Origin of the sequence: Streptococcus oralis subsp. tigurinus, from assembly GCF_002093545.1 — a bacterium.
GTDB lineage: Bacteria > Bacillota > Bacilli > Lactobacillales > Streptococcaceae > Streptococcus > Streptococcus oralis_C.
The window spans coordinates 1-57,671 of sequence record NZ_LNVF01000008.1 but is presented as its reverse complement, the minus strand read 5'-3'; the positions used below and the strand labels follow the sequence as shown (position 1 = coordinate 57,671).

Genomic DNA, 57,671 nt, shown 5'->3' with positions numbered 1-57,671 from the left:
CAACAACTGCTGGTTGACCGATAAAGACGTTTTCAACTCCGTATTGACCCTCTTGGAAGACTGAAAGTGGAAGTACTGCATTTTCGTCATCAAGGATTGCTTTTGTGATACGAGCAAGTGCTACGGCGATACCATAGTATGTAGCTCCTTTTTTGTTGATGATTGTGTAAGCAGCATCACGAACACCTTCGAACAATTCAATCAATTCAGCTTCTTGAACGTTTTGAGTGTCTTTAAGGAATTCTTCAAGGTTTACACCAGCGATATTTGCATGTGACCAAACAGCGAATTCAGAATCTCCGTGTTCACCCATGATGTAGGCGTGAACTGAACGAGCATCAACATCCAATTTTTCAGCAAGTGCTTGACGGAAACGTGCTGAGTCAAGTGAAGTACCTGAACCGATAACGCGTTCTTTAGGGAATCCAGAGAATTTCCAAGTTGAGTAAGTCAAAACGTCAACTGGGTTAGCAGCAACAAGGAAGATACCATCAAAACCTGATTCAACAACTTGTGTTACGATTGATTTGTTGATAGCCAAGTTTTTACCTACAAGGTCAAGGCGAGTTTCACCTGGTTTTTGAGGAGCACCTGCAGTGATAACAACAAGGTCAGCGTCCGCACAGTCAGAATATTGAGCTGCGTAGATTTTTTTAGGTGAAGTGAAGGCAAGGGCGTGGCTAAGGTCAAGTGCATCACCTACAGCTTTTTCATGCAACTGTGGAATTTCGATGATTCCAAGTTCTTGTGCAATTCCTTGGTTAACAAGTGCAAAAGCGTAAGAAGAACCTACGGCACCGTCACCAACAAGGATCACTTTTTTGTGTTGTTTAGTTGAAGTCATTTTTCTAAACGTCTCCTTCATTTTTTTTTTGGGATTTCCCATACATCTCCATTTTATCACTTTTAAAAAACTTTGTCACGGATATTATATTCACTTCCAAATGTAAACGTTTTAGTAGTTTCAGAAGCCTGAAATAAAGGACATTTTATGGTATAATATATCTAATTACTAATAGTGAAATGAGGCATTTATTAATGCAGGATAAAAATTTAGTGAATGTCAATCTGACAAAGGAGATGAAGACCAGTTTTATCGATTACGCCATGAGTGTTATCGTAGCGCGTGCTCTTCCTGATGTTCGAGATGGCTTGAAGCCTGTTCACCGCCGTATTCTTTACGGAATGAATGAACTAGGTGTTACTCCAGACAAACCTCATAAAAAATCAGCCCGTATCACAGGGGATGTTATGGGTAAATACCACCCACACGGGGATTCATCTATTTATGAAGCCATGGTCCGTATGGCTCAGTGGTGGAGCTACCGTTACATGCTTGTCGATGGACATGGAAACTTTGGTTCCATGGACGGGGATGGTGCCGCCGCACAGCGTTACACTGAGGCTCGTATGAGCAAGATTGCTCTTGAAATGCTTCGTGACATCAATAAAAACACAGTTGATTTCGTAGACAACTACGATGCTAACGAACGTGAACCCTTGGTCTTGCCGGCTCGTTTTCCAAACCTTTTGGTCAATGGGGCAACTGGTATCGCTGTTGGGATGGCAACCAATATCCCACCTCACAACCTAGGTGAAACCATTGATGCTGTGAAATTGGTCATGGACAATCCTGAAGTAACTACTAAGGACTTGATGGAAGTCTTGCCTGGTCCAGATTTTCCAACTGGTGCCCTTGTCATGGGGAAATCAGGTATCCATAAGGCTTATGAGACTGGTAAAGGTTCCATTGTCCTCCGTTCTCGTACAGAGATTGAAACCACTAAGACAGGTCGTGAGCGTATCGTTGTAACGGAATTTCCTTACATGGTTAATAAAACCAAGGTACATGAGCATATTGTTCGTTTGGTACAAGAAAAACGGATTGAGGGCATTACAGCAGTCCGTGATGAATCCAACCGTGAAGGGGTTCGTTTCGTGATCGAGGTCAAACGGGATGCATCCGCAAATGTTATCCTCAACAACCTCTTCAAGATGACGCAGATGCAAACCAACTTTGGTTTCAATATGCTTGCTATTCAAAATGGCGTACCAAAAATCTTATCTCTTCGCCAAATTTTGGATGCTTATATTGAACACCAAAAAGAAGTGGTTGTTCGTCGTACTCGTTTTGACAAGGAAAAGGCAGAAGCGCGTGCGCACATCTTAGAAGGCCTTTTAATCGCGCTAGACCATATCGACGAAGTGATCCGTATCATCCGTGCTAGTGAAACGGATGCGGAAGCACAAGCTGAGTTGATGAGCAAGTTCAAGCTTTCTGAACGCCAAAGTCAGGCTATCCTTGATATGCGTCTTCGCCGTTTGACAGGATTGGAACGCGATAAGATTCAGTCTGAATATGATGAATTGATTGCCTTGATTGCAGACCTAACCGATATTCTTGCTAAACCAGAACGTGTAGCGCAAATCATAAAAGATGAATTAGATGAAGTAAAACGTAAATTTGGTGACAAACGTCGTACCGAGTTGATGGTTGGAGAAGTCTTAACTCTGGAAGATGAAGACTTGATTGAGGAGTCAGATGTCTTAATCACTCTTTCTAACAAGGGCTATATCAAACGTTTGGACCAAGGTGAATTTACTGCTCAAAAACGTGGTGGTCGTGGAGTCCAAGGTACAGGAGTTAAGGATGATGACTTTGTGCGTGAGTTGGTTTCAACCAGCACCCATGATCACTTGCTTTTCTTTACCAATAAAGGTCGCGTATACCGACTAAAAGGTTATGAAATTCCTGAATACGGTCGCACGGCCAAGGGATTGCCGGTTGTCAATCTTTTGAAGCTGGATGAAGGGGAGAGCATACAAACCATCATTAATGTTAAATCTGAACGTAGTGATGACGCCTATCTCTTCTTCACAACCCGTCACGGTATCGTGAAACGAACCAGTGTTAAAGAATTTGCTAATATCCGTCAAAATGGACTTAAAGCTTTGAATCTCAAGGATGAAGATGAACTGATTAATGTCTTGCTGACAGAAGAAGATACAGATATCATCATTGGTACTAAGTTTGGTTATGCCGTTCGCTTTAATCAATCAGCTGTTCGTGGTATGAGCCGTATCGCGACAGGTGTCCGAGGTGTTAACCTCCGTGATGGAGACACTGTAGTTGGTGCTAGTGTCATCACTGACCAGGACGAGGTCCTTATCATCACTGAAAAAGGTTATGGTAAACGTACTCTTGCAACTGAATATCCAACAAAAGGTCGTGGTGGTAAAGGGATGAAGACAGCCAATGTTGCTGAGAAGAATGGTCCTCTGGCAGGTCTCCTCACTGTTAAAGGAGATGAAGACCTGATGATTATCACGGATACTGGTGTCATGATTCGAACAAACGTTGCCAATATTTCACAAACAGGACGCTCAACTATGGGAGTTAAGGTGATGCGTCTAGACCAGGATGCCAAGATTGTGACCTTTACAACGGTGGATGCGGTAGAAAAAGAAGAAGTTGGGACTGAAAACGAAACAGAAGGTAAAGCATAATGTCTCATAAAAAAACGAAAAGTAAGAAGAATAAGCGTAGGAATCTATTTCTCAATATTTTAGCGGTTTTCTTAATTCTTTTATCCTTAGCTTTGATTTTTAATTCAAAGATTCGAGATCTCTTTATGGTGTGGAACACCAATAAATACCAAGTCAATCAGGTTACTAAAGAAAATATAGATGAAAATCTCAAAACAGAAGGAAATTTTGATTTTGATTCGGTTAAATCTATTTCATCTGAAGCAGTTCTAGCCGCTCAGTGGGACGCTCAGAAGCTTCCTGTTATTGGAGGAATTGCTATTCCCGAAGTGGAGATTAACTTGCCAATTTTCAAAGGGTTGGATAATGTAAACTTGTTCTACGGAGCAGGAACCATGAAACCAGACCAAAAAATGGGAGAGGGCAACTATTCTCTAGCGAGTCACCATATCTTTACTGCTGAAAATGCCAGTCAAATGCTCTTCTCACCTTTAGTTAACGCTAAAGCGGGTATGAAAATTTACCTGACCGATAAGGATAAGGTTTATACTTATGAGATTACGGAAGTTAAACACGTTACTCCGGACCGAGTAGATGAAATCGAAGATCGTGATGGCGTAAAGGAGATTACTTTGGTTACCTGTGTTGATTATAATGCGACTGAGCGTATAATTGTTAAGGGGATTTTTAAAGAATCAAAAGCTTATTCAGAGACTTCTGAGGATATTTTGAAGGCCTTTAATCAACCGTATAGACAACGTTATTAACCTCAAAAACCAGTGAATTGTATTTTTCACTGGTTTTTGTCAAATTGAGACATCAGTCAAAGGAGAATGATGCATGTTCGAATATTTTTGGATTGGAATGAAAATGATGTGGGAAAGTCCTGTCTTTAGTTTTGCCTTTTACTTATTAACCTCTATTCTTTTACTAATCTTTTGGCGACGTTTTATAATTGTCCGTCGTAGTGGTGGTAATTTTTTTGCCCCATTTCACATTGCCAATGGGAGACTTTATATTCACATTGCTTTCGTATTTGTGAAGCGAATCATTCCGCTGAATAACATCAAAAGGATTGAAGTCAAATATATTCGAAGTGTCAAATTGAATGGGGCAAGGTATCATGTGTTTATTGAACAGAAAAACAGAAAGACTCTATCATTTTTCTGTGGCAAATCAAAACAGAATGATCTCCTTGTGAAGAATCTAAAGAATGGAACTAAAAACTACCATATTAGAATTGTAATAGATGGATAAGTGTTTAGTTTAAGAAAGGAATGATCATGGATAAGCTACAAGAAGTCAGAGAAAATGAACAGTTAAGGACCTTACTGATGACTGAATGTGATATTTATTTTTATGACAAGATAAGTGAAGTTCAGTTTTCAGGGAACAATGAGGAATACTCTCTTGCCTGTAAGGTATTTGCTCAAGACGGTAGTGGAGGAGAATATGTTTTTCTCGAAGATAACAGCATAGGCTTTATCGGAAGTGAGGGCCAAGTTGGGAGAGTAGCAGAAAGTCTGGATGACTTACTGACATTCCTACTTCACGCAGGTTGTATTTCAGATTTTAGCTGTCAGTATCTTTATCAGAATACAGACTTATTGAAAGCATTTTGTAGGGGATATGTGTCTAAAATACGAGAAAGCTATCAGGTTAAGCAGGAAAATTGGGATCTGGTACGAGGAAATATGGCTCAAAAACTATCACTTGATTTCAATCCTAAAAAACTAGAAGAAGTATCCATGACATTTTATCAAGCGGCGACAAGGAAGCCTGTCTTTTCCTGTAAGTATATAGACGGTGAAGAAGAATATACCTGTGATTCAGTTTTGTCGGACATTGTGGGCTTGTGGACGACAGAACTTGTAGGAATGAGTAGAGAAGAAATCGAAAGCTATAAAACTTGATAATGTATGATGCTTGTAAGATGATCATTCAACTTTAATGGTATCTTTTCAATGTGAAAGGAAATTGGTCAGTAGGTTGAAAGATTTATCGTAAGAAACCGAAGAATGCTTGACATAAGAGAGGATAGATAATGAGTCAGTTAAGAGAAAAGTCTTTAGTTAGGCTCAAAGAAGACATAACAAGTAGTTTTCCATTTGACAAGGATCTTCCTATGATATTCTTGGGAGGAATTGCCAATATGGCTGGACACTGAAACTTCATAGGAAAATCGGGGGAAGTGTTATTTTGGATATCATATTTCACATTTTAGAGAACTAAGTGAAGATGAGGTATAGGACTTTCGCAGTAGGAAAAATAGATGAGGAGTTGACAATGAATAATCAGATTGACTTGGTACTTCCAAACCTATACGCAGAATTCTTGAGTAAAATCGACAAAGCAGGAGAGTTTGTAATAGAGAATACAGGTATCACCTTATACTCAAGGCTAGATTTGCTAGAGAGAAACTCCACCTACCAAATAGAAGAGTGGGAACCTGATTTTTTCCTGATTGGGCAAGATGGGGATGTTGCTTTTTTTATAAAGAAAGACTCTGACGACACTATTTATATGAATGATTTGGGGGCATTAGGTTCACTGGAAATGAAACCCATATCTTCGAATATTTTCGAGTTTGTGCAACAAGCAAGTGAACATTCTGATGATATCTTCTAATCATTGCAAGCGTTGTTATTTTATCGTATGTGCGTGTAGAAGACATTTTTATGAAAACATTTGAACATTTTGATTAATGTTAATAATTTTTAGTAAATGATAATGATTTGGAGAGTGAACAATGAATTTTGATGAGAGTTTACAGCAATACACTTATGAGCATGAGGGAGTGACCTTTGTTTGGGACGAGGAGCCTGATTGTGACTTTATAGATAAAGTTGAACTGTTATCAAAAAATTATCAGGAAAATCTCAATAGAATTATCAACTTCATGCTGGCTGATCTTAAGGAAATGTATGGAGAAGTCAGCGAGGAAGATGTGAAGAACAAGCTGGGGAAACCTATCATTGACTACAATCAAGGAACAGTTAGTTATTGTGAGCAAACCTTCGATGACTGGCACCTATTTGAGTTTGAATTTTTGGATGATCAATTTGAAACATTGAAATGTTTTTCTGTTAATGGGTAAAGGAGAGATTTATGGAATTCCCCCAATGCCTTGATTTTCTTTGTAGAAAACGTATACAAGAAAGGCTTTTCAAAATGCGTTCTTTATGTTATAATATTCACAAATAAAAGTTTTAGGAGTTTTTTATGGTCTCTTCAGAATTTATCTCAAAGATTGAATTTGCTTGCAAGAAGAAAGAAAGTCTTTATAGCCAAAGCAAGTTTAAGTATGCGATTCGTTCCATGTTTGCAGGTGCCTTTTTAACATTTAGTACAGCTGCAGGTGCAGTCGGGGCTGACTTGATTAATAAGATCGCACCAGGCAGTGGACGCTTCCTCTTCCCATTCGTTTTTGCTTGGGGATTGGCCTACATTGTTTTCTTGAATGCTGAGCTAGTAACTTCAAATATGATGTTTTTGACAGCTGGCAGTTTTTTGAAGAAAATTTCTTGGAGAAAAACAGCTGAGATTTTACTATACTGTACCTTGTTCAATCTCATCGGAGCTTTTATAGCAGGTTGGGGCTTTGCCCACTCAGCAGCCTATGCAAATCTAACACATGATAGCTTCATTTCAGGGGTTGTAGAGATGAAGTTAGGTCGTTCCAATGAGTTAGTCTTACTTGAAGGTATTTTAGCCAATATCTTTGTAAACATTGCCATTCTTTCATTCGTTTTGGTGAAAGACGGTGGCGCCAAACTTTGGCTTGTCTTATCAGCGATTTACATGTTTGTATTCTTAACAAACGAACACATTGCTGCGAACTTTGCTTCTTTCGCGATTGTTAAGTTCAGTGTTGCAGCTGATTCTATTGCTAACTTTGACATACCTAATATTCTTCGACACTGGGGTGTAACCTTTGTCGGGAACTTTATCGGAGGAGGTCTCTTGATGGGCTTACCATACGCCTTCCTCAATAAAAACGAAGATACTTATGTCGATTAAAGAAATGAGCACGAGTTAATCGTGCTTTTTTGTTTGAGATGTAAGACTAGTCATAGTTGTTCCTTATATCAAAATATAGAAAAACGGTATTGGAAAAGACTGGTACAAGATGATACAATATCCGTAATGAAGCTATTTGGAGGTCGTCTTATGACTCGTGATTTTAAATTTGAAACTCTACAATTACATGCTGGGCAAGTGGTTGATCCAGCAACTAAGTCTCGTGCAGTACCGATTTATCAAACAACATCCTTCGTTTTTGATGACACGCAGGAAGGTGCAGATCTGTTTGCCTTGAGAAAACCAGGCAATATCTATACTCGTATCACCAATCCTACAACAGCAGCCTTTGAGGAAAGAATCGCTGCTCTTGAAGGTGGTGTTGGAGCACTAGCGACAGCATCAGGTATGGCTGCTGTAACCTACACTATTTTGGCGCTTGCTCACGCAGGTGACCATGTGGTGGCTGCGTCAACTATTTACGGTGGGACCTTCAACCTCTTGAAGGAAACCCTTCCTCGTTATGGGATCACAACTACCTTTGTGGATGTGGATAATTTGGAAGAGGTGGAAGCGGCTATCAGTGACAATACCAAGCTTGTCTTGATTGAAACCTTGGGGAATCCCTTGATTAATATTCCTGACTTGGAAAAATTGGCTGAGATTGCGCATAAACACAAGATTCCTCTCGTTTCAGACAACACTTTTGCCACACCATATTTGATTAACGTCTTCTCTCACGGTGTAGATATTGCCATTCATTCAGCAACTAAGTTTATCGGTGGGCATGGTACGACTATTGGTGGAGTGATTGTCGATAGTGGTCGTTTTGACTGGGAGGCTTCAGGGAAGTTCCCTCAATTTGTTGAGGAAGACCCAAGTTACCACAACTTGAGCTATACTCGTGATGTGGGTGCAGCAGCCTTTATTATCGCTGTTCGTGTTCAATTGCTTCGTGATACAGGTGCTGCCTTGTCACCATTTAATGCCTTTCTCTTGCTCCAAGGGCTTGAAACTCTCTCTCTTCGTGTCGAACGCCATGTGCAAAATGCAGAGAAAATTGTTGATTTCCTTGTTAACCATCCTAAGGTAGAAAAAGTAAACTATCCAAAACTAGCGGACAGTCCTTACCATGCCTTGGCTGAGAAATATTTGCCAAAAGGTGTTGGTTCAATCTTTACCTTCCATGTTAAAGGTGGAGAGGCAGAGGCTCGCAAGGTGATTGATAATTTGGAAATCTTCTCTGACCTTGCAAACGTAGCAGATGCCAAATCGCTTGTTGTCCATCCAGCGACAACCACTCACGGTCAGTTGTCAGAAAAAGATCTAGAAGCAGCAGGTGTCACACCAAACCAAATCCGCTTGTCTATCGGTCTTGAAAATGTAGAGGATTTGATTGAAGATTTGCGTTTGGCCTTGGAAAAAGTATAAAGCAAACAGATAAACAGTGGGTTTCGACTCACTGTTTTTGATTTTCCTTTAAGCATGATATAATGGTTACAGAAGTCTAGAAAGAGGAATATATGAACGAAATCAAATGTCCCAACTGTGGGGAAGTCTTTACAGTAAATGAGAGTCAGTATGCCGAACTTTTATCCCAAGTGAGAACAGCTGAGTTTGATAAGGAATTACACGATCGCATGAGGCAGGAGCTGGCCTTGGCTGAACAAAAGGCCATGAATGAGCAACAGACTAAACTGGCTCAGAAGGATCAAGAAATTGCGCAATTGCAGAGTCAAATCCAAAACTTTGATACAGAGAAAGAGTTAGCTAAGAAAGAAGTTGAACAGACAAGTCATGAGGCCTTATTAGCAAAGGACAAGGAAGTGCAGGCCTTGGAAAGCCAATTGGCCACCTTGCGTTTTAAGCATGAAAATCAACTGCAAAAGGCTCTTTCTGACTTAGAAAAAGAACGGGATCAGGTCAAAAATCAGCTCCTCTTGCAAGAAAAGGAAAATGAGCTGTCTTTGGCTTCTGTTAAGCAGAATTACGAAGCCCAGCTTAAGGCTGCTAGTGAACAAGTTGAATTTTACAAGAATTTTAAAGCCCAACAATCTACAAAAGCTATCGGGGAAAGTTTGGAACAGTATGCAGAGAGTGAGTTTAACAAGGTTCGTAGTTTTGCCTTTCCAAATGCCTACTTTGAGAAGGATAACAAGGTCTCTGCGCGTGGTTCTAAGGGGGACTTTATCTTCCGTGATTTTGATGAAAATGGTCTAGAATTCATTTCCATCATGTTTGAGATGAAAAATGAAGCGGATGGGACGGAGAAGAAGCATAAGAATGCAGATTTTTACAAGGAATTGGACAAGGACCGTCATGAAAAGAACTGTGAGTATGCCGTTTTGGTGACCATGTTAGAAGCAGATAACGACTACTTTAACACAGGGATTGTTGACGTCAGCCACGAGTATGAAAAGATGTATGTGGTCCGTCCTCAGTTCTTCATCCAGTTGATTGGTCTCCTGCGTAATGCGGCTCTTAATTCTCTCAAATACAAGCAAGAGTTGGCCTTGGTTCGGGAGCAGAATATCGATATTACGCATTTTGAAGAAGACTTGGATGCCTTCAAAGTAGCTTTTGCCAAAAACTACAACTCTGCTTCAACCAACTTTGGAAAAGCTATCGATGAAATCGATAAGGCCATCAAACGGATGGAGGAAGTCAAAAAGTTCCTAACCACATCTGAAAACCAACTCCGCCTCGCTAACAACAAATTGGAAGATGTTTCGGTTAAAAAATTGACTCGTAAAAATCCAACTATGAAAGCGAAGTTTGAAGCGCTGAAGGGGGAGTAGAAAGCAACACATGAACGGTATTATCAACTTAAGAAAAGAAGCAGGGATGACCTCGCATGATGCGGTTTTTAAACTGCGTAAGATTTTGGGAACCAAGAAGATTGGTCATGGTGGGACCTTGGATCCGGATGTAGTGGGTGTTTTGCCCATTGCGGTTGGCAAGGCGACTCGTATGGTCGAATTTATGCAGGATGAGGGCAAGGTCTACGAGGGGGAAATCACTCTCGGCTATTCAACAACGACCGAAGATGCCAGTGGTGAAGTGGTCGCAGAGACACCCGTTTTATCACCCTTGGATGAAACCATTGTCGATGAAGCGATTGCCAGTCTCACTGGGCCTATTACTCAGATTCCGCCTATGTTTTCGGCAGTCAAGGTCAATGGTCGCAAGCTCTATGAGTATGCGCGTGCTGGTCAGGAGGTGGAGCGTCCTCAACGTCAGGTAACTATTTATAGCTTTGAACGGACAAGTCCGATTTCTTATGAGGATCACCTCGCACGATTCACTTTTCGTGTAAAATGCAGTAAGGGAACCTATATCCGTACCTTGTCAGTTGACTTGGGAGAGAAACTGGGTTATGCGGCTCATATGTCCCATTTAACACGGACTAGTGCAGCAGGTTTACAGTTAGAAGATGCTCTTACCTTGGACGAAATTGCTGAAAAAGTGGAGGCTGGTCAACTGGACTTTCTCCATCCTCTAGAGATTGGAACGGGGGATCTTGTCAAAGTTTTTCTAAGTCCAGAAGAGGCTACAGAAGTGCGCTTTGGCCGTTTTATCGAGTTAGACCAAACAGACCAAGAATTGGCTGCCTTTGAAGGTGATAAATTGCTTGCCATTTTAGAAAAAAGAGGCAATCTCTACAAACCAAGGAAGGTTTTTAGCTAGTCTAACTGGGGTGTAGGGAATGTTGTTTCCCCTAGACTATCCAAATCAGACTATAAATTTTGCTAAAAATATGATAGAATAGACGACGGATAAAAAAACGGAGGATAGCATGCAAAATAGACCAATCATTATCGGAGTGACAGGTGGTTCTGGTGGTGGTAAAACCAGTGTTTCGAGGGCCATTTTATCGCATTTTCCTGATGAAAAGATTTCCATGATTGAGCATGATTCATACTACAAGGATCAGTCTCACTTGACCTTTGAAGAGCGTGTCAAAACTAACTACGACCATCCATTTGCCTTTGATACAGACTTGATGATCGAGCAGATTAAGGAATTGTTGGCAGGACGTCCGGTGGATATTCCAACTTATGACTATACAGAGCATACACGGAGTAGCAAGACCTATCGTCAGGAGCCTCAGGATGTTTTTATCGTTGAGGGGATTCTGGTCTTGGAGGACAAGCGTCTGCGCGATTTGATGGATATCAAGATTTTTGTGGATACAGATGATGATGTGCGCATTATTCGTCGTATCAAGCGTGATATGGAGGAGCGTGGCCGTAGTCTAGACAGCGTTATTGAGCAGTATTTGGGCGTGGTCAAACCCATGTACCACCAGTTTATCGAGCCGACCAAGCGTTATGCCGATATCGTCATTCCTGAAGGAGTCAGCAATACCGTTGCTATCGACCTTTTGACCACCAAGATTGCAAAGATTTTGGAAGAAGCACGAAACAGCAAATAATCAGATGAGGAGGCCTAGCCTCCTTTTTCTATTTTTCCTTTAGTTTCGGTAGGAAAAAGGTGATTTTTAAGCATGTTTTTGGTATAATAATACCCATGGAAAAGCAAGAAAATGAATAGTAGGTGGAGATGGAAAAGTATTTATCGGTAACAACTTTGACCAAGTATCTGAAAATGAAATTCGATAAAGACCCTTACTTGGAACGGGTCTATTTAACTGGTCAAGTTTCCAACTTTCGTAAACGACCTACTCACCAATATTTCTCCCTAAAAGACGACCATGCAGTCATTCAAGCGACCATCTGGTCTGGGATTTATCAAAAATTAGGTTTCGACCTCGAAGAGGGAATGAAGATTAATGTGATTGGGCGTGTTCAGATCTATGAACCAAGCGGTAGCTACTCTATCATCATTGAAAAAGCTGAGCCTGATGGGGTTGGGGCGCTAGCGATTCAGTTTGAACAACTCAAGAAGAAACTGACAGAAGAAGGTCTGTTTCAAGAGAGATTCAAGCAACCTCTTCCCCAATTTTCTAAGAGAATTGGTGTAGTAACCAGTCGTAGTGGCGCCGTTATTCGAGATATTATCACAACCGTCAGCAGACGTTTCCCTGGTGTTGACATCCTTCTCTATCCGACTAAGGTACAAGGTGATGGAGCTGCGGAGGAAATTGCTCGAAATATTGCGCGTGCCAATCAACGTGAGGACCTAGATGTTCTCATCATTGGTCGTGGTGGGGGTTCCATCGAGGATCTCTGGGCTTTTAACGAAGAGATCGTGGTACGGGCTATTTTTGAATCCCGTTTACCCATCATCTCTAGTGTTGGTCATGAGACGGATGTGACCTTGGCGGATTTTGTGGCAGATAGACGGGCTGCGACGCCAACGGCTGCAGCAGAACTGGCAACACCTGTAACTAAGTTGGATCTCTTGACCCATTTGCAAAATCAGGAAAAACGGATGGCGACAGCTGTACAAAATGTCTTGTCAAAGAAAAGAGAAACTTTGAAAAAATGCAGTCAGTCTGTTATCTTTAGACAGCCAGAGCGCTTGTATGACGGCTATTTGCAAAGGTTGGACCAACTGCAACTGCGCTTAAAACAAAGTTTGCGAACACGGATTTCTGATAGCAAACAGCTAGTCCAAGCAAGGACGCATCAACTAGTCCAATTATCACCTGTTACCAAAATCCAGCGTTATCAAGACCGTCTAGGTCAGTTGGACAAGCTCCTACGTAGCCAAATGGCTCTGGTTTATGATGCCAAGGTCGCTGAAGTGAAGCGACTTTCAGAAGCCCTGCTGATGCTGGATACCAGTCGAATCGTGGCGCGTGGCTATGCTATTGTCAAAAAAGAAGAGTCCGTAGTAGATTCGGTTGAGAAGTTAAAGAAAAAAGACCAAGTAACGCTTTTGATGCGAGATGGTCAGGTAGAATTAGAGGTTAAAGATGTCAAAACAAAAGAAATTTGAGGAAAATCTAGCAGAGCTGGAGACCATTGTCCAAAGTTTGGAAAATGGTGAAATTGCTCTGGAAGATGCGATTGCGGCCTTTCAAAAGGGCATGGTCTTATCAAAAGAACTCCAAGCGACGCTAGACAAGGCTGAAAAGACCTTGGTCAAGGTCATGCAAGAAGACGGAACAGAAAGTGATTTTGAATGAAGAAGCAAGAAAAATTAGCTCTTGTGGAGTCTGCTTTGGAAGACTTTTATGGAGACCAGCAGTTTGCTTCTAGTTTGCGAGAGTCCGTTCTCTATTCCATTCATGCTGGTGGCAAGCGTATTCGACCTTTTCTCTTGCTAGAAGTTCTGGAAGCCTTGCATGTTGCTATTAGACCAGCACACGCGCAGGTGGCTGCGGCTTTGGAAATGATTCATACAGGAAGCTTGATTCATGATGATCTTCCTGCTATGGATGACGACGATTATCGTCGTGGACGCTTGACCAATCATAAGAAATTTGGCGAAGCGATGGCCATTTTGGCTGGAGATGCTTTGTTCCTAGATCCTTATGCCTTGATTGCGCAGGCAGATTTGCCAAGTCAGATCAAGGTGGACTTGATAGCCAACTTATCCCTTGCGTCAGGTAGTTTGGGCATGGTGGCAGGGCAGGTTCTGGACATGGAGGGTGAACGTCAGCACTTGTCCTTGGAAGAACTTCAGACCATTCATGCTAATAAAACAGGTAAGTTACTTGCCTATCCTTTCCAAGCAGCTGCTATCCTAGCAGAATTGGCACCTGAAATCCAAGCAAAATTGAAAACGGTTGGTGAATTGATTGGGCTGGCCTTTCAAGTTCGAGATGATGTGCTGGATGTGACAGCTAGTTTTGAGGAAATCGGGAAGACTCCACAAAAGGATTTGCAGGCAGAAAAGTCAACCTATCCAGCCTTGTTGGGTTTGGAGGAGGCGATTGCCTTTTGTAACCAAACCTTGGATCAAGCTAATGAAAAATTAGAAGAAATTTCCCAGCAAGTCAGCTTTGAAACAGAGGCGATTGTGAAAGTAGTAGAAAGTTTGAGAATCAATGGCTAAGGAAAGAGTGGATGTACTAGCTTATAAACAGGGCTTGTTTGAAACGCGCGAACAAGCCAAGCGTGGTGTCATGGCAGGTCTGGTTGTGGCTGTCCTCAATGGGGAGCGTTTTGACAAACCAGGAGAGAAAATCCCAGATGACACTGAGCTAAAACTCAAGGGTGAAAAACTCAAGTATGTCAGTCGAGGTGGTCTAAAACTGGAGAAGGCCTTGCAGGTCTTTGATTTGTCAGTTGAAGGAGCGACAACGATTGATATTGGAGCCTCTACTGGGGGCTTTACTGATGTCATGTTGCAAAATGGTGCTGAGTTGGTCTTTGCAGTTGATGTTGGTACCAATCAGTTGGCTTGGAAATTACGTCAAGACCTTCGGGTTATCAGTATGGAGCAGTTCAATTTCCGCTATGCTGAAAAGACTGATTTTGAGCAGGAACCAAGTTTTGCCAGTATTGATGTGAGTTTCATTTCCCTCAGTCTGATTTTGCCTGCCTTGCACCGTGTCTTGGTTGATCAAGGTCAGGTGGTAGCACTTGTCAAACCTCAGTTTGAAGCAGGTCGTGAGCAGATTGGAAAGAATGGAATCATTCGAGATGCCAAGGTTCATCAAACTGTCCTTGAATCTTTCACTGCTATGGCGGTTGAACAAGGTTTTTCAGTTCTTGGATTAGACTATTCACCTATCCAAGGTGGACATGGAAACATCGAATTTCTGGCATATTTGAAAAAGGAAGACGGAGCAAGTAACCAAGTTGCCCCTGAAATAGAAAAAGTTGTAGAGAGAGCGCATAGAGAATTTAAAGATGAATAAAAAAGAAAGACTTGAAAAAATTAGAAGATTTGTTACGGATTATCAAATCGGGACTCAGGAAGAAATCGTTGAGTACTTGAGGGAAGCAGGTATTTCTGCTACGCAAGCCACTGTCTCAAGGGACATCAAGGAGCTTGGTATTGTTAAAATTCCTTTGAAGAACAACACCTATATCTATGAGTTGCCAAAATCAATCGTCAAAAGTTTGCAGTTGGCTGAGGACAATATTGTGAGCTTTGAGTTAATGGGAAATATGATCAACCTTTCTGTCATTCCCGGAAATACTATTTTTGTGAAGAGTCAGTTGGTCGAAGCATTTCCTGAACAGATTTTTAGCTGTCTAGCTGATGATGATTCTATCTTAATTGTAGCTAGAACAGCAGAGGCAGCTGAAGAAATTGTTGAACAAGTCAAAAAATGGTAGGTCAGTATGTTACTTGAAATTTCAATAAAAAACTTTGCCATTATTGAGGCGATTTCGCTCAATTTTGAAAAGGGTATGACTGTTTTGACTGGGGAAACGGGTGCCGGAAAGTCTATCATTATCGACGCTATGAATCTCATGTTGGGGGCTCGTGCAACGACAGACGTTATTCGTCATGGTGCGCCAAAGGCGGAGATTGAGGGACTTTTTTCGATTGAAAACAGTCGCCTTTTACAGGAACTTTTTGATGAGCAAGGTTTGGAAATGGGTGATGAAATTATCATCCGGCGTGAAATTCTGCAAAATGGTCGTAGTGTTAGTCGCGTGAATGGCCAGATGGTCAATCTTTCTGTCTTGCGTGCTATTGGGCAACACCTTGTGGATATCCATGGTCAGCATGACCAAGAGGAGTTAATGCGTCCTCAACTTCACATCCAGATGTTGGATGAGTTTGGTGATGCAGCTTTCTTGGAGCTGAAGGAGACCTATCAGACGAGCTTTGATGCCTATCGCAAAATGCGTAAGCAGGTTCTAGAAGTTAAGAAAAACCAGCAGGAACACAAGTCTCGCATTGAGATGTTGGAATTTCAAATGGCAGAGATTGAGGCAGCAAACTTGCAGGCTGGTGAAGACTTAGCTCTCAACCAAGAACGTGATAAACTTCTCAACCATAAAAATATTGCAGATACCCTAACCAATGCCTATAGTATGTTGGACAATGAGGAATTCTCCAGTCTTGCTAATGTCCGTTCAGCCATGAATGACATGGAAAGTGTCGAAGAATATGACCCTGAATACCGTGAAATTTCAAGTTCTCTATCAGAAACCTACTATGTTTTAGAAGATATTACCAAGCGTTTAGAAGATATTATTGAGGACTTGGATTTTGATGGCAATCGCCTCATGCAGGTTGAAAATCGCCTAGATCTTCTGAATACGATTACCCGCAAGTATGGTGGAACTGTGGACGACGTTTTGCTTTATTTTGCCAAGATTACGGATGAGTACAATCTCTTGACGGGTAATAACCTTTCTTCTGAAGACATGGAAGCAGAGCTCAAGAAATTGGAAGTTAATCTTGTCGATTTGGCAGGGCAACTTGCATCAGCTCGTCATGATTTGGCCCAGCAGCTTGAGGCTGAGATTAAACAAGAACTTCAGGATCTCTATATGGAGAAAGCACAATTCCAGGTTCGCTTTAGCAAGGGCAAATTTAGTCGTGAGGGGAATGAAACGGTCGAGTTTTACATTTCTACTAACCCGGGTGAGGACTTTAAGCCTTTGGTTAAAGTTGCGTCCGGTGGGGAATTATCCCGCCTCATGCTAGCTATTAAATCCGCCTTTTCTCGTAAAGAAGGCAAGACTAGTATTGTCTTTGATGAGGTGGATACTGGAGTTTCAGGTCGTGTAGCCCAAGCCATTGCTCAGAAGATTCATAAGATTGGCCAACATGGTCAGGTTTTAGCTATTTCTCATCTTCCACAAGTGATTGCCATCGCGAATTATCAATTCTTTATTGAGAAGATTAGCGATGAGCACTCAACAGTTTCGACTGTTCGTCTCTTAACTTTAGAAGAGCGAGTAGAGGAAGTCGCTAAGATGTTGGCAGGAGAGAATGTAACCGAAGCTGCCCTTACCCAAGCGAGAGAATTATTGCAAACGAGGGAGAAATAAATGACAGACTATTATGTAATTGGAGATGTCCATGGAAAAGCGGGTATGCTGGAAGACCTTCTCAAAACATGGGATGGTCACACCCAGTTGCTTTTTCTAGGGGATTTGATTGACCGAGGTGAAGATAGTCGCCGTGTTCTAGAAATGGTCAAGGACTTGGTGGACAATCAAGGGGCTATCTGTCTATCAGGAAACCACGAGTATATGTTTTTGACTTGGTTGGACAATCCTGAAGAAAGCTATGACCACTATCGTCGCAATGGTGGTGATACAACCATTAACTCAATCCTAGGTCGTCCCTTGGATGCACCTGTGGATGCAGTTGAAGACGCTAAACGCGTCGAGACGGAAGCAACCGATTTAGTCGATTTTATTCGTCAAATGCCTTTTGTTGTTGAGACAGACAAGTATATCTTTGTTCATGCTGGTATTGATTTGACCTTGGATGATTGGCATGAAACCACAGATTACAAGAAAGTCTGGCTCAGAAAACCATTCCACGAAGCCGAAAATCATACTGGAAAAACCATTGTCTTTGGGCATACACCAGTTTATGGCTTACTGAAGCAAGACCGAGGTACAGCTGAGCTTTGGATAACAGATGATGGCAAGATTGGCATGGATGGAGGAGCTGTCTATGGTGGTGTCCTTCATGGAATCGTCTTTACAGACCAAGGAATGACAGAACACCACTTTATCGAAAATGATGGTTTTATTGCCGAAGATTAGTACTCCTAGCAGGGTATGGTCTTGTCAAAATGTTAAAAACAATTTATAATTAATAGATACCCTGAAAGGAAGAGCATCATGAACTTAGAAGATTTGAAAAAACGACAGGAGAAGATTCGGAACTTCTCTATTATCGCCCATATTGACCATGGGAAATCAACGCTAGCAGACCGCATTTTGGAAAAGACGGAGACCGTTTCTAGTCGTGAAATGCAGGCCCAGCTTTTGGATAGTATGGATCTTGAACGTGAACGTGGGATTACCATTAAACTTAATGCCATTGAGCTCAATTATACTGCAAAAGATGGAGAAACCTATATTTTCCACTTGATTGACACGCCAGGGCACGTGGACTTTACCTATGAAGTGTCGCGTTCGCTAGCTGCCTGTGAAGGAGCGATTTTGGTGGTTGATGCGGCCCAAGGGATTGAAGCTCAAACACTTGCCAACGTTTATCTAGCCTTGGACAATGATTTGGAAATCTTGCCCGTCATTAACAAGATTGACCTACCAGCTGCGGATCCAGAGCGTGTTCGTACAGAGATTGAGGATGTCATCGGACTGGATGCCAGCGAAGCAGTCTTAGCTTCAGCCAAAGCTGGTATTGGGATTGAAGAAATTCTCGAGCAGATCGTAGAGAAAGTTCCCGCACCAACTGGTGATGTTTCAGCTCCATTAAAGGCCTTGATTTTCGACTCAGTTTATGATGCCTATCGTGGGGTTATCCTTCAAGTGCGTGTCATGGACGGAGTGGTCAAACCTGGTGATAAGATTCAACTCATGAGCAATGGAAAGACTTTTGATGTGACGGAAGTTGGTATTTTCACGCCGAAAGCAGTCGGGCGCGATTTCCTAGCGACAGGTGACGTTGGTTATATTGCGGCTTCTATCAAGACAGTTCAAGACACTCGTGTGGGTGATACAGTTACCTTGGCAACCAATCCTGCGGCAGAGCCATTACATGGCTACAAGCAGATGAATCCTATGGTCTTTGCAGGACTTTACCCAATCGAGTCAAATAAATACAATGACCTTCGTGAAGCCCTAGAAAAATTGCAGCTCAACGATGCCAGTCTGCAGTTTGAACCAGAAACATCGCAGGCGCTGGGATTTGGTTTGCGTTGTGGATTCCTTGGACTTCTCCATATGGATGTTATCCAAGAGCGTTTGGAGCGTGAGTTCAATATTGACCTCATCATGACAGCTCCGTCTGTTATCTATAAGGTTAACCAAACTGACGGTGAGTCTATGGATGTCTCTAACCCATCAGAGTTTCCAGATCCAACCAAGATTGCGACCATTGAAGAACCGTATGTTAAGGCGCAAATCATGGTACCACAGGAGTTTGTTGGGGCAGTAATGGAATTGGCTCAACGCAAACGTGGGGACTTTGTGACTATGGACTATATTGATGACAATCGTGTCAATGTTATCTACCAAATCCCACTTGCTGAAATCGTCTTTGACTTCTTTGATAAGCTTAAGTCTTCGACGCGTGGTTATGCAAGCTTTGACTATGAATTGTCAGAGTACCGTCCATCTAAATTGGTCAAAATGGATATCCTTCTCAATGGTGATAAGGTGGACGCCCTCAGCTTTATCGTTCACAAGGATTTTACCTACGAACGTGGGAAACTCATCGTGGATAAGCTCAAGAAAATCATCCCTCGTCAACAATTTGAGGTTCCAATTCAAGCAGCAATTGGGCACAAGATTGTGGCCCGTACTGATATCAAGGCCCTTCGTAAGAACGTACTTGCCAAGTGTTACGGTGGTGACGTTTCTCGTAAACGCAAACTCCTTGAAAAACAAAAGGCAGGTAAGAAACGGATGAAAGCTATCGGATCAGTAGAAGTCCCACAAGAAGCTTTCCTTAGCGTCTTAAGCATGGATGAAGAATAGAAATAAAAAACAAAACTCTTGAAGATTTTTCAAGAGTTTTTGCTTTAAATGTGAGCTATAGAATTGGAAACTAACAGAATAGATCAGGTTAGAATTTGACAGAAGTTCTTATTTTTCTTATAATGCAGATGGAAAGGTGGTAGGATGAAAAAATTATTAATTTTAGGAACTGTTGTTACTGCTAGTGTTTTTCTAGCTTCATGCTCTAATAAATCGCAAACAGCAACCGAAGAAAGTTCGATTGCGGCTGTTAGTTCTTCTAGCAGTCAGGAAACGAGTAGCTCTAGCTCTACTGTTTCCGAAGCGAAAAAGGAAGAGACGCAAATCATCGGTTCGAATGAATATGGTTTTGTCAAGGTACCCAAATCATGGGTTCGATTCCATGAAGTAGAAGGTGGAAATGATATACAGTATTGCGATGGAACAGATATCAACATTGTTACGCTGAATACCTTCAAGGCTGAGCAGTTTAATATCAGCGAAGAAGAATATGCTAAACTGGATGTTGTGACTGTCTCATCTAGTATTTTAACTTCCAAAGAACAAAGCTCTGATTTCAGTAAGGTTTGGGGCTCCAAATCGACCATTGGAGGTTATGAAGCCTATGTTGTCAATGCAATTGCTAAGTCAGGGAAATACCTCGTTACCTGGGTTTTCCGATCAAATGATGGTAAAATACGCTATGTTTCACTTGAAGGGGATGGGGAAACTTTAAAAACTATCTTACCGATGGTTGAAAGTAGCTGGTCAACTACTAAATCTGAATAAATGAAAAAAAGAAGATCCTTGGTCTTCTTTTTATTTTTTTACGAATAGATAGATGAGTAGAAAAAGAAATGGAGTTGTATATGAAGATCACAAACTATGAGATTTACAAATTGAGAAAAGCTGGCTTGACCAATCAACAAATTTTAACTGTTCTTGAATACGACGAGACTGTAGATCAGGAGCTCTTGCTAGGTGATATTGCAGAAATTTCAGGATGTCGTAATCCTGCTGTCTTTATGGAACGCTATTTCCAGATAGATGATGCACAGTTGGAGAAGGAGTTCCAAAAATTCCCATCCTTCTCGATTCTAGACGACTGTTATCCTTGGGATCTGAGTGAGATTTACGACCCTCCAGCTCTTTTGTTTTACAAAGGGAATCTGGATTTACTGAAGTTTCCAAAGGTTGCTCTTGTAGGGAGTCGTTCTTGTTCGAGCCAAGGTGCTAAGTCGATCCAGAAAATTATCCAAGGTTTGGAAAACGAGTTAATCGTGGTCAGTGGCTTGGCCAAAGGAATCGATACCGCTGCCCATATGGCTGCGCTCCAGAATGGAGGGAGAACGATTGCTGTCATTGGAACAGGATTGGATGTTTTTTATCCACGTGCTAATAAACGCTTGCAGGACTACATTGGCAATCATCATCTAGTGCTAAGTGAGTACGGTCCAGGTGAAGAACCCTTGAAATTTCACTTTCCAGCTCGTAATCGGATCATTGCTGGCCTTTGCCGTGGTGTGATCGTTGCAGAGGCAAGGATGCGCTCTGGGAGTCTCATTACCTGTGAACGCGCGATGGAGGAAGGACGCGATGTCTTTGCTATTCCAGGGAACATTTTAGATGGCTATTCAGATGGCTGTCACCACCTGATCCAAGAGGGAGCAAAACTGGTCACAAGTGGTCAAGATGTGCTGGCAGAGTTTGAATTTTAAGGAGAAATTTGTTCCCTCAGATAAACTTTTCTTCTATATATAGGAGTTAAGTCTTGACAGCTATAGAAAAATGGTTTACACTTTATAAAGTTTATTACTTTGAAAAGGTGTGATAGTGTGGCTACGGCAACAAAGAAGAAAAAATCAACAGTTAAAAAAAATCTAGTCATTGTGGAGTCGCCTGCCAAGGCGAAAACGATTGAGAAGTATCTAGGACGAAATTACAAGGTTTTAGCCAGTGTCGGGCATATCCGTGATTTGAAGAAATCCAGTATGTCAGTCGACATTGAAAATAACTATGAACCGCAGTATATCAATATCCGTGGAAAAGGTCCTCTCATTAATGACTTGAAAAAAGAAGCTAAAAAGGCCAATAAAGTCTTTCTTGCGAGTGACCCGGACCGTGAAGGAGAAGCGATTTCCTGGCATTTGGCTCATATTCTCGATTTGGATGAGAATGATGCCAATCGTGTGGTCTTTAATGAAATCACCAAGGACGCAGTGAAAAATGCTTTTAAAGAACCTCGCAAGATTGATATGGACTTGGTCGATGCCCAACAAGCTCGTCGTGTCTTGGACCGCTTGGTAGGCTATTCGATTTCGCCAATTTTGTGGAAAAAGGTCAAGAAGGGCTTATCAGCAGGACGCGTGCAGTCTGTTGCCCTTAAGCTCATCATTGACCGTGAAAATGAAATCAATGCCTTTCAACCAGAAGAATACTGGACAATTGATGGTGTCTTTAAGAAGGGAACCAAGCAATTTCAAGCTTCTTTCTATGGTATGAATGGCAAAAAGATGAAATTGACCACCAATGAAGAGGTCAAAGAAGTCTTGTCCCATCTAACGAGTAAAGATTTTACAGTGGATCAGGTAGATAAGAAGGAGCGCAAACGTAATGCGCCCCTACCTTATACGACCTCAACCATGCAAATGGATGCTGCCAACAAAATCAATTTCCGTACTCGTAAGACCATGATGGTTGCCCAACAGCTTTATGAAGGGATTAATATCGGTACAGGTGTGCAAGGTCTGATTACCTATATGCGTACAGACTCGACTCGTATTAGTCCAGTAGCTCAGAACGAAGCGGCAAGCTACATTAACGACCGTTTTGGTAGCAAGTATTCCAAGCATGGTAGCAGGGTCAAGAATGCCTCAGGTGCTCAAGATGCCCACGAAGCCATTCGTCCATCTAGTGTCTTTAATACACCAGAAAGCATCGCTAAGTACTTGGACAAAGACCAGCTCAAACTTTATACCCTTATCTGGAACCGTTTTGTGGCTAGCCAGATGACAGGCGCTATCTTTGATACCATGGCTGTTAAGCTCTCTCAAAATGGGGTTCAATTTGCAGCTAATGGTAGTCAAGTGAAGTTCGATGGTTATCTTGCTATTTACAATGACTCTGACAAGAACAAAATGTTGCCAGATATGGCTGTTGGAGATGTGGTCAAGCAGGTCAATAGCAAGCCAGAACAACATTTCACCCAACCACCAGCTCGCTATTCAGAAGCGACGCTTATCAAGACTTTGGAAGAAAATGGGGTTGGACGTCCGTCAACCTACGCTCCGACCATTGAAACCATTCAGAAACGTTATTATGTTCGCCTTGCAGCAAAACGCTTTGAACCGACAGAACTGGGAGAAATTGTCAACAAACTCATCGTTGAATACTTCCCAGATATCGTAAACGTGACCTTCACAGCTGAGATGGAAGGAAAACTGGATGATGTCGAAGTAGGAAAAGAGCAGTGGCAACGTGTTATTGACGAATTTTATAAACCATTCTCCAAAGAAGTGGCCAAGGCTGAAGCTGAAATGGAAAAAATCCAGATCAAGGATGAGCCAGCTGGATTTGACTGTGAAGTTTGTGGCAGCCCGATGGTGATTAAGCTCGGTCGTTTTGGTAAATTCTATGCTTGTAGCAATTTCCCAGACTGCCGTCACACACAAGCGATTGTTAAGGAGATTGGTGTCGAGTGTCCAAGCTGTCATCAAGGACAAATCATCGAACGCAAAACCAAGCGTAATCGTATCTTCTATGGTTGCAATCGTTACCCAGAATGCGAATTTACTTCGTGGGATAAACCAATTGGACGTGATTGTCCAAAATGCGGACATTTCCTTGTGGAGAAAAAGGTCCGTGGTGGTGGCAAGCAGGTTGTATGTAGTAATGGCGACTACGAAGAGGAAAAAATTAAATAGAATGCAGAGTCCTGAAAATGAATTTCAGGCTCTTTTTTTGTTGATGCTTGACAAATTTCCCCCTTGTATGCGAAACTAGAGGAAGAGTAATTTATCTAGGAGAAATCATGCGTCTCATTTACCTCAGTATTGGTTTTATTTCACTGGCTTTAGCTGTCGTTGGAGTTGTTCTACCACTTTTACCAACAACTCCCTTTCTTCTGTTAGCTATCGCTTGCTTTTCAAAATCTTCTATGCGTTTTGAAGACTGGCTTTATCATACAAAGCTTTATCAGACCTATGTAGCTGACTTTCGCGAGACCAAGTCTATCGCGCGTGAACGCAAGAAAAAGATTATCGTATCTATCTATATCTTGATGGGGATTTCCATTTATCTTGCCCCTCTTTTGCCAGTCAAAATCGGTCTGGGAGCCTTGACTATCTTTATCACCTACTATCTCTTTAAAGTCATTCCTGACAAAGAATAGATAAAAATAGTAGGTATTTGCCTTGATAAAAATGAAAGTATATTTAAAATAATATGATATAATAAATTTAAAGAAAACATCAAGGAGAATAAAATGATTTACGAATTTTGTGCTGAAAATGTGACCTTGCTTGAAAAAGCGATGCAGGCTGGAGCTCATCGAATCGAACTTTGTGACAATCTAGCAGTAGGAGGAACAACACCTAGCTATGGAGTGACCAAGGCAGCGGTTGAACTGGCATCTAACTACGATACGACCATTATGACTATGATTCGTCCCCGTGGTGGCGATTTTGTCTATACTGATTTTGAAATAGCAATTATGCTGGAAGACATCCGTTTGACTGCGCAGGCTGGAAGTCAAGGAGTCGTTTTTGGGGCATTAACTGCTGATAAGAAGTTGGATAAGGCTAATCTTGAAAAATTAATCGCCGCATCAAAAGGAATGGAAATTGTCTTCCATATGGCCTTTGATGAATTGAGTGATGAAGAGCAATTGGAGGCCATTGACTGGCTCAGCCAAGCTGGTGTCACTCGTATCTTAACTCGTGCTGGTGTGTCTGGGGACTCGCTAGAGAAACGTTTTGAACACTATCACAGAATTTTGGGACATGCAAAAGGTAAAATTGAAATCTTACCAGGTGGCGGGATTGACTTGGACAACCGCCAAACCTTTATCGACCAGCTAGGCGTGACACAATTGCATGGAACTAAGGTTGTCTTTTAAAAAATAGAAAGGAACTGCTAGCTTTTGGTAGCAGTTTTCACTTATGTTTGAAATTTTTAAATCCTATCAGTTTAATAAAGAAAAGGCCAGAGACTATGGTTTTGTAGAAAATGGAGAAGTCTGGACCTATAGTTGCCAGATTTTGCAGGGTGACTTTATCATGACAGTCTCCATCACTACTGATAATGTGAGTTTTCAGGTCTTTGATCAAGAGACGGGTGACCTCTATCCTCAAGTACACATGGAAAGTATGAGGGGAAGTTTTGTCGGAAGTGTCCGTGAGGCTTGTTTGGAGATTCTTTACCAGATTCGGAAGGCTTGCTTTGATATGCAGGATGTTATCTGTCCTCAGACTAAGCGTATCATGGCTCAAGTTCAGGAAAAGTATGGTAATCAATTGGAGCATTTGTGGGAAAAATCGCCTGATACAGCTGTATTGCGCCATGAGGACAATCAAAAGTGGTATGCTGTTGTGATGAGAATTCCATGGGATAAGCTGGAAAAGGGCAGAGAAGGGCTAGTCGAAGCAGTCAATATCAAACACGACCAGGTAGCTGATTTACTTTCAAAAAGGGGCATTTATCCAGCCTTTCATATGAACAAACGCTACTGGCTTAGTATGGCGCTTGATGATACTTTGTCAGATGAAATGGTACTGGAATTGATAGAGAGAAGTTGGAACTTGACAGTGAAAAAATAGGGAAATTTACTTGAGATTTTAAATACTTTCAATTAGCAAAATATTCTTTACTGAAGAAATTTTCAGAAAATAATGGATTTTTTCTTGACAAGAGATTTTTCCTATGCTAGAATACTAGACAAGATATCAAACGAAGGAGAAAGTCAAACATGAAAACAGCTAAGTTTAATCAATTTACTTTGTTGTTGAGGTACTCGGGCTAGTGCAAAAGCATTAGTCCTGTTTGGCTTACCAAGCGGGAGTAAATCAACATCTCGCTTGGGTTTCTGAGCGAGATGTTTTTTTAAAACCACATTTGGAAAAGGGGAAATCATATGCGTAAAGTTGAATTTTTTGATACAAGCCTTCGTGATGGGGAACAAACACCTGGTGTTAACTTCTCAATAAAGGAAAAAGTTTCCATTGCAAGACAGCTGGAGAAATGGGGAATTTCTGTAATTGAAGCTGGTTTTCCGGCTGCTAGTCCAGATTCATTTATAGCCGTTCAAGAAATTGCTAAAACCATGAAAAAAACAGCAGTGACAGGATTAGCTCGTTCTGTAAAATCTGATATTGATGCTTGTTATGAGGCACTTAAGGATGCCAAGTATCCACAAATTCATGTCTTTATCGCTACCAGTCCGATTCACCGCAAGTATAAGCTCAATAAGAGCAAGGAAGAGATTTTAGAAGCTATTAAGGAGCATGTTTCTTATGCACGTTCTAAGTTTGAAATCGTCGAATTCTCTCCTGAAGATGCGACTAGAACAGAGTTGGATTTCCTCTTGCAAGTTGTGCAGACAGCAGTGGACGCTGGGGCAACTTATATCAATATCCCTGACACGGTTGGCTTTACGACTCCAGAAGAGTTTGCACGCATCTTTGATCACTTGACCGAAAATATTAAATCAGATCATAAAGTTGTCTTTGGTGTCCACTGTCACGATGATCTCGGTATGGCAACTGCAAATACTTTGACAGCAATTAAACACGGTGCTGGACGTGTCCAGGGAACTATTAATGGTATCGGTGAACGCGCAGGTAATGTTGCTCTTGAAGAAGTAGCTGTTGCTTTGAAGATTCGTGAGGATTTCTTCCAAGCAACTAGTGATATTGTTTTGGATGAAACAATGAATACGTCAGAAATGGTTTCTCGCTTCTCTGGTATTCCAGTTCCTAAAAATAAGGCCGTCGTTGGTGGCAATGCCTTTTCTCATGAATCGGGTATTCACCAAGATGGAGTCCTTAAAAATCCTCTTACTTATGAGATCATCACACCTGAATTGGTCGGTGTCAAGAGTAACAGTCTTCCGCTTGGTAAATTGTCAGGTCGCCATGCCTTTGTTGAAAAACTAAGAGAATTGGCCCTAGATTTTACAGAAGAGGATATCAAACCACTCTTTGCTAAGTTCAAGGCACTAGCGGACAAGAAACAAGAAATCACAGATGCAGATATTCGAGCTCTGGTAGCTGGAACCATGGTTGAAAATCCAGAAGGCTTCCACTTTGATGATTTACAACTTCAAACCCATGCAGATAATGACATTGAAGCGCTTGTTAGTCTGGCTAATATGGATGGTGAGAAAGTCGAATTCAATGCGACAGGGCAAGGTTCCGTTGAAGCTATCTTCAACGCCATCGACAAGTTCTTCAATCAATCTGTTCGCTTGGTGTCCTATACCATCGATGCGGTAACAGATGGAATCGATGCCCAAGCTCGGGTTTTGGTCACTGTTGAAAACAGAGATACCGAAACCATCTTTAACGCAGCAGGTCTCGATTTCGATGTGTTGAAAGCTTCGGCTATTGCTTATATCAATGCCAATACTTTTGTTCAAAAAGAGAATGCTGGTGAGATGGGGCACAGCGTTTCCTACCGAGACATGCCTAGTGTGTAAAGGAGAAGGCTATGACAAAGAAAATAGTAGCTCTAGCAGGGGATGGAATCGGTCCAGAAATTATGGAAGCTGGTTTAGTGGTTCTGGAAGCTCTAGCTTCAAAAACAGGTTTTGACTATGAGATTGACAGATGCCCCTTTGGTGGTGCAGGTATTGATGCTGCGGGGCATCCCTTACCTGATGAAACCCTCAAGGCATGTAGAGAAGCAGATGCTATTCTCCTAGCGGCTATCGGTAGTCCCCAGTATGATGGGGCAGCGATTCGCCCTGAACAAGGTTTGCTGGCTCTTCGTAAGGAACTCAATCTCTATGCCAATATTCGCCCTGTTAAGATTTTTGATAGTCTCAAGCATTTGTCACCTCTCAAACCCGAACGAATTGCTGGTGTAGACTTTGTCGTGGTGCGTGAGTTGACAGGTGGGATTTACTTTGGGGATCATATCCTTGAAGAGCGCAAAGCGCGTGATATCAACGACTACAGCTATGAAGAAGTGGAGCGTATTATTCGCAAAGCCTTTGAAATTGCAAGAAGTCGCAGAAAAATCGTTACTAGTATCGATAAGCAAAATGTTCTAGCGACATCAAAACTCTGGCGCAGAGTGGCTGAGGAGGTTGCGCAAGATTTTCCAGATGTGACCTTGGAACACCAGTTGGTGGACTCAGCTGCCATGCTTATGATTACCAATCCTGCTAAATTTGATGTCATCGTGACAGAAAATCTTTTCGGAGATATCTTATCTGATGAATCAAGCGTTCTATCTGGCACACTTGGAGTCATGCCATCGGCTAGTCATTCTGAAAAGGGGCCAAGTCTCTATGAACCCATTCACGGTTCGGCACCTGATATCGCAGGTCAGGGAATTGCCAATCCTATTTCCATGATTTTATCAGTAGCCATGATGTTGAGAGATAGTTTTGGACGTTTTGAGGATGCAGAGCGTATCGAGCATGCTGTAGAAGCCAGTTTGGCAGCAGGAATTTTAACGAGAGATATAGGAGGAAAGGCTTCTACCAAGGAAATGACGGAAGCCATCATTGAAAGACTATGAAGATAAACGAAGGAATCACTCTTACCCTCTTGATTTGGAATGTCATAATTTTCATCATTTATGGAATCGACAAATCCAAGGCAAGAAGAGGTGCTTGGCGCATCCCAGAGAAAATCTTACTCATTTTAGCCTTTACTTGTGGTGGTTTTGGTGCTTGGCTAGCAGGAATGACCTTTCACCACAAGACTCGAAAATGTTATTTTAAAACGGTTTGGTTTCTCGGGATGGTGACCACACTAGTAGCCTTATATTTTATTTGGAGGTAATGGATGGCAGGAAAATCGATTTTTGATAAATTATGGGACCGCCATGTCATCACAGGAGAAGAAGGACAACCCCAACTCATGTATGTGGATCAGCACTATATTCATGAAGTGACCAGTCCCCAAGCTTTTCAAGGATTACGAGATGCGGGGCGCAGATTGAGACGGCCAGACTTGACATTTGGAACTTTTGATCATAATGTTCCAACCGTCAATATCTACGATATTCGAGATGTTATTTCTAAGGCTCAAATTGATAAGCTCGCTGAAAATGTTGAGGAGTTTGGTATTGAACATGCGGCCCATGGTTCTGAAAAGCAGGGAATCGTTCACATGGTAGGTCCAGAAACAGGACGGACCCAACCAGGGAAATTCATCGTCTGTGGAGATAGCCACACAGCTACTCACGGAGCTTTCGGAGCTATCGCCTTTGGGATTGGGACCAGTGAGGTCGAGCATGTCTTTGCCACCCAGACCCTCTGGCAGGTCAAACCCAAGAAAATGCTGGTAGAATTCACTGGTGTTCCTCAAAAAGGAGTTTATTCCAAGGATTTTATCCTCGCCTTGATATCCAAGTATGGTGTTGCCTGCGGTGTTGGCTATGTGGTGGAATATCGTGGGGAAGCGGTTGATGCTCTGACCATGGAAGAGAGAATGACCATCTGCAATATGTCCATCGAGTTTGGCTCTAAGATGGGGATTATGAATCCGGATCAGACCACCTATGACTATCTCAAGGGACGAGAATGTGTTCCAGAAGCTTTCGAGGAGGCGATTGCTGACTGGAAAACCCTTGTCAGTGATGAGGATGCTGTCTATGATAAGGTTATCCAGATGGATGTCTCAGACTTGGCTCCCATGGTGACTTGGGGAACCAATCCTGCTATGGGGGTTGACTTTGACAGTAGCTTCCCAGAAATTAAGGATATGAACGATGAACGAGCTTATCATTACATGAACTTGGAGCCTGGTCAAAAGCCAGCGGATATTGAACTAGGTTATATTTTTATCGGTTCATGTACCAATGCTCGTCTCAGCGATTTACAGCTGGCTGCTCGATTTGTCAAAGGGAAGAAGATAGCTCCCAATCTAACAGCAATCGTAGTACCTGGCTCTCGTCCGGTTAAGCGAGCTGCTGAGAAGTTGGGCTTGGACAAGGTTTTCCTAGACGCTGGCTTTGAGTGGAGAGACCCAGGTTGCTCCATGTGTCTAGGGATGAATCCTGACAAGGTTCCAGATGGTGTCCACTGCGCTTCAACTAGCAACCGCAATTTTGAAGACAGACAAGGCTTTGGTGCTAAGACCCATCTCTGCAGTCCAGCCATGGCAGCTGCGGCGGCTATCGCAGGGCGCTTCGTAGATGTTCGGCAGATGCCAGAGGCACAGTAAGGAGAGGATATGGAGAAATTTACAGTTTATACGGGAACGACCGTTCCTCTCATGAATGATAACATTGACACAGACCAAATACTCCCCAAGCAGTTTCTCAAGTTGATTGATAAGAAAGGCTTTGGTAAGTACCTCATGTATGCTTGGCGTTATCTGGACGATAACTACACTGAGGATCCAGACTTTGTCTTTAACCGACCTGAATATCGTAAAGCCAGTATTCTTATCTCAGGGGATAACTTTGGCGCAGGTTCTTCGAGAGAACACGCAGCTTGGGCTCTAGCCGACTATGGTTTTAAGGTCGTGATTGCAGGATCTTTCGGTGACATTCATTACAATAATGAACTCAATAATGGTATGTTGCCCATTGTTCAGCCTAGGGAGGTTAGAGAAAAGTTAGCCCAACTCAAACCGACCGATCAGGTAACTGTGGACTTGGAACAACAGAAAATCATCTCACCAGTTGGAGAATTCACTTTTGAAATCGATAGTGAATGGAAACACAAGCTCTTAAATGGTTTGGATGATATCGGTATTACCTTGCAGTACGAAGATTTGATTGCTGCTTATGAAAAACAACGCCCAGCTTACTGGCAAGAATAGAATAAAAATAGAAAAGGAAATAGAACTATGACAAAACACATTCAATGGAACGGAACACTTTCACAGGAAGGCTATGACATTTTAAAAGGTGAGGGCGGATGTATCGTTTGCCCTACAAAAGTTGGTTACATCATCATGACTAGTGATAAGGAAGGACTTGAGCGTAAGTTTGAAGCTAAAGAGCGTAACCGTAACAAACCAGGTGTTGTACTTTGTGGAAGCATGGATGAGCTTCGCGCTTTAGCACAACTCAATCCAGAAATTGAAGCCTTCTACCAAAAACATTGGGACGAAGACATTCTTCTAGGTTGTATCCTTCCATGGAAACCAGAAGCCTTTGAGAAATTGAAAGCATACGGTGATGGTCGTGAAGAACTCATGACAGACGTTCGTGGTACTAGCTGTTTTGTCATTAAATTCGGGAAAGCAGGAGAACAATTGGCTGCTAAACTTTGGGAAGAAGGCAAGATGGTCTACGCCTCATCTGCAAACCCATCTGGAAAAGGAAACCGCGGTAAGGTCGAAGGAATCGGAGAACGTATCGAAGGAGCAGTGGATCTTGTCATCGAAGCTGACGATTATGTAGCATCCATCCAACCTGACAAAACCATTGAAACTCGCTACGAGCAAGGTGTGATGGTCTCTATGGTCGATAAGGACGGCAATCTCATCCCAGAACAAGGAGGAGCTCGCTCAATCTCACCAGCTCCAGTTGTTATCCGTAAAGGGCTTGACATTGATAAAATCATGATGCACCTGTCAGATACCTTTAACTCATGGGATTACCGTCAGGGCGAGTATTATTAAGATAGAAAAGAAGTCTAGTGTTGAAAGGGAATAAAACCTCTACACTAGGCTTTTTCTTTAGAAATTCTTTTCTTTTTTAAATATATATGATATTCTATATGTGAAATAGGGTTTTGAAATATTAAATACTAACTAGCCTATAATATGAAAATGGAGCTACAAAATGGAAGAAAAATTAAATTATTGGATGATAGTTGCAGGAGGAGGTGGAAAAGTTTGGTCTTTGTTTAAAGAAGAGAATATAGCTTGTATAGATTTTGATTCTAATTTATCTAATATTTTAGATTACAATAATCCTGAAGAATTGAAGCAAGGAAAGCAGAGAAATTTATTTATTTGGAAGTTTGCACATGACATAAAAATAAATGATTATATAATAGCTACCTCAGGATTTAACAAAATTTTAGGTATTGGACAATGTGTGAAAACATATTACTTTGATGAAACAAAAACAGAGTTTAAACATTGTATTGGTGTTAATTGGTTGAAAGTAGATGGTGGATGGTGGATGGGAATACCAAGGTAAAAAAGGTACAAGACAAACCATCAACTGGGATAGAAATTCAGAACGTATCAATTTATATAAATCTATTCTAAATGGTACATACAGAAAAAATGTAGAGAAAGTTGTTATGAATAAAAATATTAACGATTATTTAGATATATTAAAAAAATCCAAAAACCTCATCCTCCGTGGTGCACCTGGTACTGGAAAAACTTATCTTGCTAAAGAAATTGCTATGGAGTTAACGGGTGGCGATGAAGATCAAATCGGCTTTGTACAATTTCACCCTTCCTATGATTATACGGATTTTGTAGAGGGGTTGAGACCGGTATCAAATGGCGATGGAGCTATTGAGTTTAAGCTAGAGGACGGTATTTTTAAGAAGTTCTGTCAGAAGGCTAAAGAAGCTCAGAAAACTGGAGGACAAGATAATTTTGATGAAGCTTGGGATCTTTATCTTGAGTATGTTAATAGTAGAGATGAAAAAGAATATTTGACAGAATTTTCCTATCTAACAGTAAATAGTCGAAATAATTTTAATATCAATTATGAAACTAAAGCCAAAGGAACTGTCTTAACAAAATCTTATGTTTATGAACTCTATAAAGACGAAAATTATCTGAAAAAGCCCTTTTATCGTAACCAAGGAAAAAAAGTCCTTGAAACTTTAAAGAAAAGATTTGGTCTGAAAGATTATGTCTCTCCAACAAAGATCAACACAGACAAGAAATTTGTCTTCATCATTGATGAAATCAACCGTGGTGAGATTTCTAAGATTTTTGGGGAACTCTTTTTCTCTATCGATCCTGGTTATCGTGGTGAAAAGGGAAGTGTTTCTACCCAATATGCAAATCTACACGAAACTGATAAAAAGTTTTATATCCCCGAAAATGTTTACATCATTGGAACTATGAATGATATTGATCGTTCAGTGGATACCTTTGATTTTGCTATGCGTCGTCGTTTCCGTTTTGTTGAAGTTACTGCTGAAAGTCAAGTTGGCATGTTGGATAAAGAGCTGAATATCCATGCAGAAGAAGCAAAAATTCGTCTAAGAAACTTGAATACTGCTATCGAAAACGTTCAGGAGCTAAATAGCCATTATCATATCGGTCCAAGTTATTTCCTTAAATTGAAGGATGTAGACTTTGACTATGAATTACTCTGGTCTGATTATATTAAACCCCTCCTAGAAGACTACTTGCGGGGTTCTTATGAAGAGTCTGAAACTCTGGCAACATTGAAAAAAGCATTTGATCTGACAAGTAAAGAGCAAACAGAACCCCAAGATACTGGTGATAATGATGCGGATAACTGATAATCAGCATAGAATTGCTAAAGAAGACTTTGTCGCTGAATATCCCAAACTAAGTCAAGCTCTTCTTGATAGAACACTGGATAACCTTTCTCGAGAGGATAATATCTTTATTTTTCCAAATGATTTGATGAATTCTCCTGATTTAGACAAGGACCAAAAGATTTTTGAAACAGTTAATCAGAAAATCAAGACAGGAAATGTAATTGGTTTTCTTGGATATGGTCAGGAAAGATTAACGATTTCCTCTCGTTTTTCTGATGAAAGTAACGACCATTTTTTGCATTATCTTTTACAAAAGGTTCTCAATATCAATCTGACTAGTTTGGATGTCGGTCTATCTCCAGAGGATAAACTCTATCAGCTTTTGATTTACCTCTTTCCCAAATATCTGCAAGCTGCTCTCAGAAAAGGTCTTTATAAGGAATACCAGCGATTTTTCCATAACGATAGTCATGTAAAGGGTGTACTAGATGTTGGAAATCATCTGAAAAAAAATCTCCCTTTTATGGGAAATATTGCCTATACAACTAGAGAGTTTACTTATGATAATCCACTCATGCAGTTGATTCGACATACGATTGAGTACATAAAGAATCAGAAAAGTTTCGGAGTTCTGCTCGATAGTAATCGTGAAAATATGACAGAAATTACTCGTGTAACTCCAGCTTATAAATTAGCTGATCGTGCTAAGATTATCAGAATGAATAAAACCAAACCCATCAGACACGCCTATTTCAGAGAGTATAGAAAGTTACAGGAGCTTTGCTTGATGATTCTAAGTAGAGAAAAGCATGGTCTTGGACTTCAATCCCGGAGGGTACATGGCATTCTTTTTGATGTTGCCTGGCTTTGGGAAGAGTATGTTTACACCTTGTTGCCAAAAGGTTTTGTACATCCCAGAAATAAGGATAAGACGGATGGAATTTCAGTATTTTCTGTTGGGAAACGAAAAGTATATCCAGATTTTTATGACAGAGAACGAAAGATTGTTCTAGATGCAAAATATAAAAAACTGGAGTTCACTGAAAGAGGGATTAACCGCGAGGACTTGTTCCAGCTTATTTCCTATTCTTATATTTTAAAAGCTGAGAAAGCTGGACTGATTTTTCCTAGTATGGAGCAGTCAGTAAATAGTGAAATAGGAAAAGTAGCTGGCTATGGAGCTCAATTGAAGAAGTGGTCTATTCGAATCCCTCAGAATGCCACATCCTATAGTGCATTTTGTAAAATGATGGAAAATTCAGAAGAAAATTTTAAAGCGATTATTGATGAAGAAGTGGGGAGAAAGTAATCTCTTCACTTTTTTACTATTTATATAAGTAATTTCCGAACGATATAATGTGATTATTACAAATATTTGACAAAAACTGTACTTTGGTTTATAATAAATCAAGGAAGCGCGGGAAAAGGCGTAGAGATGCGCAAGCATAGGTAGGTCATTATAAAAGAAACGAGACATCAATATGTTAAATGAATTTCCAATTTTTGATTACGAAGATATTCAGTTGATCCCTAATAAATGTGTGATTAAAAGCCGTTCAGAAGCGGATACAAGTATTACGTTTGGAAAACACACTTTTAAACTACCTGTTGTGCCAGCAAATATGCAGACAATTTTGGATGAGAACGTAGCAGAGCAACTTGCTAAAGGCGGTTACTTCTACATTATGCACCGTTTTGATGAAGCGGGACGCATTCCTTTTATCAAACGTATGCACGATCAAGGGCTCATTGCTTCCATTTCTGTTGGTGTCAAGGATTACGAGTATGACTTTGTTAGACAGCTCAAGGCTGATGCTCCTGAGTATATCACGATTGACATTGCTCATGGTCATGCAGATAGCGTGATTTCTATGATTCAGCACATCAAGAAAGAATTGCCAGATACTTTTGTCATTGCAGGGAATGTGGGAACACCAGAAGCTGTGCGTGAATTGGAAAATGCCGGTGCGGATGCAACTAAGGTTGGAATCGGTCCTGGTAAGGTTTGTATCACCAAGGTGAAAACAGGTTTTGGCACTGGCGGTTGGCAGTTGGCTGCCCTTCGCTGGTGTGCTAAGGCGGCTCGCAAACCGATTATCGCTGATGGTGGGATTCGTACACACGGTGACATTGCCAAGTCTATCCGTTTCGGTGCTAGCATGGTCATGATTGGTTCCCTTTTTGCAGGACACATCGAAAGCCCAGGGAAAACGATTGAAGTCGATGGCGAACAGTTCAAAGAATACTATGGTTCAGCTTCTCAATACCAAAAAGGAGCTTATAAAAACGTGGAAGGAAAACGCATCTTACTTCCTGCCAAAGGACATTTGCAAGATACCCTCACTGAGATGGAGCAGGATCTGCAAAGTGCCATTTCCTACGCAGGTGGACGCAAGGTTGCTGACCTCAAGCACGTTGATTATGTTATCGTGAAAAACTCTATCTGGAATGGTGATGCATCCCACTAAGACGGGCTATACGGCTAGAAAAAAACTTGTTATTAGAGCAAATTTTTGTTATAATGGAACAAGTTTCCACCCTTAGTGTAATGGATATCACGTAAGATTCCGGTTCTTGAGATGGGGGTTCGATTCCCTCAGGGTGGATGTAAACGGTCTAGGAAAGCCTTAAATAAGGCTTTTTCTTTATCTCGACCCAAATTTGCCCCTAAAATTGAAAAGTTTATTCTAAAAAATGCTCAAATCCCCTCTAGTCCCGTTTTAAAGTGACTCAGGGGGCTTTTTTTGATATAATAAAAGAGACTGTTATCAGTTAGAAAGAGGTTGGTATGAAAGAATTACAAACTGTACTAAAGAAGCGTTTTGCAATCGAATTTGCAGACAAGAATTTATTGGAAACGGCTTTTACTCATACGAGTTATGCCAATGAGCACCGCCTCTTAAAAATTTCACACAATGAGCGCTTGGAATTTTTAGGAGACGCTGTTCTGCAATTATTGATTTCAGAATATCTGTATAAAAAATATCCTAAGAAACCAGAGGGAGATTTGTCCAAACTCCGTGCTATGATTGTCCGTGAGGAGAGTTTGGCTGGTTTTGCGCGTGATTGCCAGTTTGATCAGTTTATCAAGCTAGGAAAAGGGGAAGAAAAGTCTGGTGGTCGCAATCGTGACACCATTCTTGGAGATGCCTTTGAAGCCTTTTTGGGAGCGTTGCTTTTAGACAAGGATGTTGCTAGGGTAAAAGAGTTTATCTATCAGGTCATGATTCCCAAGGTTGAAGCAGGTGACTTTGAAATGATTAAGGATTACAAGACGCACTTGCAAGAACTGCTCCAAGTCAATGGAGATGTGGATATTCGCTACCAGGTGACCTCTGAGATGGGGCCTGCCCATGATAAGGTTTTTGATGTAGAAGTTCTGGTTGAGGGCAAGAGTATCGGAAAAGGCCAAGGCCGTTCTAAAAAATTAGCAGAGCAAGAGGCCGCAAAAAATGCCGTTGAGAAAGGGCTGGGTTCATGTATTTAAAGGAGATTGAGATCCAGGGATTCAAGTCTTTTGCTGACAAGACCAAGGTCGTTTTTGATCAAGGTGTGACAGCTGTCGTTGGGCCAAATGGATCTGGAAAGTCAAATATCACAGAAAGTCTGCGATGGGCCTTGGGAGAGTCCAGTATCAAGAGCCTTCGTGGTGGTAAGATGCCTGACGTTATCTTTGCTGGAACAGAAAGTCGCAAACCACTCAATTATGCCTCTGTTATCGTGACCTTGGACAATGAAGATGGCTTTATCAAGGATGCAGGGCAAGTCATTAAGGTAGAACGCCATATCTACCGTAGTGGAGATAGCGAGTATCGAATTGATGGAAAGAAAGTGCGCTTGCGTGATATTCATGACCTCTTCTTGGATACCGGTTTGGGACGGGATTCCTTCTCTATCATCTCTCAAGGGAAGGTAGAGGAGATTTTTAACTCCAAGCCCGAAGAACGCCGTGCTATTTTTGAAGAAGCAGCTGGAGTTTTAAAATACAAGACTCGTAGAAAAGAAACAGAGAGTAAACTGCAACAAACTCAGGACAACCTAGACCGCTTAGAGGATATTATCTATGAATTGGACAATCAAATCAAGCCTCTTGCAAAACAAGCTGAGAATGCTCGTAAGTTTCTAGACTTGGATGGTCAACGCAAGGCTATTTATTTGGATGTGCTGGTTGCCCAAATTAAGGAAAACAAGACTGAACTGGAGCTGACAGAAGAAGAATTAACTCAGGTTCAGGAACTTTTGACGAGCTATTACCAAAAGCGTGAAGAGTTAGAAGAAGAAAATCAAAGTCTTAAAAAGAAACGCCAAGATCTCCAAGCTCAAATGTCTAAAGACCAAGGGAGCTTAATGGATTTGACTAGTTTGATCAGTGACTTAGAGCGAAAACTAGCCCTATCCAAACTGGAATCCGAGCAGGTTGCCCTCAATCAACAAGAAGCACAAGCCCGTTTGACTGCTTTGGAAGATAAGAGAAAGACTCTAAGTAAGGAAAAGGCTGAAAAAGAAGCAAATCTGGCACAGTTAGAGGAAAATCTAGCTGAAAATAACAAGGAACTCAATCGTTTAGAAGCGGAGTTATTGGCATTTTCAGATGATCCTGACCAGATGATCGAGCTCTTGCGCGAACGCTTTGTCGCTCTTTTACAAGAAGAAGCGGATGTCTCAAACCAATTGACCCGCATCGAGAATGAACTAGAGAACAGCCGTCAACTCTCTCAAAAACAAGCAGATCAACTTGATAAACTGAAAGAACAATTGGCTACAGCTAAAGAGAAAGTAAGTCAGCAAAAGACTGAGCTTGAAACTGCCAAGGAGCAGGTTCAGAAATTATTGGCTGACTACCAAGCTAGTGCCAAGGAGCAAGAGAAACAGAAAGTTTCTTACCAAGCCCAGCAGAGCCAACTATTTGACCGTCTGGATAGTCTCAAAAACAAGCAGGCTAGAGCCCAAAGTTTAGAGAATATCCTTAGAAATCATAGCAACTTTTACGCGGGTGTTAAGAGTGTTCTTCAAGAAAAAGACCGCCTAGGTGGGATTATTGGTGCAGTCAGTGAGCATCTGACTTTTGATGTTCATTATCAAACTGCCCTAGAAATTGCGCTTGGAGCAAGTAGTCAGCACATCATCGTAGAAGATGAGAACGCGGCGACTAAGGCTATTGATTTCCTCAAGCGCAACAGATCCGGTCGTGCGACCTTCCTTCCATTGACGACTATCAAGGCTCGTACGATTTCTAGTCAGAATCAAGATGCTATTGCAGCAAGTCCAGGATTTCTGGGCATGGCAGATGAGTTGGTGTCGTTTGACAAGAGACTAGAAGCCATTTTTAAGAATTTGCTAGCTACGACGGCTATCTTTGATACCGTAGAACATGCCCGTGCAGCCGCTCGTCAAGTTCGTTACCAGGTTCGTATGGTGACACTGGATGGCACAGAATTGCGTACAGGTGGTTCTTACGCGGGTGGTGCCAATCGTCAAAATAACAGTATTTTCATCAAGCCGGAGCTGGAGCAATTACAAAAAGAAATTGCTGAAGAAGAAGCTAGTTTGCGTTCGGAAGAAGCGGCTTTGAAGACTTTGCAAGATGAGATGGCAGTATTAACTGAAAGATTAGAAACCATCAAATCTCAGGGTGAGCAAGCTCGTATTCAGGAGCAAGGTTTGTACCTCGCTTATCAACAAACCAATCAGCAGGTCGAAGAACTGGAAACTCTTTGGAAACTTCAAGAAGAGGAATTAAATCGTCTTTCTGAAGGAGATTGGCAAGCGGATAAGGAAAAATGCCAAGAGCGCCTTGCTACCATTGCCAGTGAAAAGCAAAATCTGGAAACTGAGATTGAAGAAATTAAGTCTAACAAAAACGCTATTCAAGAACGCTATCAAAACTTGCAGGAACAAGTAGCGCAAGCACGCTTGCTTAAGTCAGAACTGCAAGGACAAAAGCGGTATGAAGTGACTGATATTGAACGCCTAGGTAAGGAATTGGATAACCTCAATCTCGAACAAGAGGAAATCCAGCGTCTCCTCCAAGAAAAGGTTGATAATCTTGAAAAAGTGGATACGGATTTGCTAAGTCAGCAGACGGAAGAGGCCAAAACTCAGAAAACAAACCTCCAACAAGGTCTGATTCGTAAGCGGTTTGAGTTGGATGATATCGAAGGTCAGCTGGATGATATTGCCAGCCATTTGGACCAGTCTCGTCAGCAGAATGAGGAGTGGATTCGCAAACAAACACGTGCTGAAGCCAAGAAAGAAAAGGTCAGCGAACGCTTGCGCTATCTACAAGCTCAATTAACCGACCAGTACCAGATCAGTTACACAGAGGCTCTAGAAAAGGCTCATGAACTGGAAAATCTCAATCTGGCAGAGCAAGAGGTTAAGGATTTGGAGAAGGCTATTCGCTCACTGGGTCCAGTCAATTTGGATGCTATTGACCAGTACGAAGAAGTTCACAACCGTCTGGATTTCCTAAATAGCCAGCGTGATGATATTTTGTCTGCGAAAAACCTGCTTCTTGAAACCATCACAGAGATGAATGATGAGGTTAAGGAACGCTTTAAATCAACCTTTGAGGCTATTCGTGAGTCCTTTAAAGTGACTTTTAGACAGATGTTTGGCGGAGGTCAGGCAGACTTGATATTAACTGAGGGCGACCTTTTAACAGCTGGTGTGGAGATTTCTGTTCAACCACCAGGTAAGAAAATCCAGTCTCTCAACCTCATGAGTGGTGGTGAAAAAGCCCTATCGGCTCTGGCCTTGTTGTTCTCTATCATTCGAGTCAAGACGATTCCTTTTGTTATCTTGGATGAGGTAGAGGCGGCGCTGGACGAAGCTAATGTCAAACGTTTTGGGGATTACCTCAACCGTTTTGATAAGGATAGTCAGTTTATCGTCGTAACCCACCGTAAGGGGACCATGGCGGCAGCGGATTCTATCTATGGAGTTACCATGCAAGAATCAGGTGTGTCTAAGATTGTTTCGGTTAAGTTAAAAGACTTAGAAGAAACAGTAGACTAGTTACCAAACGATAGCATCTCTTAAGAGGTGCTATTTTTAAAAACTCATAGCTTGAATTGTCTATCAAGGTCAGTTCAGGCGCAAAAAACGACATTTGGGATTTCCTCTTAGCGAAAAGACTTTCTCTATGATATAATAGTTTCATGATTACAACAGTACCTATTAAGAACGAAAAAGACATTGCAGTACCGGGTAAAACGGTCCTTGTACTAGGTTATTTTGATGGCATCCACAAGGGGCATCAGAAACTTTTTGAAGTGGCCAGTAAGGCTTCGATGAAGGACTACCTGCCAGTTGTCGTGATGACCTTTACAGAGTCGCCAAAACTTGCCTTACAACCTTACCAACCTGAGCTCATGCTTCACATCGTCAACCATGAGGAACGGGAGCACAAGATGAAGTGGCACGGAGTTGAGGCTCTCTTCTTACTGGACTTTAGTAGCAAATTTGCTAGTCTAACAGGTCAAGAATTCTTTGATACCTATGTTAGAGCTTTAAAACCAGCGATTATCGTAGCAGGATTTGATTACACGTTTGGTTCAGATAAGAAAACTGCGGATGACCTGAAGGATTATTTTGATGGAGAGATTATCATTGTTCCTCCGGTCGAGGACGAAAAGGGCAAGATCAGTTCCACACGGATTCGCCAAGCTATTCTTGATGGTGATGTCAAGGAAGTCAACCATCTACTAGGCACACCGCTTCCAACTCGCGGAATGGTCGTTCACGGAAATGCTCGTGGGCGTACTATCGGTTATCCAACAGCCAATCTAGTCCTAAGAGATCGAACTTATATGCCAGCAGACGGCGTTTATGTAGTCGATGTAGAAGTACAACGTCAGAGATATCGTGGCATGGCAAGTGTTGGGAAAAATGTTACTTTCGATGGAGAAGAGCCACGTTTTGAAGTCAATATTTTTGACTTTTCAGATGATATTTATGGTGAGACTGTCATGGTCTACTGGCTGGACCGTGTCCGTGATATGGTCAAATTTGACTCCATTGACGAGCTCGTAGACCAACTCCAGAAAGACGAAGAAATTGCTCGGAACTGGAAGGATGGGGACTCGGTCATTCAAGGGGCTGAGGTATAGAAAACGTCTGAAAATCTACTAGAAGGATTAGTTTTTTTCTAGTAGTTTTGAAAGTTTGATATAACGCACTTTCAGTCCTCTTAGTTACCTATTTTAGCAGCTATTTATGTCCAAATTATAGACGAGGCTTTATTATGCAAACGCAAGAAGAAATGATTGTTTTGGTACCGGAAAAATTAGCAGAAATTGAGCGTGATTATGGTGTCAAAGTTTTGTGGGCTATTGAGTCTGGTAGTCGTGCTTGGGGATTTGAGTCTCCTGATAGTGACTTTGATGTGCGATTTATCTACAAACACAAGCAGGATTTTTATCTCCGTTTGAATGAACAGCGCGATGTTATCGAGCTACCAATTGACGATACTTGGGATGTGAGTGGCTGGGATTTAGACAAGACTTTAAAACTCCTTTATAAGTCAAATCCAACACTATTTGAATGGTTACAGTCTCCAATTGTTTATCAACAAACGGATTTTATTGAGCGCATACGTCCACTTGCCAACCAGTATTTTTCTGAGAAAAAAATTCTCCATCATTACTTGAACACTGCAAGAACTCAAATGAATAAGTATCTTTCTGGAGACAAGGTCAAACCTAAAAAGTATTTCTATGCGCTTCGTCCTATTTTAGCCTGTCGCTGGATTGAAAAATACCATTCTGTTCCACCGATTTTGTTTGATGATTTGGTCAAAGAATTACTTCCGTCTCAAATGCAGGAGCATGTTTCAAGATTGCTAGACATTAAGATAAATGGGCCTGAAGGTATGGAAATTGATCCGATAATGCCAATTCAAGATTATATTTTAGCTAACATCCAAGAGCTGGATGCATACGTTCAAAGTGTTAGAGAGGAAAAGAAAGAGTGGAAAGCTCTAAATCAATTTTTCCTTGAAGAATTAGGCCACGACTGAGGTTTTTTATGGGTAAATGGACATGTAAATGTGGGCAAGCAATGAATGACCACCGAGCGCCCGATCCAAATGCTTATTCAGTTTATTCGGATGAGTTATTAGTAGAAATCATGAATAAAAAAGATGGTAATGATTCAATTTCTTATGAAGACATTTCAGAGGCCTCATTTTATATGTGGAAGTGCCCTGAGTGTGGCAGTTTCATGGTTTTTGGCGAAGACGGGGATGGAGATCGATTTACTTTTTATGAACGTCAGAAAGTCGAAAAGATAGAGCCTCTCTTTGATCCAGATCAAGAGTTAAATCTTGTTGTGGTTGAGTTTCAAGAGGGAGGGAATGGTTATACTTATATCTGTGATGACCCAAATATCCATATTGGACACGCTGTTATTGTCCCAGTCGGGAAGGAAAATACTGAAAAAACTGCTTTAGTTGTACAGAAGTATCATGCCCTACCAAAGGATATCACTTTTCCTGTTGAAAAGTTAAAACGTGTCATTCGTAGGTATTCACATTTCGACCCAATCACTTCGAAAAACGTTTGTAGAAATATAATAAAGCTGGGAAGAATTCTTGATGCTTGCTCCAAAAACGCTAACTCCAACTCTCAGCAAACATATTATAGTATAAAAACTCCTTTAGGATATTTCTGGTTAGAATTAAATGGAGTTCCGATTCCAATGAAAATCACACAGATTCAAGTCAAAGATAAAAAATACCAAGTTGATAGCGCCCTTTATATAAAACCTTCAGAGATTAACTGTAGAAGATTCTATGAACTGGAATTATGTGCAGATTTTGATATTGATGCTTCTAGATGGATCGATGTTCTCTCTGATGAAAACGTTTGGGGCAATAGCTGGGAACTAAATGGTCTTCAATTTGGTATTACTGCAGGAGAGTCGCCAGAATTTGAAGACGAAGTTGTTGCAAGAAAATATAGTCGTATCCCACTTTATTATGACTGGCACCCTGAATTTGAAGATTATTATGGCTTCAGTTTAGCTTGGAAAAAATACGAGTCTGATAGCGATTTGTCAATAGATTTCTATACAACGTAAGATGTAGGAGGATATGTATGAATCAAGCATGGGATTTATTGTTTGAGGGTAAAATTAATGAGGCTAAAAAATTAGTTGAAGCTGATTTTTTATTGGAAACTTGCACAGATTTTAGTTTGTTAAATTTGATGGGGTATATTTATCTTGAAGAACAAAATTACAACGAGTGCTTAAGTATCTATCAGCGTTACATTGACTTAGCACGAACTAAAAGTGACCCAGAAAATGAACATATAGGCTATCATCAGTTAGCCATGGTTTATCGTGAAATGAATGAATTTCTAACGGCCCTTTTCTATATCGAAAGAGAGCAAAAAATCATTGAAGAAGCTTTTACAGAGGATTCTCTCAAATCTTCTATTAACAATTATGAGCAAGGTTATTTACGATTAAAGCTAGGGAAAGTAGTAGAAGCATTCATGTATATGGAACAGTCCTTAAAACAAGCTTTGCAAACAGATGATTTGATTGCCCAAGCTTGTGCCTATAGAGGTTTAGGAGAGATTGGTTCGATACAAAATGCTGAAGAATCACATGAAAATTTTTTACAAGCTATTGCTCTTTTTGAAAAGGCAGGCGATCAGATTGGTGCTCAAGAGGTTAGAAACTTACTAAATAATAAAAAATAGCCTTTTCAGGCTACTTTTTATTAAAACACACGATAGACATAAGGATTTTCAGGTTTGTCTACTTTTGTGAAACTCTCAACTTCCAGTGTTGGGAGTTTTTGTTTGAGTTCTTTATGGTAGTGGAGTGTCAGGGTTCCCCTAGCGGTAATCCAGGTATTGTCAGGATACTGGCGTGAGTTTCCCTTGGTCAAGAGTCCGTATACACCAGAGTCTGCGATACAGTGGATGATTCCAAAGCGAAAGAGAAATTGGCTATCTGGATGGCTAGGATCGTTATAAACAAAGCCTGTAAACTCGATTTGTTTTCCTTCAAACTCTTGTGGATAGTCATAGAGAACTTCCATGACTTCCATATAGTTTTCGTCTGTGACCTGAATGGTTGGCAAGGATAGGTATTTGTCAGCTGTTGTCCTCATTTCCTTTTCATAAGCAGATTTGGAAAAATAGGTACTGGTATCGGGTTTGAGGTATTGACTGGATGTTCCTTCGCTTGCCTGAATGGCTGTGTTGATTCCCTCAGCAAGAGGGAAATGATAGCCTTTGGCAGATACGGTTCTTGAGTCCAAACTTACTGTCGGAAAGGCAATTCCAATCAAGAGAGGTAGAGACAGTAAAAGGATGCTGATTCGTCTAGCTCGACGGCTTTCCAAATGGCTGTGAGAGTTGATTTTCTTGATCCAGATATAGAATTGGACCAGAGCCAACAGAAGAGAAAGGACCATAGAAATATAGATTAGATAGGAATAGTGGAGGTTAATGTAGTGATTAAGCTTGCCAGATAGCTGTAGATAAAGGGTCAGAGCAAAATAGCACAATAGAATGATAAATCGAATCATAACATCACCCCCATCATGTAAGAATAAAGTAAGACAAGCAGAGTCACGATGCCCGTGAATTGCCAGATGAAGCGCGCTTTGAGGTAGTGTTTCATCATGAGGAGATTTTTGATATCAAGCATGGGGCCGATGACCAGAAAGGCAAGAACAGGAGCAAGACCAAAACTAGAGAGGAGAGAAGCACCGATAAAGGCATCCGCCTCACTACAGAGGGAAAGGAGAAAGGCAAGAAACATGAGCAAGAGAATCGCAAGGAGTGGACTAGCACTGATAGAGGTGAGGATCCGAGTCGGGACATAGACTTGCACGATAGCTGCAAAGAGACAGCCAAAGACCAGGTAACGCCCCATATCGAAAAACTCGTCAATAGCCTGTATAAAGACCTGAAAGACTTTTCTAGCAGGGGTCAAGTGTGGAAAGTCATGTTCATGACAAGCAATAGGATTCTCTTTTTGAATGGGTTCCTTCCAGAAAAATCCTAGAAAAATACCCAGAACCAAAGCAACTATAATGGCTCCCAGAGCTCGCAAAAAGGCAAGCTTTAATGAATTGCCAAAGGCAGAATAAGTAGCGAAAAGAACGATAGGATTGATGATGGGAGCAGTCACCAGAAAGGGAACGGCCGTGTAGCTGGGAACTTTCTTTTCCAAAAAACGATTGATAATCGGAACGATTCCACACTCGCAGGATGGGAAGAGAAAGCCAATGAAGGTACCAAAAAAAATCCTCCCCCAACGATTGCGAGGGAGAAACTCAGTGACTTTATCTGGTGTGATATAGACTTCAATCCAGCCTGAAATGAGACTCCCAATCAGAACAAAAGGAAGGGCTTCGATGATGATAGAGAGAAAAATGGCTCCCGCTTGTAATACACTAGGAGGAAGAGATTGGAAAAGTGCCATCTATTTTTTCTTCTCAACTTTTTCTTTTTTGTTTTTGTCATCTGGGAAAGTGACTTGTGTTAAGTCAGGAAGTTTGGCGAATTCTTCAAACATCTTGTCCAAATCATCCGTTTTTGTAAATTTAACAGCCATGGGCTTACCTCTTTTCTACATTCTACCTCTATTATACTATTATTTTGCGGAAAAGGGATTATTTTTATTTTGATAATCAAAGAGGTAAAAACAGGTAAGGTGAAACAAGGGCTGTCCCTTATGGTATAATAGATTCATGGATAAAAAATACGAAAAAATTTCCCAAGATTTGGGTGTAACCTTAAAGCAAATCGATACCGTTCTAAGTTTGACGGCTGAGGGGGCGACAATTCCCTTTATCGCACGTTATCGGAAGGACATGACTGGTAGTCTGGATGAGGTGGTGATTAAGGCCATTATCGACTTGGATAAAAGCCTGACTAATCTCAATGACCGCAAGGAAGCTGTCTTGGCTAAGATTCAAGAACAAGGCAAACTAACCAAGGAATTGGAAGAAGCTATCCTGACAGCTGAGAAATTAGCAGACGTAGAAGAACTGTATCTTCCATACAAGGAAAAGCGTCGGACCAAGGCAACCATTGCCCGTGAAGCTGGACTCTTTCCTCTTGCTCGCTTGATTTTGCAGAATGTTACTAGCTTAGAGAAAGAAGCTGAGAAGTTTGTCTGTGAAGGATTTGCGACTGGTCAAGAAGCCTTGGCAGGTGCGGTTGATATCTTGGTCGAAGCCCTATCTGAAGATGTCAATCTACGTGCTATGACCTATCAGGAAGTGTTGAGACACTCTAAAATCACTTCGCAAGTCAAAGATGAAAATCTTGATGAAAAACAAGTTTTTCAGATTTATTATGATTTTTCAGAAACGGTTGGAAATATGCAAGGTTATCGTACCTTGGCCCTCAATCGTGGGGAAAAACTAGGCATCTTGAAAGTTGGCTTTGAACATGCGACGGATCGTATCCTAGCTTTCTTTGCTACTCGTTTCAAGGTGAAGAATGCCTATATTGATGAAGTTGTTCAACAGTCAGTTAAGAAAAAGGTCTTGCCTGCTATCGAGCGCCGCATTCGGACAGAATTAACCGAGAAGGCAGAAGAAGGGGCTATCCAACTCTTTTCGGATAATCTGCGCAATCTCCTCTTGGTTGCTCCGCTAAAAGGGCGCGTGGTTTTAGGCTTTGACCCTGCATTTCGTACAGGTGCCAAGCTGGCAGTCGTTGATGCAACGGGGAAAATGCTGACGACCCAAGTCATCTATCCTGTTAAACCAGCATCAGCTCGTCAGATTGAAGAAGCCAAGAAAGATTTGGCAGACTTGATTGGCCAGTATGGCGTGGAAATTATTGCCATCGGAAATGGAACGGCTAGTCGGGAAAGTGAAGCCTTTGTGGCGGAAGTTCTGAAAGATTTTCCTGAAGTCAGCTATGTTATCGTCAATGAAAGTGGCGCTTCTGTCTACTCTGCTAGCGACCTTGCTCGTCAGGAATTTCCAGAATTAACCGTTGAAAAACGATCGGCTATCTCTATCGCCCGTCGTTTGCAAGATCCCCTTGCTGAATTGGTAAAAATCGATCCCAAGTCAATCGGTGTTGGTCAATACCAACACGATGTTAGTCAGAAGAAACTGTCTGAAAGTCTAGACTTTGTCGTGGATACCGTGGTAAACCAAGTCGGTGTCAATGTCAATACGGCCAGCCCAGCTCTTCTTTCACACGTAGCTGGACTCAATAAAACCATCTCTGAAAATATTGTCAAATACCGTGAAGAAGAAGGAAAAATCACTTCACGCGCTCAAATTAAGAAGGTTCCTCGTTTGGGAGCTAAAGCCTTTGAGCAGGCTGCAGGTTTCCTCCGTATTCCTGAAAGTAGCAATATCCTAGATAATACTGGAGTTCACCCAGAGAACTATGCTGCGGTCAAGGAACTCTTCAAACGCTTGGATATCAAGGACTTGAATGAAGAGGCTCAAAATAAGCTTAAGTCCCTTTCAGTCAAGGAAATGGCGTGCGAACTGGATCTTGGTCCAGAAACCCTTAAAGATATTATTGCAGATCTTCTCAAACCAGGTCGTGATTTTCGTGATTCCTTTGATGCACCTGTGCTTCGTCAAGATGTTCTGGATATCAAAGATCTTGTTGTTGGGCAGAAGCTAGAAGGTGTGGTACGTAATGTCGTTGACTTCGGTGCCTTCGTTGATATCGGGATTCACGAGGATGGTCTCATTCATATTTCTCATATGAGTCGCAAATTTATCAAACACCCCAGTCAAGTGGTTTCAGTCGGAGATTTGGTAACAGTTTGGGTTAAAAAAATCGATACTGAACGTGAAAAAGTCAATCTGTCGCTCCTCGCTCCAGATGAATCTAACTGAGTATGTTCAGTCTGTTTCCCTCGAAGACTTTGGTAGACCTTTTACACACCAAGCCCAGTGGAATTCTCGTCTGCGAACGACAGGTGGACGATTTTTCCCTAAGGATGGGCATTTGGACTTTAATCCCAAGACTTATAATGAACTAGGTTTGGAGGTCTTTCGGAAAATCGTTCGCCATGAACTCTGTCACTACCACCTTTATTTTCAGAAAAAGGGTTATCGGCATAAGGACCAAGATTTTAAGAAACTGTTGAAAGAAGTGGATGGACTGCGCTTTGTTCCCCCTTTGAAAGACCAAAGTACCTACCTAGTCTATCAGTGCCAATCCTGCCAGCAAATCTATCAACGCAAGAGAAGGATTGACACAAAACGCTATCGCTGTGGCGTCTGCCGAGGTAAACTCGTTGTCTTAAATCGGCCTAAGGACTGATGTTCTTGGTCCCGTTTTATGCTATACTCTTTGTAAGAATACCGAAAGAGGAAACAATCATGAATACAAAATTTTATAAAATGAGACGAAATCGCATGGTGTCAGGAGTTTTGGCTGGCCTATCAGACAAGTGGAAACTTGATGTAACCCTAGTCCGCTTTCTCTTCTCCATTTTTACCATATCAAATTTTGGGATCGGTGTGATTATTTACATCATTCTCGCCTCTATCCTGCCAACTAAGGAAGAGATTGAAGCTGAAATGTACGGAACAGGACCACGCAAACGCAAGGAAGCCCAAGCCATTGAAGACAATGATGGTTGGTTTTGGTGAGATTTAACAGGAAGTATTTATTATTTGCACTATGTTACTTAAAAGAAGTAGCATAAATGACTGAAAATCCCTTGTGGTTATTTAGCCACAAGGGATTTTGGTATTTAAGTATATTCTTTTCCATCTTGAGAGAGATGAATTACCTGATCAGCCATTTTCCAGATACTAGGATTGTGAGTTGCGATGATAATTGTTCTATTAGCATTACGAAGTTCAAGGAGAATTTCCATAATTTCCTTGGAATTTTTTGGATCTAGCGAGGCGGTAGGCTCATCGGCTAAAATTAAAGGAGGATCTTTCAGGATAATCTTAGCAAGCGCTACGCGTTGAGCTTCACCACCAGATAATTCATAGATTTTTTGGTTGAGGCTTAGATAATCTAGTCTGACAGCTTGTAGTGCTTGAAGAAGAAGTCTCTCTTTTTCTTGTTTCTTGTTCTGTTTTTTGCCAATCAGTCCCAGCTCAAGGTTTTCTCGAATGGTCTGACTTTCTAATAGTCCGAAGTTCTGGAAGAGATAACCTAGCTCGTTACGATAGAATTCCTCATTTTTTAGTGAAGTCAAAGACTTTTCTTTGTAAACGATTTCTCCTTTGTCGAAAGTCTCTAGTTTTGCAAGCATATTGAGCAAAGTGGTTTTTCCACAACCACTGTCTCCTATCAAAGCATACACCATACCACTTTGAAAATTCAGATTCAAGTCTGAAAAAATAATACGAGAACCAAATTGTTTCCAAATATGTTGCAATTCAATCATGCTATCCTCCTTTGATAATGCTAACATAGGTTTTGCTTTCCTTCTTATCAAAGATCTTCAATAGAAGAACGGCTAAACTTAAAAAGCTGAAAAATAGGATCAGGGTAATCCAGATATTCTTAGAAATAATGAAAGCTAGACCACTTCCGAGAAAGAGAGCTGCTATTTGAGAAGTGATATATCTATTGTGTAATTCAAAGAAATAATAGCCTGCTATTTTTTTCAAGAATATGGTTTTGCGAAAGGCTTCAAAATAGAGCAGATTTAAACTTGTAAACAGCAAAATTGAAGTCAAAATAGCAAACATAGCACTCGCTAAGTTACTAAAAATTTCGATTTTAATTTTTTGATTTAACTGGAGATAGGTTTCCCTAGCAGACGATAGACCTGAGACCATTTGATCAAGTTGATAGTGTTTCAAAAGTTCTTGTGTCTGGTGGAGGTCTGTAAAATAGAGATATTCTAGATTTGTAAACCAGAAGATAGAGGAAGCCTTGCCAAGTGCTTTAGGAGAAAGCACAAGAAAGATGGGATTTGATAACCATTGATCATAAGCAATATGGGTGGTATTATAGAGAAATACATCATTATTTTGATTGGTATAAGCTATACTAACTTCGACAGTTTGATTAGACTTGCTACTGTATAATCGGTTGGTTAACTCTTGTTGCAAGGTTGATTTTATATCTTTTTCATTTTTTTGTAGTTCTTCTGGGAGTATGGCAAGGATCTGTCCATCTTTTAGATTATTGATTTTTTTAAAAGTTTCTGATGTTAACTCTATACCTTCTTTTTTGAAGTAGTCAGGTGTTACATAGAGAATATTTTTCCCTTCCAAGTCATAGGGATTTTGTTCAGAATCATTATGAGTTGAAAGAGAATGTTTTATAGCTTGAATAGCGAGATTATGTTTAATAAGGAAGGCATTCTCATTATCTATAGCATGCTGAATAAAGTCAAACCATTTATCAGCATTTGTCTGCAGTTCATCTAAATTTTTCATCTGACTTGAACGACCTGTTTGAAGATTAACAATATTGGAGTGTTGTTTCCAAGTAGCTTGTCCAGCCTCATTTTTCTCAAGTATATGATAGTAAGTAGACATTCGTCCAAATCCTACAATAACCAGTAGAATGGCAAGTACCTGACCAAAGTAGAGAATGCGTAGGATTGACTTGATTGGTAATTTCCCTTTGATGATAGAGAGGAGATGAACTTTTTTCAAAGAAATGGTAAAAAGAAGGGCAATTAGGAGACTAAGTAAGAAAAGTAGGCTATTGTAAAGAATAAAAAGTATTCCTAAAAAAGTTTGAACCTCATAAGGATATCCTAGGGAAATGAGCAAGACACTTGCTATCAGCAAAGCAGGAAGACCAAAAAGAAGGATATCAAGTCCGTCTCTTGCGAGAGAACGAAAGAAGAGATGGCTCAGTCGTTCTCCAGAAATCAACCGAATCCCTGACTGAGAGAGAGATTGAATTTGGCCAATAACAATCAAAGCTAAGAAAGTCAGCAAAAAGATTAACATACTGGTAAGCTGATTAGGTTGGGTAAAGAGGGCAAGTACAAAGGATACTCTGTCATTTTCAAATGCATTCGCTTTTTCTAGTCCAAGTTCTTTCAGACGAGTGGCCAATTCTTGACTAGTTAGGGATCCGCTGATAATATTGTAGTTGTTGAGAAGATCGCTCTTGTGAATGCTTTCTTGACTTGCTGGAGGCATCCAGTCTGGGAGTTTCCCATCTCCAAAAACTTCGTAGTAAGTTTGTGATTTTCCATCACTATCTACTTCCCAAATGGTTCTTGCGATAAGACTATTATGTTCTTTAGCAAGACTATTTAATTCTTCTTTAACGGTAGAATAATCTGCTTGCCCACTTAATACTGCTGCACCTGGGAACAGGATTTGTGGAAGAGAGTCTTTCCAAAAGGACAGAGTGGCAATGAGGAAGAAAGTTAAAAGAAGATTGCTGATGAAGAGAAATATACGTTTCATAGGAACCTCTTTCTAAAAAGAGGGAGATCAACCTCCCTCTTCATTGCAGTTATACGAATTATAGCTTACTACTTTTTAAAATAAGCACTAAAAAACTAAAGTTTTACAAGGTATCGAAGAAAACCCTTTCATAATTATATTTTATTCCTTTTTTAAAAATAAAACAAGCAATGACAGGACTTCTTATAGTAGCTATTTTCAAAAAAATTCTTCAACCTTACAAAAATGTAAGATAAAAGTCTCTTTTGTAAGGTTAGGTTATGGCAAGCAACCTTTTTTTGCGATAAACTAGACTCATAAAGAACAAAGGAGCAAAACCATGAAAAGAATTTTACAAAAGAAAAGAAGAAAACCAAGTCAAAAAGATATCGAGCGTGTTCAACTAGGATGCGCTATGATGCAAGCACAGTTTCAAATGATGGGATACTAAGAAGGAGAAAATCATGACACTTTTAGATGTAAAACACGTTCAAAAAATCTACAAAACACGTTTCCAAGGCAACCAAGTTGAGGCTCTCAAGGACATTCACTTTACCGTGGAAAAGGGTGACTACGTTGCCATCATGGGAGAGTCTGGTTCTGGGAAATCAACTCTACTCAACATCCTAGCTATGCTGGATAAGCCAACTCGCGGGCAGGTTTACCTGAATGGAACAGACACAGCAACCATTAAAAATTCTCAGGCTTCGAGCTTCCGACGTGAGAAGTTGGGATTTGTCTTCCAAGACTTTAACTTACTAGATACCTTGTCTGTTAAGGACAATATCTTGCTTCCGCTAGTTTTATCTCGAAAACCCATCACGGAGATGATGAAAAAATTGGTAGTCACAGCTGAAAATTTGGGTATCAACCAATTGCAAGAGAAGTATCCTTATGAAATCTCGGGTGGTCAAAAACAGAGGGTTGCAGTAGCACGCGCCATCATCACAGAACCTGAAATCCTCCTTGCCGATGAGCCAACAGGAGCTCTTGACTCCAAGTCATCTGCAGCCTTACTCGATGTTTTTGATGAAATCAATGAACGTGGCCAAACCATTCTCATGGTAACTCACTCAACGGCAGCAGCCAGCAGGGCCAAGCGTGTTCTCTTTATCAAGGACGGCATTCTTTACAACCAAATCTACCGTGGAGACAAGACAGAGCGTCAGATGTTCCAAGAAATCTCTGATACCTTGACTGTTATGGCAAGCGAGGTGAATTAGTATGTTCCGATTAACCAATAAGTTAGCGGTATCTAACTTGATTAAAAACCGCAAACTCTACTATCCCTTTGCCTTAGCTGTTCTCTTAGCAGTGACCATCACCTATCTCTTTTACTCTTTGTCACTGAACCCTAATATTGGCAAGATCCGAGGGGGAGAAACTATCTCTATGACGCTTGCTCTCGGTATGGTAGTTGTTACCATCGCTTCTGGAATTATTGTACTTTATGCCAATAGTTTTGTCATGAAGAACCGCTCCAAGGAGCTAGGTGTATATGGTATGCTGGGTCTTGAAAAGCGCCATTTGATCAGTATGGTTTTTAAAGAGCTTCTTATTTTTGGTTCCTTAACGCTGACAGCTGGTCTCGGTCTAGGAGCTCTCTTTGATAAGCTAATCTTTGCCCTGCTTCTGAAGCTGATGAAAATGAAAGTAGAGCTCGTTTCGACTTTCCAACCAATTGTCTTTATCCTAGTTCTTATCGTCTTTGGAGCTATCTTCCTAGGTCTAATTTTTATCAATGCCTTTCGCATCGCTCGCATGAATGCTCTTCAGCTCTCCCGTGAAAAAGCCAGTGGTGAGAAAAAAGGACGTTTCTTAGGTCTTCAAACCATTCTAGGTCTAATCAGTTTGGGAGCTGGTTATTATCTAGCAGTTACAGTTGAAAATCCACTTTCTGCCGTTCTGATTTTCTTTGTAGCAGTCTTGTTGGTAATTTTGGGAACTTATCTTCTCTTCAATGCAGGAATCACAGTTTTCCTACAAATCTTGAAGAAAAACAAGCGTTACTATTACCAACCTAACAACATGATTTCCGTATCCAATCTCATTTTTCGTATGAAGAAAAATGCGGTTGGCCTAGCAACGATTGCTATTCTTTCAACCATGGTCTTGGTGACTATGTCTGCTGCAACGAGTATCTTTAAAGGCTCTGAAACTTTCAAGAAAGTCATGAATCCACATGATTTTGGAATTACAGGACAGAATGTTGAAAAAGAAGACATAAATAAACTCCTAGACCAGTATGCTAGCGATAAAGGATTGACTGTCACAAAGAAAGAAGTCCTTACATACAGTAACTTTGGTGTGGCAAACCAAGAAGGTACGAAATTGACAATCTTTGAGAAAGGTCAAAATCGTGTTCAACCGAAAACTATTTTTATGGTCTTTGATCAAAAAGACTATGAGAATATGACGGGGCAAAAACTTGCACTTTCAGGTAAGGAAGTCGGATTGTTTACTAAAAACAAAGCACTTCAAGGACAGAAAGAACTGACTCTAAATGACCAGACCTATACAATAAAGGAAGAAATCAAAAATGATTTTATTTTTGAACATGTCCCAAATCAGTACAATATTCTAACTTCGGACTATAACTATCTGGTTGTTCCTGACTTGAAAGCCTTTCTTGACCAGTATCCTAATTCTTCCATCTTTAATCAATACTACGGTGGTATGAACGTAACGGCTAGCGAGGAAGAGCAGCTTAAAATTGCAGATGATTATTCAAAATTCGTCAACAACTTTAATAGAGAATTAAACAAAGAAGGAAGCTATGTTTACGGAAGTAATCTGGCTGATAGCAGTGCGCAGGTGAGTGCTCTCTTTGGTGGAGTTTTCTTTATCGGTATTTTCCTCTCTATCATCTTTATGGTGGGAACTGTTCTTGTCATCTACTACAAACAAATCTCTGAAGGCTATGAAGACCGTGAACGCTTCATCATTTTGCAAAAAGTCGGTCTCGATCAAAAGCAAATCAAGCAAACCATCAATAAACAGGTCCTAACTGTTTTCTTCCTCCCATTGCTCTTTGCCTTCCTACACCTTGCCTTTGCCTATCATATGCTTAGCCTCATCCTAAAAGTCATTGGGGTACTAGATGCAACCATGATGTTGACTGTCACTTTGTCGATTTGTGCGATCTTCCTCATCGTCTATGTTTTAATCTTTATGATTACCTCAAGAAGCTATCGCAAGATTGTGCAAATGTAAAAAAAGATACCTCGATGCTGGTCGAGGTATTTCTTTTATATTAGATACTAAAGAGTTGTCCTAAGAGGAAGGTTACTCCCATGGTGAGAAGTCCGATACAGAGGTTACGGATCATAGCAGTTTTCGTAGGAGCTTTTCCTAATTTAGCACTGGTATAGCCCGTAATAAGAAGGGAAAGGGCTACGATAAGAACAGTTGCTGGAATACGATAGTCGCTTGGAAAGACGGTGATGGAAAGCATAGGAGGAAGACTTCCCAGTACAAAGGCGATAAAGCTAGAGATAGCAGCATGCCAAGGGTTGGTAAACTCTTCGTACTCGATTCCATACTTTTCTTCGACCAAGGCTTTGAGGGGATTTTTTAAAAAGGCTTTGTTGGTCAAGAGTTGGGCGGACGTTTCACACTCACCATTTTGTAGGTAAGCTGCGTAGAGGGATTGTTTTGCAGATTCAATGTCCTTATCCAAGAGCAACTGTTCTCTGGCAACAGCGGCTTCTTCCGTGTCTTTCTGAGTGGATACAGAGACATATTCGCCACCTGCCATAGAAAAAGCACCAGCAAGGATAGCGGCCAATCCTGATAAAAAGATAATCCAGATATTGCTTGTCGCACTGGCAACGCCGATAACGACTCCAGCGATGGAAATAATTCCATCATTGGCACCCAGAACACCTGCGCGTAGGATATTGAGTCGTCCTGCAAAGTTAGCATCAATTTCATGTTTTATTTCTGTCATAGTCATCTCCTTTCTCTCCATTATAGAGAAAAGAGAAGGGGAATACAAACTTTTTAAACTATCTGAAAAAAGTTCTACGATTCTAATTTTTAAGCTCTTTTCGACTTTACCGAAAAAGCACGGCAATACAGTTGCCAATCCTACTGTACAAGTCCTTTTTTAGCTTATCTATGGTATAATAGAAGATAGATTTATCATTTGGAGTATGAAGGATTTTATGATTAAACTTGTAGCAACCGATATGGATGGAACCTTTCTAGACGGAGAGGGTCGGTTTGATATGGAACGCCTCAAAAACTTGCTTGTTTCCTACAAGGAAAAGGGGATTTTTTTTGCTGTGGCTTCAGGTCGCGGTATCTTGTCCCTGAAAAAGTTGTTTGCGGATGTGCGTGATGAAGTGATTTTTATAGCTGAAAATGGGAGCTATGTTGAGTTTCATGGCGAGGATATGTATGAGGCTACTATGTCTCGGGATTTTTACTTGAGCACTTTTGAAGCTTTAAAGAAATCGCCCTATTTTGATGAAAGAAAAATGCTCTTGACTGGGAAAAAAGCTTGTTATGTTTTGGAAACAGTGGATGAGACCTATCTGATGTTTAGCCGTCACTACAATGAAAACATTCAAAAAGTAGCGAGTTTAGAAGATATCACAGATGAGATTTTTAAATTCACTACTAACTTTACTGAAGAAACGATAGAAGCTGGAGAGGCATGGGTCAACGAAAATGTTCCTGGTGTGAAAGCCATGACAACAGGTTTTGAATCCATCGATATTGTCTTGGACTACGTTGATAAGGGTGTGGCTATTGTTGAGCTGGCAAAAAAACTTGGTCTAACCATGGATCAGGTTATGGCATTTGGCGATAATCTCAATGACCTTCACATGATGCAGGTTGTGGGACACCCAATCGCTCCTGAAAATGCACGACCAGAGATTTTAGAATTAGCAGAAGCAGTGATTGGCCATCATAAGGACCAGTCAGTGATGGCTTATATGGAGGGCTTGTAATGGCAGATATTAAATTGATTGCACTCGATTTGGATGGCACCTTACTGACAACGGATAAAAAATTGACTGAACGAACCAAGGCGGCTCTCAAGGCTGCGCGTAATCGTGGCATCAAGGTCGTACTGACAACGGGACGTCCTCTGAAGGCTATGGATTTCTTTCTCAAGGAGTTGGGAACAGATGGACAGGAGGATGAGTACACCATCACTTTTAATGGAGGGCTTGTTCAGAAAAATACGGGAGAGATTCTCGATAAAACAGTCTTTTCTATCGACGATGTGACACGATTGTACGAGGAAACTGAAAAACTAGGTTTGCCGTTAGATGCTATTTCAGAAGGAATAGTCTATCAAATCCAGTCGGACCAAGAAAGTCTCTATGCTAAGTTTAATCCAGCTCTGACTTTCGTGCCAGTCGCTTTTGAAGAGCTATCTAGTCAGGTAACTTATAATAAATGCGTGACTGCCTTTGCCCAAGAACCCTTAGATGCAGCCATTCAAAAGATTTCTCCAGATTTGTTTGACCAATATGAAATCTTCAAATCACGTGAACTCTTACTAGAATGGTCGCCGAAAAACGTCCACAAGGCAACAGGTTTAGCGAAATTAATTAAACACCTAGGAATCGATCAAAGTCAAGTCATGGCTTGTGGGGACGAGGCCAATGACCTTTCTATGATTGAGTGGGCAGGTCTGGGAGTTGCCATGCAAAATGCAGTTCCTGCAGTTAAGAAAGTTGCCAATGTCATTACCCCGATGACCAACGACGAGGAAGCCGTT

The 57,671-nt window shown here is 41.1% G+C and carries 56 protein-coding genes and 1 tRNA gene (1 of these 57 running past the window's edge); 50 read left to right on the top strand and 7 right to left on the bottom strand.

The genetic code is table 11. The features are described 5' to 3' along the window. Positions 1-844 carry the 5' portion of an L-lactate dehydrogenase gene (locus tag ATE34_RS08430; protein WP_000204720.1) on the bottom strand. Its footprint begins 143 nt before the window's first position, so 844 of the gene's 987 nt are visible here — the first part of the coding sequence; it begins with the start codon at positions 842-844; the stop codon falls past the left edge of the window. A gap of 194 nt (positions 845-1,038) precedes the next feature. On the opposite strand from ATE34_RS08430, the gene gyrA reads away from it, so the two are divergent. From gyrA to ATE34_RS08225, 43 genes are all read left to right on the top strand, one after another. After that, positions 1,039-3,507, top strand: a complete 2,469-nt coding sequence (gyrA, locus tag ATE34_RS08425) for a DNA gyrase subunit A (protein WP_084911637.1) — start codon at positions 1,039-1,041, stop codon at positions 3,505-3,507. Continuing rightward, positions 3,507-4,253, top strand: a complete 747-nt coding sequence (locus ATE34_RS08420; protein WP_000018513.1) for a class A sortase — start codon at positions 3,507-3,509, stop codon at positions 4,251-4,253. Before gyrA ends, ATE34_RS08420 begins: the two co-directional genes overlap by 1 nt. Positions 4,254-4,326: 73 nt before the next feature. Further along, positions 4,327-4,743, top strand: a complete 417-nt coding sequence (locus ATE34_RS08415) for a hypothetical protein (RefSeq protein ID WP_084911635.1) — start codon at positions 4,327-4,329, stop codon at positions 4,741-4,743. 26 nt (positions 4,744-4,769) lie between these two features. Next, positions 4,770-5,399: a hypothetical protein gene (locus ATE34_RS08410; protein ID WP_084911633.1), complete on the top strand. Its 630-nt coding sequence runs from the start codon at positions 4,770-4,772 to the stop codon at positions 5,397-5,399. A gap of 131 nt (positions 5,400-5,530) precedes the next feature. Next, complete coding sequence (locus tag ATE34_RS11305; protein WP_000080836.1) at positions 5,531-5,653, top strand: hypothetical protein; 123 nt, start codon at positions 5,531-5,533, stop codon at positions 5,651-5,653. A 119-nt stretch (positions 5,654-5,772) separates the two neighbouring features. Further along, positions 5,773-6,114: a hypothetical protein gene (locus ATE34_RS08405; RefSeq protein WP_084911631.1), complete on the top strand. Its 342-nt coding sequence runs from the start codon at positions 5,773-5,775 to the stop codon at positions 6,112-6,114. A 121-nt stretch (positions 6,115-6,235) separates the two neighbouring features. Further along, a complete protein-coding gene (locus ATE34_RS08400; RefSeq protein WP_009730255.1) occupies positions 6,236-6,583 on the top strand; it encodes a hypothetical protein in 348 nt (115 codons plus the stop codon). A 125-nt stretch (positions 6,584-6,708) separates the two neighbouring features. Beyond that, complete coding sequence (locus ATE34_RS08395; RefSeq protein ID WP_061598292.1) at positions 6,709-7,506, top strand: formate/nitrite transporter family protein; 798 nt, start codon at positions 6,709-6,711, stop codon at positions 7,504-7,506. Positions 7,507-7,656: 150 nt separating this feature from the next. After that, positions 7,657-8,937: an O-acetylhomoserine aminocarboxypropyltransferase/cysteine synthase family protein gene (locus tag ATE34_RS08390; protein ID WP_061598293.1), complete on the top strand. Its 1,281-nt coding sequence runs from the start codon at positions 7,657-7,659 to the stop codon at positions 8,935-8,937. Between the two features lie 92 nt (positions 8,938-9,029). Next, on the top strand, positions 9,030-10,304 hold the full coding sequence (locus ATE34_RS08385; RefSeq protein WP_061598294.1) for a DUF2130 domain-containing protein: 1,275 nt from the start codon (positions 9,030-9,032) through the stop codon (positions 10,302-10,304). 10 nt (positions 10,305-10,314) lie between these two features. After that, positions 10,315-11,193, top strand: coding sequence for a tRNA pseudouridine(55) synthase TruB (truB, locus tag ATE34_RS08380; RefSeq protein ID WP_084911629.1), 879 nt, complete (start codon positions 10,315-10,317; stop codon positions 11,191-11,193). Positions 11,194-11,302: 109 nt separating this feature from the next. Further along, on the top strand, positions 11,303-11,941 hold the full coding sequence (gene udk, locus ATE34_RS08375; protein WP_009730252.1) for a uridine kinase: 639 nt from the start codon (positions 11,303-11,305) through the stop codon (positions 11,939-11,941). Positions 11,942-12,069: 128 nt separating this feature from the next. Next, positions 12,070-13,410, top strand: coding sequence for an exodeoxyribonuclease VII large subunit (xseA, locus tag ATE34_RS08370; protein ID WP_084911626.1), 1,341 nt, complete (start codon positions 12,070-12,072; stop codon positions 13,408-13,410). Next, positions 13,388-13,600 (top strand): exodeoxyribonuclease VII small subunit, encoded by a 213-nt coding sequence (locus ATE34_RS08365; RefSeq protein WP_000043226.1) that lies wholly within the window; start codon positions 13,388-13,390, stop codon positions 13,598-13,600. The genes xseA and ATE34_RS08365 overlap by 23 nt, the downstream gene beginning before the upstream one ends. Continuing rightward, complete coding sequence (locus ATE34_RS08360; RefSeq protein ID WP_084911624.1) at positions 13,597-14,472, top strand: polyprenyl synthetase family protein; 876 nt, start codon at positions 13,597-13,599, stop codon at positions 14,470-14,472. Before ATE34_RS08365 ends, ATE34_RS08360 begins: the two co-directional genes overlap by 4 nt. Beyond that, positions 14,465-15,280, top strand: a complete 816-nt coding sequence (locus tag ATE34_RS08355; protein WP_084911623.1) for a TlyA family RNA methyltransferase — start codon at positions 14,465-14,467, stop codon at positions 15,278-15,280. Before ATE34_RS08360 ends, ATE34_RS08355 begins: the two co-directional genes overlap by 8 nt. Next, positions 15,273-15,704, top strand: a complete 432-nt coding sequence (locus ATE34_RS08350; protein ID WP_084911621.1) for an arginine repressor — start codon at positions 15,273-15,275, stop codon at positions 15,702-15,704. The genes ATE34_RS08355 and ATE34_RS08350 overlap by 8 nt, the downstream gene beginning before the upstream one ends. 6 nt (positions 15,705-15,710) lie before the next feature. Continuing rightward, positions 15,711-17,378: a DNA repair protein RecN gene (gene recN / locus ATE34_RS08345; protein WP_084911619.1), complete on the top strand. Its 1,668-nt coding sequence runs from the start codon at positions 15,711-15,713 to the stop codon at positions 17,376-17,378. Continuing rightward, a complete protein-coding gene (locus ATE34_RS08340) occupies positions 17,379-18,107 on the top strand; it encodes a metallophosphoesterase family protein (protein ID WP_084911617.1) in 729 nt (242 codons plus the stop codon). Positions 18,108-18,185: 78 nt separating this feature from the next. Beyond that, a complete protein-coding gene (lepA, locus tag ATE34_RS08335; RefSeq protein ID WP_084911615.1) occupies positions 18,186-20,009 on the top strand; it encodes a translation elongation factor 4 in 1,824 nt (607 codons plus the stop codon). 144 nt (positions 20,010-20,153) lie between these two features. Then, a complete protein-coding gene (locus ATE34_RS08330) occupies positions 20,154-20,777 on the top strand; it encodes a hypothetical protein (RefSeq protein WP_084911614.1) in 624 nt (207 codons plus the stop codon). A gap of 80 nt (positions 20,778-20,857) precedes the next feature. After that, positions 20,858-21,706 (top strand): DNA-processing protein DprA, encoded by an 849-nt coding sequence (gene dprA / locus ATE34_RS08325; protein ID WP_084911612.1) that lies wholly within the window; start codon positions 20,858-20,860, stop codon positions 21,704-21,706. A 117-nt stretch (positions 21,707-21,823) separates the two neighbouring features. Beyond that, positions 21,824-23,911: a type I DNA topoisomerase gene (topA, locus tag ATE34_RS08320; RefSeq protein ID WP_061598304.1), complete on the top strand. Its 2,088-nt coding sequence runs from the start codon at positions 21,824-21,826 to the stop codon at positions 23,909-23,911. A 107-nt stretch (positions 23,912-24,018) separates the two neighbouring features. Then, positions 24,019-24,378, top strand: a complete 360-nt coding sequence (locus ATE34_RS08315) for a YbaN family protein (RefSeq protein ID WP_061598305.1) — start codon at positions 24,019-24,021, stop codon at positions 24,376-24,378. 93 nt (positions 24,379-24,471) lie between these two features. After that, positions 24,472-25,104 (top strand): copper homeostasis protein CutC, encoded by a 633-nt coding sequence (locus ATE34_RS08310; protein WP_061598306.1) that lies wholly within the window; start codon positions 24,472-24,474, stop codon positions 25,102-25,104. A 43-nt stretch (positions 25,105-25,147) separates the two neighbouring features. Next, entirely contained in the window at positions 25,148-25,804 is a 657-nt protein-coding gene (locus ATE34_RS08305) for an MmcQ/YjbR family DNA-binding protein (protein WP_061598307.1), read from the top strand. Positions 25,805-26,118: 314 nt separating this feature from the next. Further along, positions 26,119-27,681, top strand: a complete 1,563-nt coding sequence (locus ATE34_RS08300) for a 2-isopropylmalate synthase (protein ID WP_061598308.1) — start codon at positions 26,119-26,121, stop codon at positions 27,679-27,681. A gap of 11 nt (positions 27,682-27,692) precedes the next feature. After that, the gene (gene leuB / locus ATE34_RS08295; RefSeq protein WP_061598309.1) at positions 27,693-28,730 is read left to right on the top strand and encodes a 3-isopropylmalate dehydrogenase; all 1,038 of its coding nucleotides are present in this window, start codon (positions 27,693-27,695) and stop codon (positions 28,728-28,730) included. Continuing rightward, a complete protein-coding gene (locus ATE34_RS08290; RefSeq protein WP_061598310.1) occupies positions 28,727-28,996 on the top strand; it encodes a DUF1294 domain-containing protein in 270 nt (89 codons plus the stop codon). Before leuB ends, ATE34_RS08290 begins: the two co-directional genes overlap by 4 nt. Before the next feature lie 3 nt (positions 28,997-28,999). Beyond that, the gene (gene leuC / locus ATE34_RS08285) at positions 29,000-30,382 is read left to right on the top strand and encodes a 3-isopropylmalate dehydratase large subunit (protein ID WP_061598311.1); all 1,383 of its coding nucleotides are present in this window, start codon (positions 29,000-29,002) and stop codon (positions 30,380-30,382) included. A gap of 9 nt (positions 30,383-30,391) precedes the next feature. Beyond that, entirely contained in the window at positions 30,392-30,985 is a 594-nt protein-coding gene (leuD, locus tag ATE34_RS08280; RefSeq protein ID WP_000410641.1) for a 3-isopropylmalate dehydratase small subunit, read from the top strand. Positions 30,986-31,012: 27 nt separating this feature from the next. Continuing rightward, positions 31,013-31,792 (top strand): L-threonylcarbamoyladenylate synthase, encoded by a 780-nt coding sequence (locus ATE34_RS08275; protein ID WP_084911610.1) that lies wholly within the window; start codon positions 31,013-31,015, stop codon positions 31,790-31,792. A 163-nt stretch (positions 31,793-31,955) separates the two neighbouring features. Beyond that, a complete protein-coding gene (locus tag ATE34_RS11355) occupies positions 31,956-32,318 on the top strand; it encodes a hypothetical protein (RefSeq protein ID WP_394335041.1) in 363 nt (120 codons plus the stop codon). Then, positions 32,287-33,615: an McrB family protein gene (locus ATE34_RS08270; RefSeq protein ID WP_394335040.1), complete on the top strand. Its 1,329-nt coding sequence runs from the start codon at positions 32,287-32,289 to the stop codon at positions 33,613-33,615. The genes ATE34_RS11355 and ATE34_RS08270 overlap by 32 nt, the downstream gene beginning before the upstream one ends. Next, positions 33,602-34,906, top strand: a complete 1,305-nt coding sequence (locus tag ATE34_RS08265; RefSeq protein ID WP_084911608.1) for an McrC family protein — start codon at positions 33,602-33,604, stop codon at positions 34,904-34,906. Before ATE34_RS08270 ends, ATE34_RS08265 begins: the two co-directional genes overlap by 14 nt. Positions 34,907-35,078: 172 nt before the next feature. Then, positions 35,079-36,065 carry a GMP reductase gene (gene guaC, locus ATE34_RS08260; protein WP_061598315.1) on the top strand — a complete coding sequence of 329 codons (987 nt, stop codon included), beginning with the start codon at positions 35,079-35,081 and terminating at the stop codon, positions 36,063-36,065. A 66-nt stretch (positions 36,066-36,131) separates the two neighbouring features. Beyond that, a tRNA-Arg gene (locus ATE34_RS08255) sits at positions 36,132-36,203 on the top strand. A 182-nt stretch (positions 36,204-36,385) separates the two neighbouring features. Continuing rightward, a complete protein-coding gene (gene rnc, locus ATE34_RS08250) occupies positions 36,386-37,084 on the top strand; it encodes a ribonuclease III (RefSeq protein WP_049536552.1) in 699 nt (232 codons plus the stop codon). Next, positions 37,075-40,614 (top strand): chromosome segregation protein SMC, encoded by a 3,540-nt coding sequence (smc, locus tag ATE34_RS08245; protein WP_061598316.1) that lies wholly within the window; start codon positions 37,075-37,077, stop codon positions 40,612-40,614. The genes rnc and smc overlap by 10 nt, the downstream gene beginning before the upstream one ends. Before the next feature lie 143 nt (positions 40,615-40,757). After that, the gene (locus ATE34_RS08240) at positions 40,758-41,708 is read left to right on the top strand and encodes a bifunctional riboflavin kinase/FAD synthetase (protein WP_061588225.1); all 951 of its coding nucleotides are present in this window, start codon (positions 40,758-40,760) and stop codon (positions 41,706-41,708) included. A 134-nt stretch (positions 41,709-41,842) separates the two neighbouring features. Beyond that, positions 41,843-42,616, top strand: coding sequence for a nucleotidyltransferase domain-containing protein (locus ATE34_RS08235; protein ID WP_061588224.1), 774 nt, complete (start codon positions 41,843-41,845; stop codon positions 42,614-42,616). Positions 42,617-42,624: 8 nt separating this feature from the next. Next, positions 42,625-43,677, top strand: a complete 1,053-nt coding sequence (locus tag ATE34_RS08230; protein WP_061588223.1) for a hypothetical protein — start codon at positions 42,625-42,627, stop codon at positions 43,675-43,677. Positions 43,678-43,694: 17 nt separating this feature from the next. Beyond that, positions 43,695-44,306 carry a tetratricopeptide repeat protein gene (locus ATE34_RS08225; protein WP_061588222.1) on the top strand — a complete coding sequence of 204 codons (612 nt, stop codon included), beginning with the start codon at positions 43,695-43,697 and terminating at the stop codon, positions 44,304-44,306. Positions 44,307-44,326: 20 nt separating this feature from the next. Here ATE34_RS08225 and ATE34_RS08220 read toward each other — a convergent pair whose 3' ends face one another. Genes ATE34_RS08220 through ATE34_RS11300 form a run of 3 tightly spaced genes read right to left on the bottom strand, consistent with a single transcriptional unit; the run spans position 44,327 to position 46,176 of the window. Then, on the bottom strand, positions 44,327-45,142 hold the full coding sequence (locus tag ATE34_RS08220) for a TIGR03943 family putative permease subunit (protein WP_084911606.1): 816 nt from the start codon (positions 45,140-45,142) through the stop codon (positions 44,327-44,329). Further along, on the bottom strand, positions 45,139-46,044 hold the full coding sequence (locus tag ATE34_RS08215) for a permease (RefSeq protein WP_084911604.1): 906 nt from the start codon (positions 46,042-46,044) through the stop codon (positions 45,139-45,141). Before ATE34_RS08215 ends, ATE34_RS08220 begins: the two co-directional genes overlap by 4 nt. Next, positions 46,045-46,176: an SPJ_0845 family protein gene (locus tag ATE34_RS11300; RefSeq protein WP_000268697.1), complete on the bottom strand. Its 132-nt coding sequence runs from the start codon at positions 46,174-46,176 to the stop codon at positions 46,045-46,047. It lies immediately after the preceding gene. A gap of 136 nt (positions 46,177-46,312) precedes the next feature. On the opposite strand from ATE34_RS11300, the gene ATE34_RS08205 reads away from it, so the two are divergent. From ATE34_RS08205 to ATE34_RS08195, 3 genes are read left to right on the top strand one after another with little or no spacing between them, the layout of a single operon-like run. Beyond that, a complete protein-coding gene (locus ATE34_RS08205) occupies positions 46,313-48,442 on the top strand; it encodes a Tex family protein (RefSeq protein ID WP_084911602.1) in 2,130 nt (709 codons plus the stop codon). Then, positions 48,429-48,872, top strand: coding sequence for a SprT family protein (locus tag ATE34_RS08200; protein WP_084911601.1), 444 nt, complete (start codon positions 48,429-48,431; stop codon positions 48,870-48,872). The genes ATE34_RS08205 and ATE34_RS08200 overlap by 14 nt, the downstream gene beginning before the upstream one ends. 59 nt (positions 48,873-48,931) lie before the next feature. After that, the gene (locus tag ATE34_RS08195; protein ID WP_084911599.1) at positions 48,932-49,204 is read left to right on the top strand and encodes a PspC domain-containing protein; all 273 of its coding nucleotides are present in this window, start codon (positions 48,932-48,934) and stop codon (positions 49,202-49,204) included. A 104-nt stretch (positions 49,205-49,308) separates the two neighbouring features. Here ATE34_RS08195 and ATE34_RS08190 read toward each other — a convergent pair whose 3' ends face one another. Beyond that, a complete protein-coding gene (locus tag ATE34_RS08190; protein ID WP_084911597.1) occupies positions 49,309-49,959 on the bottom strand; it encodes an ABC transporter ATP-binding protein in 651 nt (216 codons plus the stop codon). Between the two features lies 1 nt (position 49,960). Continuing rightward, on the bottom strand, positions 49,961-51,955 hold the full coding sequence (locus ATE34_RS08185; RefSeq protein ID WP_084911594.1) for a DUF1430 domain-containing protein: 1,995 nt from the start codon (positions 51,953-51,955) through the stop codon (positions 49,961-49,963). Between the two features lie 443 nt (positions 51,956-52,398). Between ATE34_RS08185 and ATE34_RS08180 the strand changes: the two genes are divergently transcribed. Then, positions 52,399-53,157 (top strand): ABC transporter ATP-binding protein, encoded by a 759-nt coding sequence (locus tag ATE34_RS08180; protein WP_000173369.1) that lies wholly within the window; start codon positions 52,399-52,401, stop codon positions 53,155-53,157. Between the two features lies 1 nt (position 53,158). Beyond that, entirely contained in the window at positions 53,159-55,147 is a 1,989-nt protein-coding gene (locus ATE34_RS08175) for an FtsX-like permease family protein (RefSeq protein ID WP_084911592.1), read from the top strand. 40 nt (positions 55,148-55,187) lie between these two features. Here the strand turns inward: ATE34_RS08175 and ATE34_RS08170 are convergent, their stop codons facing one another. Beyond that, positions 55,188-55,883 carry a VIT1/CCC1 transporter family protein gene (locus tag ATE34_RS08170; RefSeq protein WP_000136039.1) on the bottom strand — a complete coding sequence of 232 codons (696 nt, stop codon included), beginning with the start codon at positions 55,881-55,883 and terminating at the stop codon, positions 55,188-55,190. Between the two features lie 217 nt (positions 55,884-56,100). On the opposite strand from ATE34_RS08170, the gene ATE34_RS08165 reads away from it, so the two are divergent. Both ATE34_RS08165 and ATE34_RS08160 read left to right on the top strand, forming a co-directional pair. Beyond that, positions 56,101-56,892, top strand: coding sequence for a Cof-type HAD-IIB family hydrolase (locus ATE34_RS08165; protein WP_084911590.1), 792 nt, complete (start codon positions 56,101-56,103; stop codon positions 56,890-56,892). Beyond that, positions 56,892-57,671, top strand: a 780-nt coding sequence (locus ATE34_RS08160; protein ID WP_084911587.1) for a Cof-type HAD-IIB family hydrolase, incomplete at its 3' end; no start/stop codon positions are given. The genes ATE34_RS08165 and ATE34_RS08160, both read left to right, overlap by 1 nt.

Coding starts and splice junctions, on each gene's coding strand:
- ATE34_RS08265 (WP_084911608.1), top strand. CDS start 33,602: ATGCGGATAACTGATAATCAGCATAGAATTGCTAAAGAAGACTTTGTC.
- truB (WP_084911629.1), top strand. CDS start 10,315: ATGAACGGTATTATCAACTTAAGAAAAGAAGCAGGGATGACCTCGCAT.
- ATE34_RS08350 (WP_084911621.1), top strand. CDS start 15,273: ATGAATAAAAAAGAAAGACTTGAAAAAATTAGAAGATTTGTTACGGAT.
- ATE34_RS08395 (WP_061598292.1), top strand. CDS start 6,709: ATGGTCTCTTCAGAATTTATCTCAAAGATTGAATTTGCTTGCAAGAAG.
- ATE34_RS08230 (WP_061588223.1), top strand. CDS start 42,625: ATGGGTAAATGGACATGTAAATGTGGGCAAGCAATGAATGACCACCGA.
- ATE34_RS08340 (WP_084911617.1), top strand. CDS start 17,379: ATGACAGACTATTATGTAATTGGAGATGTCCATGGAAAAGCGGGTATG.
- leuB (WP_061598309.1), top strand. CDS start 27,693: ATGACAAAGAAAATAGTAGCTCTAGCAGGGGATGGAATCGGTCCAGAA.
- ATE34_RS08165 (WP_084911590.1), top strand. CDS start 56,101: ATGATTAAACTTGTAGCAACCGATATGGATGGAACCTTTCTAGACGGA.
- ATE34_RS08365 (WP_000043226.1), top strand. CDS start 13,388: ATGTCAAAACAAAAGAAATTTGAGGAAAATCTAGCAGAGCTGGAGACC.
- rnc (WP_049536552.1), top strand. CDS start 36,386: ATGAAAGAATTACAAACTGTACTAAAGAAGCGTTTTGCAATCGAATTT.
- ATE34_RS08200 (WP_084911601.1), top strand. CDS start 48,429: ATGAATCTAACTGAGTATGTTCAGTCTGTTTCCCTCGAAGACTTTGGT.
- ATE34_RS08415 (WP_084911635.1), top strand. CDS start 4,327: ATGTTCGAATATTTTTGGATTGGAATGAAAATGATGTGGGAAAGTCCT.
- gyrA (WP_084911637.1), top strand. CDS start 1,039: ATGCAGGATAAAAATTTAGTGAATGTCAATCTGACAAAGGAGATGAAG.
- udk (WP_009730252.1), top strand. CDS start 11,303: ATGCAAAATAGACCAATCATTATCGGAGTGACAGGTGGTTCTGGTGGT.
- ATE34_RS08400 (WP_009730255.1), top strand. CDS start 6,236: ATGAATTTTGATGAGAGTTTACAGCAATACACTTATGAGCATGAGGGA.
- ATE34_RS08220 (WP_084911606.1), bottom strand. CDS start 45,142: ATGATTCGATTTATCATTCTATTGTGCTATTTTGCTCTGACCCTTTAT.
- ATE34_RS08300 (WP_061598308.1), top strand. CDS start 26,119: ATGCGTAAAGTTGAATTTTTTGATACAAGCCTTCGTGATGGGGAACAA.
- ATE34_RS08275 (WP_084911610.1), top strand. CDS start 31,013: ATGACAAAACACATTCAATGGAACGGAACACTTTCACAGGAAGGCTAT.
- ATE34_RS08410 (WP_084911633.1), top strand. CDS start 4,770: ATGGATAAGCTACAAGAAGTCAGAGAAAATGAACAGTTAAGGACCTTA.
- leuC (WP_061598311.1), top strand. CDS start 29,000: ATGGCAGGAAAATCGATTTTTGATAAATTATGGGACCGCCATGTCATC.
- ATE34_RS08355 (WP_084911623.1), top strand. CDS start 14,465: ATGGCTAAGGAAAGAGTGGATGTACTAGCTTATAAACAGGGCTTGTTT.
- ATE34_RS08360 (WP_084911624.1), top strand. CDS start 13,597: ATGAAGAAGCAAGAAAAATTAGCTCTTGTGGAGTCTGCTTTGGAAGAC.
- ATE34_RS08330 (WP_084911614.1), top strand. CDS start 20,154: ATGAAAAAATTATTAATTTTAGGAACTGTTGTTACTGCTAGTGTTTTT.
- ATE34_RS08390 (WP_061598293.1), top strand. CDS start 7,657: ATGACTCGTGATTTTAAATTTGAAACTCTACAATTACATGCTGGGCAA.
- leuD (WP_000410641.1), top strand. CDS start 30,392: ATGGAGAAATTTACAGTTTATACGGGAACGACCGTTCCTCTCATGAAT.
- ATE34_RS08190 (WP_084911597.1), bottom strand. CDS start 49,959: ATGATTGAATTGCAACATATTTGGAAACAATTTGGTTCTCGTATTATT.
- lepA (WP_084911615.1), top strand. CDS start 18,186: ATGAACTTAGAAGATTTGAAAAAACGACAGGAGAAGATTCGGAACTTC.
- ATE34_RS08205 (WP_084911602.1), top strand. CDS start 46,313: ATGGATAAAAAATACGAAAAAATTTCCCAAGATTTGGGTGTAACCTTA.
- ATE34_RS08420 (WP_000018513.1), top strand. CDS start 3,507: ATGTCTCATAAAAAAACGAAAAGTAAGAAGAATAAGCGTAGGAATCTA.
- ATE34_RS08240 (WP_061588225.1), top strand. CDS start 40,758: ATGATTACAACAGTACCTATTAAGAACGAAAAAGACATTGCAGTACCG.
- ATE34_RS08315 (WP_061598305.1), top strand. CDS start 24,019: ATGCGTCTCATTTACCTCAGTATTGGTTTTATTTCACTGGCTTTAGCT.
- ATE34_RS08235 (WP_061588224.1), top strand. CDS start 41,843: ATGCAAACGCAAGAAGAAATGATTGTTTTGGTACCGGAAAAATTAGCA.
- ATE34_RS11300 (WP_000268697.1), bottom strand. CDS start 46,176: ATGGCTGTTAAATTTACAAAAACGGATGATTTGGACAAGATGTTTGAA.
- ATE34_RS08310 (WP_061598306.1), top strand. CDS start 24,472: ATGATTTACGAATTTTGTGCTGAAAATGTGACCTTGCTTGAAAAAGCG.
- dprA (WP_084911612.1), top strand. CDS start 20,858: ATGAAGATCACAAACTATGAGATTTACAAATTGAGAAAAGCTGGCTTG.
- ATE34_RS08405 (WP_084911631.1), top strand. CDS start 5,773: ATGAATAATCAGATTGACTTGGTACTTCCAAACCTATACGCAGAATTC.
- ATE34_RS08170 (WP_000136039.1), bottom strand. CDS start 55,883: ATGACAGAAATAAAACATGAAATTGATGCTAACTTTGCAGGACGACTC.
- ATE34_RS08215 (WP_084911604.1), bottom strand. CDS start 46,044: ATGGCACTTTTCCAATCTCTTCCTCCTAGTGTATTACAAGCGGGAGCC.
- ATE34_RS08385 (WP_061598294.1), top strand. CDS start 9,030: ATGAACGAAATCAAATGTCCCAACTGTGGGGAAGTCTTTACAGTAAAT.
- ATE34_RS11305 (WP_000080836.1), top strand. CDS start 5,531: ATGAGTCAGTTAAGAGAAAAGTCTTTAGTTAGGCTCAAAGAAGACATA.
- ATE34_RS08175 (WP_084911592.1), top strand. CDS start 53,159: ATGTTCCGATTAACCAATAAGTTAGCGGTATCTAACTTGATTAAAAAC.
- ATE34_RS08180 (WP_000173369.1), top strand. CDS start 52,399: ATGACACTTTTAGATGTAAAACACGTTCAAAAAATCTACAAAACACGT.
- ATE34_RS08185 (WP_084911594.1), bottom strand. CDS start 51,955: ATGAAACGTATATTTCTCTTCATCAGCAATCTTCTTTTAACTTTCTTC.
- guaC (WP_061598315.1), top strand. CDS start 35,079: ATGTTAAATGAATTTCCAATTTTTGATTACGAAGATATTCAGTTGATC.
- ATE34_RS08305 (WP_061598307.1), top strand. CDS start 25,148: ATGTTTGAAATTTTTAAATCCTATCAGTTTAATAAAGAAAAGGCCAGA.
- recN (WP_084911619.1), top strand. CDS start 15,711: ATGTTACTTGAAATTTCAATAAAAAACTTTGCCATTATTGAGGCGATT.
- ATE34_RS11355 (WP_394335041.1), top strand. CDS start 31,956: ATGGAAGAAAAATTAAATTATTGGATGATAGTTGCAGGAGGAGGTGGA.
- ATE34_RS08270 (WP_394335040.1), top strand. CDS start 32,287: ATGGTGGATGGTGGATGGGAATACCAAGGTAAAAAAGGTACAAGACAA.
- ATE34_RS08290 (WP_061598310.1), top strand. CDS start 28,727: ATGAAGATAAACGAAGGAATCACTCTTACCCTCTTGATTTGGAATGTC.
- xseA (WP_084911626.1), top strand. CDS start 12,070: ATGGAAAAGTATTTATCGGTAACAACTTTGACCAAGTATCTGAAAATG.
- ATE34_RS08195 (WP_084911599.1), top strand. CDS start 48,932: ATGAATACAAAATTTTATAAAATGAGACGAAATCGCATGGTGTCAGGA.
- ATE34_RS08225 (WP_061588222.1), top strand. CDS start 43,695: ATGAATCAAGCATGGGATTTATTGTTTGAGGGTAAAATTAATGAGGCT.
- smc (WP_061598316.1), top strand. CDS start 37,075: ATGTATTTAAAGGAGATTGAGATCCAGGGATTCAAGTCTTTTGCTGAC.